This is a genomic window from Pseudomonas sp. M47T1 (assembly GCF_000263855.1).
GTDB lineage: Bacteria > Pseudomonadota > Gammaproteobacteria > Pseudomonadales > Pseudomonadaceae > Aquipseudomonas.
The window spans coordinates 1-55517 of the sequence record NZ_AJWX01000028.1 but is presented as its reverse complement, the minus strand read 5'-3'; the positions used below and the strand labels follow the sequence as shown (position 1 = coordinate 55517).

Here is a 55517-nt window from a genome sequence, read left to right as displayed (position 1 = left end):
AGTCATCACGTGGCTGATCATGCGCGGCGCGCTGTCGTCCAACGTGGTCAAGCGTCACCAGGGTTACTACCTGCCGTCCATGACCGGCATCGCTACCCTGTTGCTGGAAAACCAGGCCCGCGAGGTGCCGGTGGACGTACTGGCGCGTCACCGCGAGCACATGGACCACCAGCTCAAGGGCGTGGAAAACCTGCCTGGCACCTATCCGTTCACCCTGGAGCGCAGCCACAAGGGTTATCGCCTGAACCGCTTCCTTCACCAGATGATTGTGCCAGCCTGGCGCGAGCGCTTCCTTGCCGAGCCCGAAGCACTGTTCGACGAGGCGCAGTTGAGCGGCGAAGAACGCGACCTGGTGCGCCGTCGTGACTGGCTGGGTCTGCTGCAATACGGCGTGATTTTCTTCCTGCTGGAAAAGCTGGGCGCGGTGACTGGAGTTTCCAACCTGCACATCTACGCAGCCTTTCGCGGCCTGAGCCTGGAAGAGTTCCAGAAAACCCGCAACCAGCAGGTGATCTACTCGGTGGCCGGCAAGCGTTGAGCCACGGCGGCGCGAATCTGCTCCATCAACGCCTGGGCCGCCGGCGCATGCAGACCGGCGCTGCGGTAAGTAAGGCCGATGGGGCGCTCGGTCAGCGGCAGCGGCAGGTTCAGCGGTTGCAATTCGCCGCTGTCGATTTCATGGCCCAGCTGGTGGGCCGACACCGCGGCGATCATGTCTGAGCCCAGCAGCAGGCCACGGATAATCGCCAGGTCCGCACTTTCCACCACCGGCAATGGCGCATCCATGCCCCAGGCGGCGAATTGGCCGTTGAGCAAGCCGCGGGCCGGGCTGCCGGCGCGTGGCAGCACCCAACGCATGCTTTGCAGCTCTGCCGGGCTGAGTGGCTGGCCTTGCAAGGGGTGGTCACGCCGCGCCAGCAGCACCATGGCTTCGGTCAACAGCGCCTCGCCGTGCAGGTCGCTGGCAAAGTCGGCCGGGCGCAAGGCGCCGAACACAAAATCCACGTCACCGGCGCGCAGCTCCGACGCCAGCAACTCGAACGGGCTTTCATTGGTGGCCACGCGCACGTTTGGGTGGGCGCCGGTCAGCGCGACAATGGCCGCCGGCAGCACGCGGTTGCGACCCAGGGGCAGGGCGCCTACGTTGACCGTGCCTTGCAGTGAGCCACGCAGGGCGGCCAGGTCGGCGTCGATGTGGCGCAGCTCGTTCAGCGCCCGGCGTAACGGTGCGAGGATTTCGCTGGCCGCGCGGGTAGGTTGCAAGCCCCGCGACGAGCGCTCGAACAGCAGGCAGCCGCTGCCGCCTTCCAGCACCTTCAGCGCCGCGCTGACCGCCGGCTGGGTCAGCCCGTAGAGGCTGGCCACGGTCTGCATGTGGCGGGTCTGGCACAGGGCGATGAACAGCTCCAGGCGCCGAGCATTCAGCAAGTACAACGGTTCGGCGGCATGGCCGGCGACGTTGCCCAGCAGCGCCGGTACGCTCTCGAGTTCCGCCAGGCTGCGCCGCGCCCGGGCCAGCACGCGCTTGCCCTGGTCGGTGAGCAGCATGCCGCTGGCGTGGCGCTCGAACAGCGGCACGTCCAGGCGCACTTCCAGGTCGCGAATGGCCCGCGTCACCACCGATTGGGCGCGGTACATCAAGGTGGAGGCGCGGGAAATGCTGCCATGCTCAGCCACCCGTACAAAGGCGCGGATCTGTAGCAGGTTAGGCAGTTCAGCGAGCATGGCAGGCTCCCCCGATAAATAAAAAGTATACCTAGCCTAACTGAATGCATTATTCCCCGCCAAGGCTGCATGACAGGATGAAGCCATTGCACACCACAGGAGTCGATCATGTCTGCCAACCCTTCCAAGACCGCCCTGGTGGTCAGCGCCCACTCCGCCGACTTCGTCTGGCGCGCCGGCGGTGCCATCGCCCTGCACGCCAAGCAAGGTTATGCCGTGCACATTGTCTGCCTGTCCTTTGGCGAGCGCGGTGAATCGGCGAAAATGTGGCGCAAGGGGCCGGGCATGACCGAGGACATCGTCAAGGCCGGCCGCCGCGAAGAAGCCCAGGCCGCCGCCGACGTGCTGGGCGCCACCGTCGAATTCTTCGACATCGGTGACTACCCGATGCGCGCCGACACCGACACCCTGTTCCGCCTGGCCGACGTATTCCGCCGGGTGCAACCAGAGTTTGTGCTCAGCCACTCGCTCAAGGATCCGTACAACTACGACCACCCGCTGGCCACGCACCTGGCCCAGGAGGCGCGCATCATTGCCCAGGCCGAAGGCTACAAGCCGGGCGAGAAGATCGTTGGCGCACCCCCGGTGTACAGCTTCGAACCGCACCAGCCCGAGCAGTGCGAATGGAAGCCGGACGTGCTGCTGGACATCACCGAGGTGTGGGACAAGAAATACGCCGCCATCCAGTGCATGGCCGGCCAGGAACACCTGTGGGAGTACTACACCCGCGTGGCCTTGCAGCGCGGCGTGCAGGCCAAGCGCAACATCGGTATCACGGCAAAGAAAGACATCATCTACGCCGAGGGTTACCAAAGCATCTTCCCCCGCGTAACGGAGAATCTGGGATGAGCCTCGTCGGAAAAACCGGAGTCGTGGTGCGCAACATCCAGCGTGCCGACAGTGCGCTGATCGAGGAGCTGCGCCAATACGGCGTGGCCACCGTGCACGAAGCCCAGGGCCGCAAGGGGTTGCTGGCACCGTTCATTCGGCCCATCCAGCAAGGCGTGGCCATCAGCGGCTCCGCCGTGACCGTCCTGGTGGCCCCTGGCGACAACTGGATGTTTCACGTGGCCGTGGAGCAGTGCAAGCCTGGTGACATCCTGGTGGTGGCGCCCAGTTCGCCGTGCACCGATGGCTACTTTGGCGACCTGCTGGCCACCTCGCTGAAGGCCCGTGGCGTGCGCGGCCTGGTGCTGGAAGCCGGTGTGCGTGACACCCATACCCTGCGCGAAATGGGCTTCCACGTGTGGTCCAAGGCCGTGCATGCCCAGGGCACCATCAAGCAAACCCTGGGCTCGGTGAATATCCCGGTGGTGTGCGCCGGGCAACTGGTGAACCCCGGCGACGTGGTGGTAGCCGACGATGACGGGGTGGTAGTGGTGCGTCGCGACGAGTTGCCCGCCGTGGTCGAGGCCGCCCGCAAGCGTGCCGACCTGGAAGAGGCCAAGCGCCTGCGCATGGCCAGCGGCGAGCTGGGCCTGGACATCTACAACATGCGCCCACGCCTGGCCGAAAAGGGCCTGCGCTACGTGGACGATGCCAGCGAACTGGAGGACTGACCCATGGCCCAGCGGCGTATTCCCTGCCTGATGATGCGTGGCGGCACCTCCAAGGGAGCCTACTTCCTGGCCAGCGACCTGCCTGCCGACCCCGAAGCCCGCGACCGCCTGTTGCTGGCGGCCATGGGCTCGCCCGATGCCCGGCAGATCGACGGCATTGGCGGCGGCGATTCACTGACCAGCAAGGTGGCGATCATCAAGCCGTCGACGCGACCCGGCGTGGACGTAGACTACCTGTTTGCCCAGGTGGTGGTGGATGAGCCGCGGGTGGATTTCGGCCAGAATTGCGGCAACATCCTCGCCGGGGTCGGTCCCTTTGCCCTGGAGCGAGGGCTGATACAGGCTACCGGTGACCTCACCGCCGTGCGCATCTACATGGAAAACACCGGCCAGACCGCCACCGCCCAGGTACAGACCCCAGGCGGGGAAGTGGCCTACACTGGCGACACTTGCATCGACGGCGTGCCGGGCAGTTCGGCGGCGGTGGTCATCGAGTTCGATGACATCGCCGGGTCCAGCTGCGGGGCGTTGTTTCCCACGGGCAACGTCGTCGATGAATACGATGGCGTGGCCGTGACCTGCATCGACAACGGCATGCCGGTGGTGCTGATCCGCGCCGCCGACCTGGGCCGCACGGGTTATGAAAGCCGCGCCGACCTGGACGCCGATGGGGAACTCAAGGCGCGCCTGGAGTCGATCCGCCTGCAAGCGGGGCCGGCCATGAACCTGGGCGACGTCAGTGCCCGCACGGTGCCGAAAATGTGCCTGGTGGCCGCGCCGCAACAGGGTGGGGCCATCAGCAGTCGCAGCTTTATCCCGCACAAATGCCACGCCTCCATCGGCGTGTTCGGCGCGGTCAGCGTGGCCACGGCGTGCCTCTATCCCGGCTCGGTGGCCAGCGACCTTGGCGTGGTGCCTGAAGGCGCCCACAAGCGCCTGGCCGTGGAGCACCCCACGGGCGAATTCACCGTGGCCGTGCACAACGACAACGGCAAGGTCGTCAGCTGCGGCCTGGTGCGCACCGCGCGGCTGTTGTTCGACGGCAAGGTCTGCATCGGATGAACCGCTGACGCCGTGTAATTGCCGCTGCCGCCAGGCTGCGCTGGCCCTGTGCCTCGCCGAGTATCTACAGTGCACAGCCGGCCAGCGCAGCCTTCGGCAGCGGCTACAGAGGCTGCGGGGCGGCCGAAGGCGACATTCGCGAACTGGCGCAAGCCGTTGCAGTCAGATTTACTGGTACCCTCATAGGGTCAACGTTTTTCTGACTCCAACAGGTGCCAATGGACCAGTACACCCCCCACCAATGGCTGCCCCACGAGAAGCCGAGCCTGCCCGGTTCGCCCTCGACGCCCTTGCATTCCAATGCCAAGCGCCTGGCGTTCGCCGTGGTCGGGCTGTTGGTGGCGATCACCGGTGGCCTGGGCAATGCACTGGTCACCGCCAACCTGCAGTTTCTGCAGGGCGCGCTGGGCGCCACCCAGGCGGAAATGGCGTGGCTGCCTGCCGCCTACGTCATGACCAACATTTCCATGAACCTGGTGCTGGTGAAATTTCGCCAACAGTTTGGCCTGCGCGCCTTCACCGAAGTGTTCCTGGTGCTGTATGCGCTGGTGACCTTCGCCCACCTGTTCGTCAACGACCTCAACTCGGCCGTCGCCGTGCGGGCGGCCCACGGCATGGTAGGGGCAGCGCTGAGTTCACTGGGGTTGTACTACATGATCCAGGCGTTCCCGGCCAAGTGGCGGCTGAAAGCGTTGGTGCTGGGCCTGGGCACCTCGCAACTGGCGCTGCCACTGGCGCGGGTGTTTTCCGAAGACCTGCTGCAAATTGCCGAGTGGCGCGGGCTGTACCTGTTCGAACTGGGCCTGGCACTGACGGCGCTGGGCTGCGTGTTCATGCTCAAGTTGCCGCCCGGTGACCGTTTCAAGACGTTCGAGCCGCTGGACTTCCTCACCTTCGCCATCCTTGCCGGCGGCTTTGCGCTGCTGTGCGCGGTGCTGTCCCTGGGGCGCATCGACTGGTGGCTGTCGGCGCCGTGGATCGGCGTGGCGCTGGCCGCGGCCATCGCCTTGATCATGCTGGGCCTGGCCATCGAGCACAACCGCAGCAACCCGATGCTGATGACTCGCTGGCTGGGCAGCGGCGTGGCCATTCGCCTGGCCTTGAGCGTGATCCTCATCCGCATGGTCACCTCGGAGCAGTCCACCGGGGCGGTAGGCTTCCTGCAAGCCCTGAACATGAGCCAGGAACAGATGCGCAGCCTGTACTTCGTGATGCTGGCGGGGGCCGTTGCGGGCCTGGCGGTCAGCGCGTGGACCATTCGCCCGGAACACCTGTTCATGCCGCTGATCGTGTCCCTGGCGCTGATGGCCACGGGTTCCTACATGGACTCGTTTTCCAATAACCTTACGCGCCCCTGGAACATGTATTTCAGTCAGTTTCTGCTGGCCTTCGGCGGTGCCTTTTTCGTCGGCCCCACCATGGCCCTGGGCACCCGCAACGTGGTCACCAACCCGCGCAACCTGATCAGTTTCTCGGTGCTCTTCGGTATCTGCAATAACCTGGGCAGCCTGATCGGCGCGGCCTTGCTGGGCACCTATCAGATTGTGCGGGAAAAATTCCACTCCAGCGTCATCGTCGAGCAGTTGACCCTGCTCGACCCCCGCGTGGTAGCCCGCGTGCAGAGCAGCGCCGCCAGCTATGCTTCGACCGTGGCCGACCCCTCGCTGCGCACCAGCCTGGGCTATCGCGCGCTGTCCACCGTGGCCACGCGCGAAGCCAACATACTGGCCTACAACGATGTGTTCATGTTCATCAGCGTGGTCGCGGTATTGACCATGACCTGGATATTCATCCGCAGCCTGTGGCTGCTCACCACCACCCAGGCGGCGCCACCACCGCCTTCTGTGCCTGCCAGCGGCGTTTCCTCTTCATGACCGAACCCACCACCACGACCACCAACGCCATTGCCTCCACCCCCGAAGGCGTCGCGCCTGCCGCCACGGCGCCACGTTCATTGCGGGTGAGGGTTATTTCCTCACTGATGTTCGCCAGCATCGCCGTCGTCGGCGTGCTGATTGTGCTGTACGCCTGGGAGTTGCCGCCCTTCAGCAGCAAGGTCGAAAGCACTGAGGACGCCTTGGTGCGCGGCCAGACCACCATCATTGGCCCGCAGCTGAGCGGCTACGTGTTCGAAGTGCCGGTGCAGGACTTCCAGTTCGTAAAGGCCGGCGACCTGCTGGTGCGCCTGGACGACCGCATCTACAAACAGAAAGTCGACCAGTCCCTGGCCCAGTTGGATCAGGCCAAGGCCAGCCTGGCCAACAACCTGCAACAGCGGCGCAGCGCCGAAGCCACCATCGCCCAGCGCCAGGCCGCCATCGGCGACAGCGACGCCCAGGCACAGAAAAGCGCCGCCGACCTGCGCCGCAACCAGGAGCTGATCAGCGACGGCTCAGTGTCCAAAAGCCAACTGGACGTGGCCCGCGCCGCCAACGCCGCGGCCATCGCCAGCCTGGCCCAGGCCAAGGCCGCGCTGGAAATCTCGAAACAGGACCTGCAGACCGTCATCGTCAACCGTGCGTCCCTGGAGGCCGCCGTCAGTAATGACGAAGCCGCCGTCGAGCTGGCCCGCATCGACTATTCCAACACCCGCATCACCGCCCCCCGTGACGGCCAGCTGGGGCAGATCAGCGTGCGCCTGGGCGCCTACGTCAACTCCGGCGCGCAGCTGATGGCGCTGGTGCCCGACACCCTGTGGCTCATCGCCAATATGAAGGAAACGCAGATGGCCAACGTGCGCGTGGGCCAGCCCGCCACCTTCACCGTCGACGCCCTCAACCACCTGCGCCTGCGCGGCCACGTGCAACGCATCTCGCCGGCCACCGGCTCGGAGTTCAGCCTGCTGCAGGCCGACAACGCCACCGGCAACTTCGTCAAGATCGCCCAGCGCATCCCGGTGCGCATCACCGTGGACAAGGATCAGCCGCAAGCCCAACGCCTGCGGCCGGGGATGTCGGTGGTGGTGAGTATTGATACCGGCTACGTGGTTGAGGATGAGCGGGGGGCATCCCAGAAGGGGGACGAGGATTGAGCGCGGCGTGCGTAGCAGCGAACATAGGCCGTGTCATTGGCGATGCATAATTTCCTGACATACCGCGTCGCCCACGCTGCCTGTTGCCTGCCTGGTTCACGACGGTGACGAGTGGGTAGCCGGTGCCACCGGCCGCACCGAGTGTTGACGTTTGTTCGTCAATGACCTGTGGGTGGCGGAGCCGCCGCGCTGTCGCGGCCTGGCGACGCAGATTCTGGCGGACCTCGAGCAGGCCGCGAGATGCCCAGCGCTTGCAGCAGTATTACTTGGATAGCCGTGCTGTGGCGCTTTGCCACACAGTGATGGCTATTTGAAATTGATCTGGGTCAACAAGTCCCCGCAGGCCCCCGACAAGAATGGCGCACCTCCACCGAGTAGCCGCCATGTCCGCTCATTTCGACTTTCTGAAAAAGCCTCTGGCCAAGGATATCGCCGTGGTCCTGGTGCTCAAGCTGGTGCTATTGGTGGGGATCCGCCTGGTCTGGTTCGGGCCGGCGGCAGGCGTCACGGACGACGCCACGACTATCAGCCGACACTTGTTCGGCACCCCCTCCGCCTCCCTTCAGAAGAGTCCGAAATGATTTCCGAATCAGTCGTCGACCTATCCCGGCTGCAGTTCGCAATGACCGCGCTGTATCACTTCCTGTTCATTCCACTGACCCTGGGCATGACCTTCCTGCTGGCCATCATGGAGTCCGTCTACGTGATGACGGGCAAGCAGGTGTACAAGGACATGACCCGTTTCTGGGGCAAGCTGTTCGGCATCAACTTCGCCCTGGGGGTTACCACCGGGCTCACCATGGAGTTTCAGTTCGGCACCAACTGGTCCTATTACAGCCACTACGTGGGTGACATTTTCGGTGCGCCGCTGGCCATTGAAGGCATGATGGCGTTCTTCCTTGAATCGACCTTCATCGGCCTGTTCTTCTTTGGCTGGGAGCGCCTGTCGCGGGTTCAGCATCTGGGCGTGACCTGGTTGGTGGCCTTGGGTTCGAACCTTTCGGCGCTGTGGATTCTGATCGCCAACGGCTGGATGCAGAACCCGGTGGGTGCCGAGTTCAACTTCACCACCATGCGCATGGAGCTGACCAGCTTCAGCCAGTTGCTGCTCAACCCCGTGGCCCAGGTCAAGTTCGTGCATACCGTGGCCTCGGGCTATGTGACCGGGGCGATTTTCGTGCTGGCCATTTCCAGCTGGTACCTGCTCAAGGGCCGCGACGTCGGCTTTGCCCGGCGTTCGTTCGCTATTGCGGCAGCCTTCGGCCTGGCGTCGATTCTGTCGGTGATCGTGCTGGGCGACGAGTCTGGCTACGAGATCGGTGATGTGCAGAAGACCAAGCTGGCGGCCATCGAAGCCGAGTGGGACACCGAGCCGGCACCGGCGGCGTTCACCCTGTTCGGCCTGCCCAACCAGGCGGAGCAGCGCACCGACTATGCGGTGAAGATCCCCTACGTGATGGGCATCATCGCCACGCGCTCGGTGGACACCCAGGTCACCGGCATCAAGGATTTGGTCACCGAACACCAGGCGCGTATCCGCAATGGCATGCTGGCTTACGAGCTGCTTGGCCGTTTGCGCGGTGGAGATCACAGCGCGCAGACGGTCAGCGATTTCAACGCCGTGAAGAAAGACCTGGGCTATGGCTTGCTGCTGAAGAAATACACCGAGAAGGTGGTGGACGCCAGCGACGCACAGGTCAAGCAGGCGGCGCTGGACTCGATACCCGGCGTAGCCTCGATTTTCTGGACCTTCCGGCTGATGGTGGTCAGTGGCTTGCTGATGTTGGCGCTGTTGGTGTGCGCCTTCTGGGCCTCCGCTCGCAAGAGTGAAACCGACAAGCGCTGGCTGCTGCGCTGGGCGCTGTTGAGCCTGCCGTTGCCGTGGGTGGCCACCCAGACCGGCTGGTACGTGGCCGAGCATGGTCGCCAGCCCTGGTCCATCGGTGAGGTGCTGCCGGTGCATCTATCGGCGTCGAGCCTGTCGTCGGCGGATGTCTGGGCTTCGCTGCTGGCGCTGGTGGCGTTCTACAGCGTGCTGCTGGTGATCGAGATGTACCTGATGATCAAGTTTGCCCGCCTGGGCCCCAGCAGCCTGCACACCGGCCGCTATCACTTCGAGCGCGACCCTGCCGTTGCCTCTTCGCCTGTGCTGCAAGGAGCCCACTGATGTTCGATTATGAAAACCTCAAGCTGATCTGGTGGGTGTTAGTGGGGGTGCTGCTAATTGCCTTTGCCCTGACTGACGGCTTCGACCTGGGCGCCGCCGCACTGATGCCGTTCGTGGGCCGTACCGACAATGAGCGGCGGGTGGTGATCAATACCATCGCGCCGCATTGGGACGGCAACCAGGTGTGGCTGATCACCGCCGGTGGCGCCCTGTTCGCCGCCTGGCCGCTGGTGTACTCGGCGGCGTTCTCGGGGTTGTACTGGGCGTTGCTGCTGGTGTTGTTCGCGCTGTTCGTGCGCCCGGTTGGCTTCGACTACCGCAGCAAACTGGACAACACCCGCTGGCGGCAGAGTTGGGACTGGGCGCTGTTCGTGGGTGCGCTGGTGCCGTCGCTGGTGTTTGGCGTGGCCTTCGGCAACCTGCTGCTGGGCTTGCCGTTCCAGTTCGATGACAGCCTGCGCAGCAGTTACCACGGCTCGTTCTGGCAACTGCTCAGCCCCTTCGGCCTGCTGGCCGGGGTGGTCAGCCTGAGCATGCTGACCCTGCATGGCGGCACCTGGTTGATGATGCGCACCGAAGGCGCCATGGCCCGGCGCGCAAGTCTGGCGTCGCAGGTGCTGGCCTTCGTCTACCTGCTGGCGTTCCTGGCCGCCGGTGTGTGGCTGGCGTTGGGCAACATCCACGGGCTGGTGATCAGTTCGGCGGTGGACACTAACGCTGCGCTCAACCCGCTGGCCAAGACGGTGGTGGCAGGCAACCCGGGCTGGATGGGCAATTACGTGCAGCACCCGCTCAGCGCCATCGCGCCGTTGCTGGGCGTGTTTGGCGGCCTGCTGGCGCTGCTGGCCGCCTTGGGTCACAAAGCCAGGCTGGCCTTCCTGGGCAGCAGCCTGGCGATTGTCGGCACCCTGTGCACCGCCGGTTTTGCGTTGTTCCCCTTCGTCATGCCGTCCAGCCTGGACCCGGCGTCGAGCCTGACCGTGTGGGACGCGGTGTCCAGCCATACCACGCTGATGATCATGCTGGCGGCGGCGGCGATTTTTGTGCCGTTGATCCTCTGCTACACATTGTGGTGCTACGCCAAGATGTGGGGCAAGGTCACCACCGCGCACATCGACAGCAACCCCCATGGTCTTTATTGAGGAGTGACGCACATGTGGTATTTCGCCTGGATTCTGGGTGTGTTGCTGGCCTGTGGCTTCGGCATCATCAACGCCCTGTGGCTGGAGGCCAGCGGCGTGCTGGACGAGGACGGCGCCGATGCACGCTGAAGCCCTGGGCCTGCTGCGCCGGCCCCTCAGCCGCGGGTTGTCGTTACTGATGGTGATGCCGCTGAGCCTGATTTTGCTGGTGCACCCGGTGCTGCTGCTCGACGGTCGCGGGCAGTACAGCCATGGCGTGCTGGTGATGATCATGTGGGGCATTGCGGCCGGTTACGTGCATGGCGTGGGGTTCGACCCGCAGGCGTGGGCGTGGCGGGTGGTGTTCCACCCGCTGGTGGGGTGGGGGTTGATGGGCCTGGGTTATGCAAGCCTTATCCACTGAGCCCTTGGACACCGTCAGGCTGGGAAAGGTCTGCAGCGTCTTCGGCGGTGCCATATCGATCGCGGGCCCGCTGTGCGCGCCTTCGCAGCCTGGCGGCAGCTACGGGAGGGGCGAGGTGATGTGGGGGGCTTGGTGGTAAGCTGGGCGATAATCTCCTTCAGCGGAACCTGTTGGCATGCACGACGAACACCATGCACCCACCCGCAAGCGCGCCACCAGCCTGGCCCATGAGCTGGTGGAAACGCTGCGCCAGCAGATTCTGCTGGGGCAGTTTCGCCCCGGCGACAAGCTGCCGTCCGAACCGACCATCGTGCGTGAGCATGGGGTCAGCCGCACGGTGGTGCGCGAGGCCATTTCTAAACTGCAAGCCTCGGGGCTGGTGGAAACCCGTCATGGCATCGGCACCTTCGTGCTGGAGCGCGAATCGCAACTGGGCTTGCGCCTGACCCTGGACACCGCTGCCAGCGTGCGCGGCATTCTCGAGTTGCGCCTGGGCCTGGAAGTGCAGGCCGTGGCCCTGGCAGCGCTGCGCCGCAGTGACGATCAACTGCAACGCATGCGCCACGCGCTGGATGATTACCAGGCGTCCCTGGCCAGCAACGACAGCTGCGTGGAAGAGGACAAGCGCTTCCACCAGTTGATTGCCGAGGCCACGGGCAACACGTACTTCACCGAGATCATGCAGCACCTCGGCGACTCGATGATCCCCCGTACGCGGGTCAAGGCCGAAGAGCGCGGCGACGCCGACTTCGCCCGCCTGGGCTACCTGGCGAGCCTTGAGCACGAGGCCATTTTCAATGCTATTCGCAAGCAGGACCCGGACGCTGCGCGGGCGGCCATGGTGCTGCACCTCACCAACAGCCGTGACCGCTTTTCGGGCAATTGAGCCAGCACCTGCCGCTGCCTGGCGGCAGCGGCCACAAGGAGCTTATTGCCAGCCGAAGCGGCGGATGTAGAAGCGCTTCATGGCCTGGGTCAGCGCCACGTAGGCGATCAGAATCACCGGCAAAAACGCAAAGTACAGCGGCGGCAGCGCCTGCAGTTTGAAGTAGTGCGCCAACGGGCCCATGGGCAGGAAGATGCCGATGGCCATGATCACCCCGGTCATCACCATCAGTGGCATGGCCGCGCGGCTTTGCAGGAATGGCACTTTCGGGGTGCGGATCATGTGCACCACCAGGGTCTGGGTCAGCAGCCCGACAATGAACCAGCCGGACTGGAACAGGGTCTGGTGCTCAGGCGAATTGGCCCCGAACACGTACCACATCAACGCAAAGGTGGTGATGTCGAACACCGAGCTGATCGGCCCGAAGAACAGCATGAAGCGTCCTACCTCGGCCGGCTGCCAGCGCTGGGGTTTCATCAGCATCTCTTCGTCGACGTTGTCGAACGGCACGGCGATCTGCGAAATGTCGTACAGCAGGTTCTGCACCAGCAGGTGCATCGGCAGCATGGGCAGGAACGGGATGAACGCACTGGCCACCAACACCGAGAACACATTGCCGAAGTTGGAGCTGGCGGTCATCTTGATGTACTTGAGCATGTTGGCGAAGGTGCGACGGCCTTCCAGCACGCCTTCCTCCAGCACCATCAGGCTTTTTTCCAGCAGGATGATGTCGGCCGCTTCCTTGGCGATGTCCACGGCGCTGTCCACCGAAATGCCGATGTCGGCGGTGCGCAGGGCTGGGGCATCGTTGATGCCGTCGCCCATGAACCCGACCACGTGGCCGTTGGCCTTGAGCAGGCGCACGATGCGTTCCTTGTGCGCAGGCGTCAGCTTGGCGAACACATTGGTGGTTTCCACGGCCACGGCCAATTGGGCGTCGGTCATGTCCTCGAGGTCGTTGCCCATCAGCAGGCCTTGCTGGGCCAGGCCCACTTCACGGCAAATCTTCGCGGTGACCAGTTCGTTGTCGCCGGTCAGCACTTTCACCGCCACGCCATGGGCAGCCAGGGCCTTGAGGGCTGGCGCGGTGCTTTCCTTGGGCGGGTCGAGGAAGGCGACATAGCCGATCAGGGTCAGCTCGCGCTCATCACTGATGCCATAGTTTTCCTGGGTGGGCGGGCGCTCGCTGGCAGCTACGGCCACCACGCGCAGGCCTTCGGCGTTGAGCTCGGCCGTCACCTGGCGGATGCGCGCAAGCAGGGTGTTGTCCAGCGGTTCCACCTGGTCGCCGTGGCGCACTTGATGGCACACCGACAGAATCTCTTCCACCGCGCCCTTGCAGATCAGCACGTGATGCTGGTCATGCTCGGCCACCACCACTGACATGCGCCGGCGGTTGAAGTCGAACGGAATCTCGTCGACCTTGTGGAACGCGGTGGCTACCTGCAGGTCACGCTGCACGTCCACGTGCTCCAGCACGGCCACGTCCAGCAGGTTTTTCAGGCCCGTCTGGTAGTAGCTGTTGAGGTAGGCCATCTCCAGCACTTCATCGGACTCCTGGCCCCACACGTCCACGTGGCGGGCAAGGAAGATCTTGTCCTGGGTCAGGGTGCCGGTCTTGTCGGTGCACAGCACGTCCATGGCGCCGAAGTTCTGGATGGCGTCCAGGCGCTTGACGATGACCTTCTTGCGCGACAGGAACACCGCCCCCTTTGCCAGGGTGGAAGTGACAATCATCGGCAGCATTTCCGGGGTCAGGCCCACGGCGATGGACAGGGCGAACAACACCGCTTCCATCCAGTCACCCTTGGTGAACCCGTTGATGAACAGCACCAGTGGCGCCATCACCAGCATAAAGCGGATCAGCAGCCAGCTGATTTTGTTGACGCCGGTCTGGAACGCCGTGGGCGCCCGGTCGCTGGCGCTGACGCGTTGGGCCAGGGCGCCGAAATAAGTACCGTTACCGGTGGCGATCACCACCGCACTGGCCGCGCCAGACACCACGTTGGTGCCCATGAACAGGATGTTGTCCAGCTCCAGCGGGTTGCGCGTGGACGGGTCGCGCAGCTGCACGAACTTCTCTACCGGCATGGATTCGCCGGTCATGGCTGCCTGGCTGACGAACAGGTCCTTGGCGGTGAGCAGGCGGCAGTCGGCGGGGATCATGTCGCCGGCGCTGAAAATTACCACGTCGCCTGGCACCAGGTGCTTGATCGGCAACTCCACGCGCAGGTGCCCGTCGGCATTGCGGCGGCGCACGGTGGCGGTGTTGCTGACCATGGCCTTCAGGGCGTCGGCGGCCTTGTTCGAGCGTGCTTCCTGCCAGAATCGCAGCAGGGTGGACAGCACCACCATGGAGCCGATCACCAGGGCGGCCTTCATGTCTTCGGTGACGAAAGAGACGAACGCCAGCAGGGTCAGTAGCAGGTTGAAGGGGTTCTTGTAGCACTGCCACAGGTGCACGTACCAGGGTAGCGGTTGCTCGTGTTCAACTTCGTTAAGGCCGACGCGGGCGCAGATGTCCTGGGCCTGGGCTTCGCGCAGGCCATCGGTGTGGCTGTCCAGGCGTTGCAGCAGGGCCTGGCTGTCACCGCCCGCGGCGGCCACCAGGGTTTGCGCCAGGGTGGGCGGTATTTCCCGGCTGACATTGCTGTCATTCAGGCTTTCGAACAAGGCCAGGCGGCGGAAATGCCGGGCGATGTGACGGGTACGCAGGAAACCCGCGAAGAATTCTTTTAGCAGGGTGAAGTTCATGGCGCTGCTTTCCCCAGTTGGCAGTGGGGAGACCAATCGCGCAGGCACGGGCGCTGTCTTGAGCTGCAACAGTGCAGGCCAAGGCAGGTGAGTCATCAGAGAAGGGAAATATCGCCGTCTCTCGCGTCGGGGCGAGAGCACGGCAGGAAAGCTGCGCGTTATCTCGCCGAGAATATGCCGGTATCGATGACCGGCCGACTACTGTCGCTCGAACAAGTGCCCACGTGGGGTCTCCGCGGTGATTGAAAACGCGCGCAGCATACGCGTGGGGTTGGCGACGGACAATAGGCAGCGGGCTATCATGATGGAAGTTTCATTTTCGCCTATGGCAGCGGGCTCTGCCCGCGAAAAGCACACCGCGTAATGACAGACGCACCGCGTTGTTCGCTTCGCGGGCAGAGCCCGCTGCCACCGTTGGATATCAGGCGTTGAGTTCGAGGGCGAAGAGCTCTTGCAGGGTCTGGCGGCGGCGGATCAGCTTGACCTGGTCGCCATCCAGCAGCACTTCCGGAATCAGCGGCCGGCTGTTGTAGTTCGACGACATCGACGCACCGTAGGCACCGGTGGTGTGAATCACCAGCAGGTCGCCGACTTGGGCGCTCGGCAACAAGCGCGGGGCTACCAGGCCGCCTTCGTGCTGGGTGAACACATCACCGGATTCGCACAGCGGGCCCGCCACCACGCTAGGTTGCAGCTCACCGGTACGTGGCTGGCCGTCGTGGTCCAGCAGGGTGAAACCGTGGTAGCTGCCGTACATGGACGGGCGCATCAGGTCGTTGAAACCGGCGTCCACCAGCACGAAATGCTGGCTGCCCATGTCCTTCACCGCGCGTACTTCGGTCACCAGGCAGCCGGACTCGGCCACCAGGAAACGCCCCGGTTCGATTTCCAGGCGCACCGGGTGGCCCAAGTGATCCTGCACGCGCTGACGGGCGCTGTTCCAGATGGCCGCGTAGCGTTCGGTGTCCACCGGCTGCTGGTCATCTTTGTAGGGCACCGACAGGCCGCCGCCGGCGGAAATGGCTTCCAGGTCGTGGCCCATGCCGATCACGGCGTCGGCCATGGCCGTGCACACTTCTTCCAGGTGGGCGTAGTCCACGCCCGAGCCGATGTGCATGTGCAGGCCCACCAGTTGCAGGTCGTACTGGCGCACCACGGCCAGCGCCTCGTCCAACTGGCTGTGCCAGATGCCGTGCTTGCTGTTCTCGCCACCGGTGTTGGTCTTCTGGCTATGGCCGTGACCGAAGCCGGGGTTCAGGCGAATCCATACGCGGTGGCCGGGGTGCTGCTGGCCCAGTTGGCGCAGCATGTCGATGGAGCCGCAGTTCACTTCCACGTCCAGTTCGATAATGCGCGCCAGGGTAGGGCGGTCCAGCAGGTCACAGGTGAACACCACGCCGGCTGGCTCGCCCTGGGGGCTGAAACCGGCCAGCAGTGCGCGCTCGATTTCGCCCACCGACACCGCGTCCACCTGTACGCCCTGTTCGCGCATCAGCGTGAGGATGTGCACGTTGGAACAGGCTTTCTGGGCGAAGCGAATCACGTCAAAGCCCTGCAACTGGCTGATGCGCTGGCGAATGATCGCTGCGTCGTAGGTCCAGAAAGGCGTGGCGTGTTGCTGAACGAGGGGCAGGAAACGATCGAACATGGTCGAGTGGCCGTGGCGGGGGATAGGCGACCATGATGCGCATTTAAAGCTATTCAATAAAATATCTGTTTTTTCATGGTTGATTCAGTTCTGATATGGACTGGTGGATTGAATCGAGTGCAGCCCATGGACATTTCCCTGCGTCATATCGAAGTCTTTCGCGCGGTGATGAACGCCGGCAGCGTGACCGGTGCAGCGCAATTGCTGTTCAGCTCCCAGCCCACGGTCAGCCGTGAACTGGCCCGGCTGGAAAGCCTGCTGGGCATGGCCCTGTTCGTGCGCGAGCGTGGCCGCCTGACGCCCACGGCCCAGGGCCTGATGCTGTTCGAGGAAGTGCAGCGGGCCTATGTGGGCCTGGAACAGATTGCCAGCGTGGCCGAGTCCATCCGCCGCTTCGACCAAGGCCAATTGAACATCACCTGCCTGCCGATGTTCGCCCAAGTGCTGCTGCCAGCAGCGTGCCTGGCATTCAATCGCGAGTTCCCGGGCGTGGCAGTGAGCATCACGGCGCAGGAATCGCCCGCGCTGGAAGAGTCCCTGAGCGGCCAGCGCTACGACCTGGGTCTGATCGAAAGCCGCCACCCGCCACGGGGCACCCAAGGGTTCGAATTGTTCTGCGCCGATATGGTGGCGGTGCTGCCGGCGGGCCACCGGCTGGCGGCGAAGGCACGCCTGGCGCTGGAGGATTTCGACGGCCTGGCGTTCATCAACCTGTCGGGCCTGGACCTGTACCGCAAGATGCTCGACGAGCAATTTCGCCGCGCCAACGTCCAGCGCCTGGCCGTAATCGAGACCAGCACCGCCGCCTCGGTGTGCGCCATGGTCCGTCAGGGCCTGGGGGTGGCCATCGTCAACCCGCTTACCGCGCTGGACGAATCCACCCGCGGCCTGGTGCTGCGGCCCCTGGCGGTGGCGGCGCCGTTCAGTGTCAGCCTGATCCAGCCGCAGTACCGGCCGGCGTCGGTGCTGGTGGCGGCGTTTACCGAGTGCTTGAAAACCGAAGCCGCGCGGCTCGGCAAAGCCCTGTAGCCCAAGCCGTATTCTGTGGGAACGGGCTCTGCAGTGTATCAGGCAGCGCGCGGTGCTGTTTTCGCGGGTAGAACCCGCACCCACAAAGGCAGTTGCTTCCCACCATCAAGACCGTTGCAACAGGCGATCAGAGATCAGCCAACGCCTCGCGCAAATTCACCTCGGGCGCGCTCTGCTCGTGCAGGTCGAGCTGGCCTTCCAGGTCTACCAGGTGATGCAGCATGGCGTGGATGGCGCTTTCGCTGCTGCCCGACTGCAGGGCATCGAGGATGGCCTGGTGGTCGTCGCAGCGGCAAGAGGGGGTGTCCAGGCGCTGATACAGCGAGACGATCAGCGAGCTGCGCACGATCAGGTTACCGAGGATTTCACGCAGCAAACGATTGCCACACAGGTCGGCCAGCATCAGGTGGAATTCGCTGCGCACCCGCACCGTTTCACGCCGGTCGCCGCTGGCCGAGGCCTGGCGCTCGGCGTCCATTTGCTCGGCAATGACCTGGGCATTGGCCGCCAGGGCTTCGGGGGTGATGGCTTCGACCACCGCGCGCTCGATGGCCCGCCGGGCGCCGAACACGTCGCGTGCTTCCTGGGCCGTGGGCTGGGAGACGATGGCGCCGCGGTTGGTCTCGATGGTGACGATGTGCTGCATGGCCAGCCGTTGCAAGGCGACCTGCACATGGTTGCGGTTGGCCTGCAGGGTGTCGACGATCTGTGCTTCTACCAACCGCGTGCCAGGGCGCAGGCGCTGCTGGGCGATGGCGCGCGACAGCACGTCGACGATGCGGGTGACTTCCAGCTGTTTGGCGGTGACGGTGACAGAAACCATATTTCCTCGAACGTGTGCCCATGCAGAGCCGGAAACTGGATGCAATGGGCGCGCATTATCCGCCGCGGGCCCGGCTTTGAAAAGGGAGCCAGGGCTACGCGGGGGATGAAATGCACCCCTCAAACCATTGCAAGATGCTGCTTGCGCCGTGGTGGCGGGCAGGCCTGGTCCAGTTGCGCCAGGTCTGCCTCGTCCAGCTGCAGGGTGGCGGCAGCGGCATTCTGACGCACGTGGTCGCGGTGCACGGCCTTGGGAATGGCGATGACCCCGTCCTGGCGCAGTACCCAGGCCAGGCACGCCTGCGCCGAGGTCACGCCGTGCTTGTCGGCAATGGCCTGCAAGGCGCTATGGCGCAGCAGCTTGCCGCCCTGGGCGATCGGGCAGTAGGCCATGGTCGGCAAACCACGGGCCTGGCTCCAGGGCAGCAGGTCGAATTCAATGCCGCGGGCCTCGGGGTTGTACAGCACCTGATTGGTGGCGCAGCGTGGGTGGTTCAGTTCTTCCAGGTCGTCGACATCGAAATTGGACACGCCCCAGCGGCCTATCTTGCCTTGCTCGCGCAAACGCTCGAAGGCTTCGACGGTTTCGGCCAGGGGGTACTGCCCGCGCCAGTGCAACAGGTACAGGTCGATATGTTCGGTGCCCAGGCGCTTCAGGCTGCGCTCGCAAGCGGCCGCCACGCCGCTGCGGCTGGCGTTGTGCGGGTATACCTTGCTGACCAGGAATACCTGGTCACGCAGGCCGGCGATGGCCTGGCCCACCACCTGTTCGGCGCCGCCTTCGCCGTACATTTCGGCAGTGTCGATCAGGTTCATGCCCAGCTCGATGCCCAGTTGCAGCGCGGCTACCTCGTCACGCCGGGCGCTGGGGTCTTCGCCCATGCGCCAGGTGCCCTGGCCGATGATGGATACGGGGGTGTCTGCAAGTCGATGATGGCGCATGGCTACTCCGTCAAGGGTGGATGGCTTATAGTCTGACCTGCGCAAGGGGCACAACATTCAACACAAGGAGAAGGCATGGGTCGACAGCTCGTGGTATGCCTGGACGGCACCAACAATCGCTTCAGCCTTCAACCCACCAATATTATCCGCCTGATTCGCTGCGTGTCTGCGGACCCGGCCCAGGTGCTGTCCTATTACGATCAGGGCGTGGGCACCTTTGGTTTGCGCGAAACCCTGTTCGAATGGCAAAAGCTGCCGTCGCGCCTGTGCGGCCTGGCATTGGGCTGGGGCTTGAAAAGGACGGTGGGTGGCGCCTACCGGTTTCTGGCGAAGCACTACCGCGACGGCGACCAGATCTACTTGTTCGGGTTTTCCCGCGGCGCCTACGCCGTGCGTGCCCTGGCGGCGTTGATCGACGCCATTGGCCTGGTGCCGGGCCATGAGGCCCACCTATTCGATTACGCCTGGTCGATGCTGCAGGCGCGAAACGCCCAGGGGCAGCCGGCGTTCAAGTTGCAGGACAGTTTCAAGGCCACCTTTGGCCGCCCGGTGAAGGTGCATCTGCTGGGCTTGTTCGACACAGTCAAGTCGGTGGGCTGGATCTACGACCCGCTGGTGTTGCCGTACACCGCCAGCAACGCCCTGGTGGAGAATGTGCGCCAGGCGCTGTCCATCGATGAGCGCCGCTGTTTCTTCCGGCCCAACCTGTGGCAGAAACGTGAAGGGCAGGGCACTGATGTACGCCAGGTGTGGTTCGCCGGTGTGCACAGCGATGTGGGCGGTGGTTATTCGCTGGATGAATCGGGCCCGGCGCTACTGGCGCTGCGCTGGATGCTGGGTGAAGCCCGGGCGCTGGGCCTGGCCTTGGACGAGCAGGGCTGCGAGCGTGAGTTGCAGTTGTTGGCCGCTGGCGGTCCCGGGCAATTGCACGACTCCATGACCTGGCCGTGGAAACTGGCCGAGTGGCTGCCGCGTCGGGCCTGGAGCTTCACCCTGCACAAGCGTGTGTTCGCCATCGGCATCATGCCGCCGTTCGGCGAACCACGCCCGCGCTACATCGCCGAGGGGGCGTTGCTGCACCACTCGGTGGTGCAGCGCCTGGAGAGTGGCGATTATCACCCGGTGAACCTGCCGCGCCTGTACAGCGTGGTGGATGATGCTCCGTTCGATACGGCACCCCTTGTAGCCGCTGCCGCCAGGCGGCGCTGGCCTGATTGACTGCTGGAGATTTTCCGCGAACCTCAGGGCCAGCGTAGCTTTGGGCAGCGGTTACAGGCAGCTACCAGGTTACGCGGCAGGCTGCCGACAGGACTGAATCAACACGTCCTGCAAGGCCTGCGCCGCCGCCGACAGCTTATGGTCGGCCAGGCGCATCAGGCCGATGCGCCGTTCGATGCGCGGCTCGTCCAGGGCCACACAACGGGCGCCCAGCTCTTCCATCTGGGCAATGCACAGCGACGGCACCGCGCTGACCCCCAGGCCGCTGGCTACCATGCGCCCCACGGTGCTCAACTGATGGCTCTCGAAGGCCACCGACAGCTTGCCATGGGCGGCGGCCAGGTCCTGCTCCAGCATCAGCCGCACCGCCGAGGGGCGTTGCAGGGTCACGAAGTCTTCCTTGAGCAGCTCCTTCCAGGTGATGTGCGCACGCTGGGCCAGCGGTGAGTCGGCCGCCACCACGGCGACAAAGCGGTCCAGGTAAAACGGCGTGAACACCAGGGATTGAGTGGATTCAGGTTCGAAACCGATGCCCAGCTCCACCCGCCGGTGGCGGACCATTTCCAGCACCTGTTCGTTGATCACGTCATGCACTGCCACGTTGACCCGCGGGTGGCGGTCGCGAAAGGTCTTCAGGGCCGCGGGCAGCAGGTTGCCGGCGAAGGAGGGCATGGCAGCGATCGAGACTTTGCCGGTTTGCAGGGTGAAGTGCTGGCGCAGCAGTTCCTCGGCGTTGTCCCAGTCGGCCAGTAACTGGCGGGCCAGCGGCAGCAACGTTTCGCCTTCCGGGGTAAGGGCCACGCTGCGGGTGGTGCGGGTCAGCAGCGGGCCGCCCAGGTCCTCTTCCAGGGCCTTGATGGTCAGGCTCAACGCAGGCTGGGACAGGTGCAGGCGTTCCCCTGCCTGGGCGAAGCTCAGGGCCTGGGCCACGGCCAGGAACGCGCGGAGTTGCTTGATGTTCATTGTTTTGAAAACTCAATCAATCCATCAGAAAAACAAAATTAACAAATAACTCGGTTGGCGAGAAGATGGGGCTACCACGCGACTGGGCTAAGCTGGCACTAGCCCGATAACTACAAAAAGGCGAATCGACATGGCAGGACTCGACAAACGAGTGGCAACCTGGGAAGAGGCCCTGGCAGGCCTTACCGATAACATGACGGTGTTGTCCGGGGGCTTTGGCCTGTGCGGCATCCCGGAAAACCTCATTGCGCAGATCAGGCGCATGGGCGTGCGCGGGCTGACCGTGGTCTCCAACAACTGCGGCGTCGACGGCTTTGGCCTGGGCGTGCTGCTGGAAGACCGGCAGATCCGCAAGATGATCGCCTCCTACGTGGGTGAAAACGCCTTGTTCGAGCGCCAGTTGCTGGACGGCGAACTGGAAGTGGAACTCACCCCCCAAGGCACCTTGGCGGAAAAAATGCGCGCCGGTGGCGCCGGCATCCCGGCCTTCTACACCGCCACCGGCTACGGAACGCCGGTGGCCGAAGGCAAGGAAGTGCGCGAATTCAACGGCCGCAAGTACATCCTTGAAGAAGCCATCACCGGTGACTTCGCCATCGTCAAGGGCTGGAAGGCGGACCACTTCGGCAACGTCATCTACCGCCACACCGCGCAGAACTTCAACCCGCTGGCCGCTGCCGCCGGCAAGATCACCGTGGTGGAAGTGGAAGAAATCGTCGCCCCCGGCGAATTGCCGCCCAGCCAGGTCCACACCCCCGGCATCTACGTGGACCGGGTGATTCTCGGCACCTTTGAAAAGCGCATCGAAAAGCGCACCGTCAAGGCCTGAGGCCTGGCCCAGAACAACAAGAGGTTTTGCACATGGCACTGACCCGCGAACAAATGGCCCAGCGTGTGGCCCGCGAACTCAAGGATGGCTACTACGTGAACCTGGGGATCGGCATTCCGACCCTGGTGGCCAACTATGTCCCCGACGACATTGACGTGATGCTGCAGTCGGAAAACGGCCTGCTGGGCATGGGCGAGTTTCCCACCGAGGACACCCTCGACGCCGACATGATCAACGCCGGCAAGCAGACGGTTACCGCCCGCGCCGGCGCCTCCATCTTCAACTCTGCCGAGTCCTTCGCCATGATCCGTGGCGGCCACGTCGACCTCACCGTGCTGGGCGCCTTCGAGGTGGACGTGCAGGGCAACATTGCCTCGTGGATGATCCCCGGCAAGCTGGTAAAGGGCATGGGCGGCGCCATGGACCTGGTGGCCGGTGCCGACAACATCATTGTCACCATGACCCATGCGTCGAAGGACGGCGAGTCGAAGTTGCTGCCCCAGTGCAGCTTGCCGCTGACAGGCGCCGGGTGCATTCGCAAGGTGCTGACTGACTTGGCTTACCTGGAAATCGATAACGGCGCGTTCATCTTGCGCGAGCGGGCGCCGGGCATCAGCGTCGAGGAAATAGTGGCCAAGACCGCCGGCAAGCTGATCGTGCCGGATGATGTGATCGAAATGACGTTCTAAGGTTTTCTGCAAGCCTTCCGGGCCCGTTCGCGGGCACGGTCCGCCCCTACAGGATTGATGCGATCCCCTTAGGAGCGGGCCGTGCCCGCGAACGGGCCGTCAGCGTTTGCGTTATCCCAAAAATAAAGACAATAAAAAAGGTAATACCGCATGCCCGCACACCTTGAAGAGAGCCGCTACGCCCGGTTCGCCTTGCGCTGTTCCACCTGGGCCGAGCGCTGGTTCCCTGATTCCTGGGTATTTGCCGCCGTGGCGGTGATTGTCGTGGCAGTGGCCGCCATGGCCATGGGGGCCAAACCCACCGACACGGCCACCGCGTTCGGCGACGGCTTCTGGAGCCTGATTCCCTTCACCATGCAAATGGCCTTCGTGGTCATTGGCGGCTACGTGGTCGCCAGTTCGCCGCCGGCGGTGAAGCTGATCGACCGCCTGGCGCGCCTGCCGAAAAACGGCCGTTCGGCGGTGGCCTGGGTGGCGCTGATCTCCATGCTGGCGTCGCTGCTCAACTGGGGGCTGTCGCTGGTGTTTGGCGGCCTGCTGGTGCGCGCGCTGGCGCGTCGCATCGACCTGAAAATGGATTACCGCGCCGCTGGCGCCGCGGCCTACCTGGGGCTGGGGGCGGTATGGGCGCTGGGCCTGTCTTCATCGGCTGCGCAGTTGCAGGCCAACCCGGGCAGCCTGCCGCCGTCGATCCTGTCCATCACCGGCGTGATTGCGTTCACCCAGACCATCTTCCTCTGGCAGTCGGGGCTGATGCTGGCGGCGCTTGTGCTGGTGTCGCTGGTCATTGCCTACGCCACCGCGCCAGGCCCCGGCAGCGCCCGTGACGCCAAGGCCTGCGGCATTGACCCCAGCTTCAACCTGCCCCCCCGGGCCGCGCGCACCCGCCCGGGTGAATGGCTGGAGCACAGCCCGTTGCTGACGCTGTTGCTGGTGTTGCTGGCGGCTGGCTGGCTGTACCACGAGTTTTCGACCAAGCCGGCCATCACCGCCATTTCCGGGCTGAACACCTACAACTTCCTGTTCATCATGCTCGGTGCGCTGCTGCACTGGCGGCCGCGCAGCTTTCTCGACGCCGTGGCGCGGGCGGTGCCCACCACCACCGGGGTGCTGATCCAGTTCCCGTTGTACGGCTCCATCGCTGCCATCCTCACCACGGTAAAAGGCGGTGAGGGCCAGACCCTGGCCCAGCACATATCGACGTTCTTCGTGCAGATAGCCTCCCACGACACCTACGCGCTGCTGATGGGCGTGTATTCGGCGGTGCTGGGCTTCTTCATTCCGTCCGGCGGCGGCAAGTGGGTGATCGAGGCACCCTACGTGATGCAGGTGGCCAACGACCTCGAATACCACCTGGGCTGGGCCGTACAGATCTACAACGCCGCCGAGGCGCTGCCCAACCTGATCAACCCGTTCTACATGCTGCCATTGCTGGGTGTGCTGGGGCTCAAGGCGCGCGACCTGATCGGTTTCAGCTTCGTGCAGTTGCTGGTGCACGTGCCTTTGGTGCTGTTCCTGTTGTGGGCGCTGGGCACTACGTTGCAGTATGTGCCACCGGTAATGCCCTGACAGGCCCCTACATGATCCTGCCCATCTCCCAGTTCTGGCGTGACCCCGCGCTGCCATTCATTGAGGCGCGCAACGTGCTGGACGGTCGTTCGATCAGCCACGGGCTGCATTCGCACAGCACCTTCTCGATCGGCGCGATCACCGGGGGGCACAGCACTTACATCAACGGTGTGCATCAGCGTCCCGTGCGCCAGGGCGACCTGGTGCTGATGAACCCCGGCGAGGTGCACGCCTGCAACCCGGTCCAGGATCAGCCCTGGGCCTACCGCATGCTGTATATCGATGCGCAGTGGCTGGCGGCGCTGCAAGTGCGCACAGGCACCGGGGACGGCCACCGACTGTGGCCGCTGGCGCAACAGTACAACGCCGATTCACTGCTGTTTCAGGGCCTGAACGAGCTGTACGAGACGCTGGTGGACCATGACCTGAGCGTGGCGCAGAAAACCCAGTCAACGAACGCCTTCTGTGCGGCGATGCTCACGACCGTGGGCACGCGGCCTGCGCCCCCGGCACTGACCGAACCGGTGGTGCGGGCGGCGGACTTTATCCGTGCCGAGTGCGCCCGCACGTTGAAGCTGGACGAGATCTGCGCGGCGGCAGGGCTGTCCTCGTCCTACCTGATTCGCGCCTTCAAGCAGCGCTATGGCATGACCCCCCACGCCTTTCTGATTGACTGCCGCCTGCAAGCGGCCCGGGAAAAACTGCGTCAGGGCCATGACATCGCCGAGGCGGCGCTGGCGGCCGGTTTCGCCGACCAGGCGCATTTGCAGCGGGTGTTCAAGCGCCAACTGGCGGCCACGCCTGGGCATTACCGTGCTCAGCCAGCCACCAGGTAAGCTGCGCACCCCACCAGCAGCAACGCCAGCCCACGGTTGAACAGGCGCACCCGCGCCGGGTGTTCCAGGTGCCCGCGGATCAGGCTGCCCGCCCAGGCCCAGCAGGCGATGGACAGGTAGCACACGACGAAATAGATCACCGCGAACAGCCAGATGCGCGCGCTGTCGCCGTCGGCGGCAAACGCACCCATGCCGGCCACGCACGCCAGCCATGCCTTGGGGTTCAGCCACTGCATGGCGGCGCCGCCCAGCAGCGACGGCGGGCGACTGCCGGCCGCCGAGCCCAGCGCCCCGTTGTCCCGGGCCAATCGCCAGGCCAGGTACAACAGGAACGCCACGCCCGCCCACTGGATAGCCCGGGTCAGGCCCGGCCACAGGGCCAACAGTTCATGCAGGCCGAAACCGGTGAGCACCAGCAGCAGGGTGAAGCCTGCCGTGGCACCTGTGACGTGCCACAGGCTGGCAGGCAGCCCGTGGCGGGCACCGGCGTTGAGGGCAACGATGTTGACCGGGCCCGGGCTGATGGAGGAGGCCAGCGCGAACGCGGCCATGGACAGGGAAAGGCTCATGACGTACCTGAAAGCGAGTGGATTCGCGCTTACGGTACGGGCCGGAGCCGTGGCCGGTATTGAACAAAATTACCCTGGTGGGCTGAACGCGTAGGCGCGCTGCACATGGGCAACGCGGGTGATGCAGTGGCGGTACCACTGTGCCCGGCCCTTGTTGCGGGCGTCGGTGTGCTCGGCGTGTTGCTTCCAGGCCAGGATCGCCGCCTCGCTGTTCCAGTACGAAACCGTGATGCCCAGGCCATCCTCGCCGCGGGCCGACTCGACGCCCAGGAAGCCTGGTTGCTCGGCGGCCAGTTCAACCATGCGTTGTGCCGCCTGGCCGTAGCCGTCGTCCACGGCCGTGCGGGTCGAGGTGAAAATGACCGCGTAGTAGGGCGGGGCAGGGGTGTTGGCAAACATGTTCAGGCCCTCCGGCTGGCGCTGTGCAGCAAGGCAGCCAGCAAGGGCGGCACGCGACCTTCCAGCGCCGCGCGTTCGGGCTGGAACAGGGTGGCGACGAAGAACGGGTGGCCTTCCAATTGAACCGCACGCACCTCGCCCGCAGCATCCCGTGCGCAGCAGCGCAGCGCACCGGCCAGCAGGGCGTCGGCGAAAGCTGGGTTGAGGCCATAGTTGCACCGGTAGGCCTCCTCGATGTCCAGCGTTTCGTAAGCTTGGGCAATCAGGCTTCCGGGCACCAGTTGCAGGCCCCCACGCACTTCCACCAGCGAACAGCTCAGCGGGCTGACAATGGCCTGCGCCGCATCGGGTGTATTTTCGCCGTGCTCGGCGTCAGCCCAACCCATGACGTTGCGGGCATATTCGAGCAAGGCATGCTGGAAGCCGCCGCAGGTGCCCAGGAATGGAATTCGTTGTTCGCGCGCATGACGAATAGCCGCAAGGGCGCCTTCCATGGAACGGTAGGGGCTGCCGGGCATGCACCAGATGGCATCGAACGGTTGGGCCAGGGCGTGAGCGTCGATCTGCTCGGTGGCCAGGCAACGGGCTTCAACGCTCAGGCCCAGCGCGCGACCGGCCAATGGCAGGGCTGCCTGGATAGCGCGATGAGCCGTGATGGAGGCGTCGAAATCGCCGACCAGGGCAATGTGCAGCGGGCGTGAACGAGACATGGCGACTGTTCCTTCAATGAGCCTTGTCGGCGGGATGATGGCCACTATAAGCTGGCGCTGGCGCAATCAATATTGGCATTTCGGCAAAGTATCCGTGCATTCATGCAATATCGACTCAATCACCAAGACCTTGTCCTGATTCTCGCGCTGGTGCGGGGGCGCACGCTGGCGCGGGCGTCGCAGTTGCTGGCGGTGGATGTGTCCACGGTGTTCCGTTCGATTCGCCGCCTGGAATCGGCGCTGGGCCAGTCGCTGTTCGAGAAAAGCCGCGGCGGCTACTTGCCCACGGCCATCGCGGTGAGCCTGGCGGCTCAGGCCGAGCAGGCTGAACAGGCCCTTCAGGTGGCCCAGGTCAGTGTGCAGCAGGGTGGCGAAGTAGTGAGTGGCACGGTGCGCCTGACCTGTACCGATGCGGTGTTGCAGCATGTGCTGTTGCCTGCGCTAGCCATGTTCATGCCGCGCTTCCCGGCGCTGGCCCTGGAACTGACCACCAGCAATGACTTCGCCAACCTCAGCCGTCGTGATGCCGACATTGCCTTGCGCCTGACCCAGACGCCCCCTGAACACCTGGTTGGCAGCCGCCTGGGCATTGTGCATTACCGGGTATGCGCCAGCCCTGCCTACCTGGCCGGTGTGCCCAGCCGCGACCTGGCACAACTGGCCTGGGTAGCTGCCGACGACTTCATACCCGACCACCCGGGCGTGGCCTGGCGCCGCGAACACCTGCCCGGCGTGACGCCGCTGTACCGTGCCAGCTCCATGCTGGCGGTGGCACAAATGGTGCGTGCAGGGATGGGCGTGGCGGTGCTCCCGCAATTTCTGATCGGTGGCCTGACCGTGCTGGGCGAACCCCTGGGCGGCCACGACAGCGCCCTGTGGCTGCTGACCCGCCCGGACTGCCGCGCCTTGCGCTCGGTGGTCACCCTGTTCGGTCAGCTGCGCAGCGCCATCAACCTGGACCCGCTTTAATCCAAGAAAAACGTGTATGCCGTGATGCAGCCTTCGGCAGCCGTGATCGGGGGCAGGGGTCAGGGCATGCCGTTGGCGCCGTATAGGGTAAAGCCCTCGCGTTGCTGAAGGCGTTGGTAATAGGCCTCTACCGCCGGCAGGTCGGCATGGCTGATGGGCGTCATCTTCCAGCGGTTCACCGACAGGCCCAGCACCACGTCGGCCAGGGTGAACTCATCGCCGGTGACAAAAGCCCCGGTGTGCGTCAGGCGGGTGTCGAGGATGCCCATCATTCGGTTCCACTCCTTGCCCCCCGCCGCCAGCGTGTCGGCGTCTTGGCAGGCCGGGTCCTGGCGTATCAACGCCATGAACGGGTAGCGCCACGCCGGGTTCAACTCGGTGGCCTGCCAGTCCATCCACTGTTCCACCTGGGCACGGCCCCGAGGGTGGGCGGGCAACAGGCCGGTGGCGGCGTGTTTGCTGGCCAGGTAGCGACAGATGGTATTGGATTCCCACAGCACAAAGGTATCGTCAATCAGCACCGGCACCTGGCCGTTAGGGTTCAGGTTCAGGTAGGTGGCGGTGTGGGTCGACGCAAAACCGTTGCCATAGTCTTCGCGCACGAAACCGGTGCCCAGTTCGTGGCAGGTCCACAGCACCTTGCGTACGTTGATCGACGTGTCGCGTCCCAATATGCGGATGGGCATGTCCATGGAGCAATCCTGTGCGGGCCGAAGGGGAATGCCGAATCTAACCCGCCGGCCTGCACTGTTCCACTGTTTGCTGGGTTACGGCTTGCTGGTGGTACTCGAAGGGCTATCGGGCTTGGTATTGCTGTTGCCCATGGAACTGCCTTCCGGGTTGCCGCCTTGCACCGGCTTGATCGGTTGGCTGCCGCTGGGCATGTCGGGCCCGGCGGAGCCGTCGGTGTTGCCGTTCTGCATGCGCGTGCCGGTACCGCTGGGTACACCTATTTCCGCAGGCGTGGTGCCAATGGCGCCGTTGGGGTTGGCAGGGTTGGTGGGGCCGGTGCTGTCGTCGGCCAGGGCGCCGGTGCTGAGCAGGGTGGTCAAGGCCAGGGCGGCCCAGTGGGAAGTATTCATGAACAGTCTCCTTTTCATGATCGCTACAGGCATTGGGCCAGCGCTTTATGAACAAGGTGCCCTGCCGCCGACAGGCGGTTGACGATGCGCGCGGCGGCGGGGTATGTTCCCCGGCATGAACCTATTCGCGCAGCTGCCCGTCATGAGCATTATTACCGCCATTCCTCATTTGGCGGGCTAGCTGGCAGCTGCACCGAACCCGCCCTCGTGGCGGGTTTTTCTTGAACGTCACCAGGGCTCCGACCAGTACGGAGACCACCCCATGAGTGACGACCACACCGCCCGGCTTGCCTGGTACGCGCGCAAGACCCTGGATGCCCGGGTATACGACCTGGCTATAGAAACCCCGCTGCAACCGGCCCTGGCCTTGTCGCAGCGCCTGGGCAACCACATTCTGCTCAAGCGCGAAGACTTGCAGCCTACGTTCTCGTTCAAGATTCGCGGCGCCTGCAACAAGCTGGCCCAGTTGAGCCCTGCCGAGCGCGCGGCGGGGGTGGTCACCGCGTCTGCGGGCAACCACGCCCAGGGCGTGGCGCTGGCGGCGCGGGAGCTGGGCGTGGCGGCGACCATCGTCATGCCCGAAACCACGCCCCAGTTGAAAATCGACGGTGTGCTGTCGCGCGGTGGCAAGGCGGTGCTGCACGGTGCGGCCTTCCCCCAGGCACTGGCGCACGCGCTGGAACTGGCCAAGGGCGGCCTGACCTTCGTGCCGCCGTTCGATGACCCCGACGTGATCGCCGGCCAAGGCACCGTGGCCATGGAGATCCTGCGCCAACAGCCCGGTGCGCTGGACGCCATCTTCGTGCCGGTAGGCGGTGGCGGGCTGATTGCCGGCATTGCTGCCTACGTCAAATACCTACGCCCGGACGTGCGCGTGATGGGTGTCGAATCCGAAGGTTCCAACTGTTTGCAGGCGGCCATGGCGGCAGGTGAACGGGTGGTGCTGGGCCAGGTTGATACCTTTGCAGAGGGTGTGGCCGTGGCGCAGATCGGCGCCCATTGCTTCGACATTTGCCGGCAGTGGGTGGACGAGGTGATCACGGTCAGCAACGACGAACTGGGGGCCGCGATCAAGGATATCTATGACGATACCCGTTCCATCACCGAACCTTCGGGTGCGCTGGCGGTGGCGGGGATCAAGCGTTGGGTGGCCACGCGCGGGGTGCGCGGGCAGACGCTGGTGGCGATTGATTCAGGGGCGAATGTGAGTTTTGATCGGCTGGGGGATTTTGCCCAAAGGGCGGTGCGCTGCGCTACTTGGGAGGCCATTTAGCCTTGCGGGAGCGGGCAGAGCCCGCCCCCGCAAAGGTTATACCACCAGCGACAACAGCATGATGAAGGCCAGCGCGACCACGGAGAGGATGGTTTCCATCATGCTCCAGGTCTTGAAGGTCTCGGCCACGGTCATGTTGAAGTATTGCTTCACCAGCCAAAAGCCGGCGTCGTTGACGTGGGACAGAATCACGGAACCGGCACCGGCGGCCAGCACCAGTAATTCGCGCGGCACACCCGGGATCATGTCCACCACCGGTGCAACGATACCGGCACCGGTGATGGTGGCCACGGTAGCCGAACCGGTAGCGATGCGGATCACCGCCGCCACCAGCCAGGCCAGCAGGATCGGCGATACGTGGGCCTGCACGGCCATTTCACCGATCACGTTGCCCACACCGGTGTCCACCAGCATTTGTTTGAAGCCGCCACCGGCGCCCACGATCAGAATGATCGCAGCAGTCGGTGCCAGGCTCTGGTCCAGCAGCTTCATGATCTTGGTGCGGTCGAAGCCACGGGCATAGCCGAAGGTGTAGAAGGCCAGCAACAGGGCGGCCAGCAGGGCGGTGATCGGGTGACCGATCAGGTCCATCCACTGACGGAAGACATGGTCAGCCGGCACGAACACATCGGCAAAGGTCTTCAGCAGCATCAGGAATACCGGCAGCAGCACGGTGATCAGGGTCACGCTGAAGCTGGGCAGGTTCTCGTGCTGGGATTCCTTGGCAATCTGGTCCATCAGTTCGGTGGATGGATTGCCCGGCACGTACTTGGAAATGAAGGCGCCAAACAGTGGGCCGGCGATGATGGCGGTCGGCAGGCCGACGATCAGGCCGTAGAAGATGGTCTTGCCGATGTCAGCCTTGAACACGCCGATGGCCAGCAACGGCCCCGGGTGTGGCGGCACCAGGCCGTGTACCACGGACAGGCCGGCCAGCAGCGGAATACCGATCTTCACCAACGACACGCCGGAACGACGGGCCACGATGAACACCAGTGGAATCAGCAGCACGAAGCCTATTTCGAAGAACAGCGGGATACCCACCAGGAACGCCGAGCACATCATGGCCCAGTGCACATTGCGCTTGCCGAACGCGCGGATCAACGTTTGCGCGATCTGGTCAGCGCCGCCAGAGTCGGCCATCAGCTTGCCGAGCATGGTGCCCAGGGCCAGCACGATACCGACAAAACCCAGCACGCCACCGAAGCCATTCTGGAAGGACGCCATGACTTTGGCCACCGGCATGCCGGAGGTCAGGCCCAGGAAACCCGAGGCGATGGTCAGCGCCACAAAGGGGTGAACCTTGAACTTGGTGATCAGCAATACGAGGCCGATGATGGTGATCAGGGCGTCGAGCAGCAAGTAAGTGTTAGTCGGTAGACCCAGCATCGGGGTATGCCTCTTCTTGTTGTGGTCGGAGCAATATTAGTTGAGGTAGCGCTGTCTTGTTCGGGCTCATGAAATCAGGCCGATTGCGGCAGCGAAGCGTCTTGATCGTGGTCGTGGTTGTGCAGCCAGGCGTCGACTTTCTCGGCCAGGGTAGCGATAGGCAACGTCGCGTCCAATGGCAGGGTCAGTACTTCACCCGTAGGGTTTTCCAGGGTGGCGAACTGGCTGTCGATCAGGCTGGCGGGCATGAAATGATCGGGGCGGTGGGAAACGCGGTCAGCCGCTTCCTCGCGCGTCAGCTCCAGAAACACGAAGCCCAGGTTCGGCACGGCAGCACGCAGTTTGTCGCGGTAGGCTTGCTTGAGCGCCGAGCAGGTCAGGATGGCGCGCTCGCCACTGGCCACGCACGCACTCATTTCCTCGCCGAGGCGGGTCAGCCAGCCGGCGCGGTCGTCGTCGTTGAGGGGAATACCAGCAGACATTTTTTCGATATTGGCGGCAGGGTGGAACACGTCACCTTCAATCAGGCGACCTCCGCTGCGATGACTGATGGCATCGCCGACGCTGCTCTTGCCGCAGCCCGCAACACCCATCACCACGATTGCGGAAAGAGGGAAAACCATCGGTATCTCCTGCAGGAACAGCGCGTGCAGGAGGTCCTTGGAAAGGCTACCCCAGCGGCGACTGCGCCCTGATCTTATTGATATGTTTTGAGCAGCCTTTGCCCTGGGAGTTGCACTTGATGAAATAATTTCATCATTGCCCTGTGCTAAAGACAGCGCTACCTTAGCCGCCACCCCTATTAATGGCAAGTCGAAAACAATAAGACCCATGACCCGCACCGGCTCCCGCACTACCGGTCGCCCGACGCTTTCCGAAGTCGCCCGGCTGTCCGGCGTTTCTCCCATTACCGCATCCCGTGCCCTGCGAGGCGTTACCACCGTGGCCCCGCAACTGGCCATGAAAGTGCACGAGGCCGCCCTGCAGCTGGGTTATGTGGCCAACCCTGCGGCGCGTGCGCTGGCCTCAGCGCAAAGCCAGTCCATCGTGGTGTTGATCCCGTCGTTGTCCAACCAGCTGTTCATCGACACCCTGGAAGCCATCCATGACGTGATGCGGCCGCGGGGGCTGGAGGTGCTGATCGGCAACTCCCACTACGACATCAATGAAGAAGAAAACCTGATTCGCAACTATCTGGCCTACCAGCCGCGGGGGTTGCTGCTGACCGGCTTCGAGCGCACCGAGGCCTCGCGGCGCATGCTGGCGGCCAGCGCAGTGCCCTGCGTGCACATGATGGAGCTCAACAGCACACCGGGGATTGCCTCGGTAGGTTTTTCCCAGGAGCACGCCGGCGCAGTTGCCGCTCGCCATTTACTGAGCCGTGGGCGCAAGCGCCTGGCCTATGTGGCCGCGCAACTGGACCCGCGGGTATTGCAGCGTGGCGATGGCTTTCGCCAGGCGTTGCAGGCGGCGGGGTGCTTTGACCCGGCGCTGCAATTGATGGCGCCCATGCCGTCCTCCATCGGCCTGGGCGGCGAGCTGTTCAACGACCTGCTACGCCGCCACCCGGACGTCGACGGCATTTTCTTCTGCAACGACGACCTGGCCCAGGGCGCGATCCTGGAGGCCTCGCGCCAGGGCCTGAAGATCCCCGAGCAGGTGGCCATGGTTGGCTTCAATGACCTGCCGGCCTCGGCGCACCTGGTGCCGCGCCTGACGTCTATCCGCACCCCGCGCGCTGCCATCGGCCGCCAGGCTGCGCAATTGCTGCTGGGCCTGCTGGACGGCAAGCCCGCTGCGCAGCCCACCCAGGACCTGGGTTTTGAGTTGGTTGTGCGCGAAAGCTAAGCCTTGCGTAAAGCCTGTAGGAGTGGACACAGTCCGCCCCTGCAGGGTTGTGGTTCAGCACGTTGCTGGCGTTTGCTTGCAAGCGCCAGCGCGCTGGCTATGCTCTGCTGTTGAACCACCTGCACAGGGAATGTTGCACCCCCATTCCATCCGTCGTGCCCCGAAGTGCGTTGTTTCTGCTGTTAACAGTAACGTGACGCTTGAGGTCTTCGACACCATGTTTGACTCCCACCGCAAGGCCGATCTGGCGGAAATTGCTCGCCTGTCCACTGAATTGGAAATAGCCAATGCTCGCCTGGCCGCCATCAGCCGTTCCATGGCCATGATCGAGTTCAGCCCCGAGGGGTTGATCCTCGATGCCAACAGCAACTTCTGCAAAACCATGGGTTATGCCGTGGATGAGATTCGTGGCAAGCATCATCGCCTGTTCTGCGCGGACGGTTTCCACAAAAGCCAGGAATACCTGCAGATGTGGCAGGCGCTGCAACGCGCAGAGGCCCTGAGCGGCACCTTCGAACGCTTGGACAAGAGCGGTCGCGAAGTGTGGCTCGAAGCCAGCTACATGCCCGTGCTGGGGCCCAACCGTGAGGTGCGCAGCGTGATCAAGGTAGCCGCCGACATCTCCGATCGGGTGCATGAGGAACACGAAAGCGAAAGCAAACTCAAGGCCATCGGGCGCTCCATGGCGGTGATCGAGTTCAGCCCGGACGGACGCGTGATTGTCGCCAACGACAATTTTCTGCAGGCCATGCACTACTCGCTCAACGAGGTGGTGGGCCAGCATCATAGCCTGTTCTGCACCCGCGCCGAGGCTGAGTCGCCTGGCTACAAGGCCTTCTGGGCTTCATTGAATCGTGGCGAGTACCACTCGCACCGCTTCGAGCGGGTCGACAAGCATGGCCGCGTGGTGTTTCTGGAAGCCTCCTACAACCCGATTTTCGATCCCCACGGCCGCCTGTACAAAGTGGTGAAGTTCGCTAGCGACATCACCTCGCAAATCAATACCCAGCAGTCCGCCGCCGAGGCCGCCCACGCCACCTCGGTGCAGAACGATGCCTGTGCGCAGAAGGGCTCCAGCGTGGTGCGCCAGACGGTGGACGTGATCAAGGAAATATCCAACGACCTCAACGAGGCGGCGCGCAGCATCGATGCGGTGAACCGCCAGTCGGAAAGCATTGGCAAGATCGTGCAGACCATCCGCGGCATCGCCGACCAGACCAACCTGCTGGCCCTCAATGCGGCCATCGAAGCCGCCCGCGCTGGTGAGCACGGCCGTGGTTTTGCCGTGGTGGCCGATGAAGTGCGCACGTTGGCGGCCCGTACCAGCCAGGCCACGGTTGAGATCGTCGATGTGGTGCGCCAGAACCAGCACTTGTCCCTGAGTGCGGTGGCCAGCATGCAATCGAGCCTCAGCCGCACGGGGCTGGGGGTGGAATTGGCCAACGAGGCGGGTGAGGTGATCCTGGAAATCCAGGAAGGCTCACGGCACGTGGTGGACGCCATCAGCCAGATCAACTCGACCTTGCAACTGCATTGAAATCCTCCCTTGTAGGCGCTGCCGCCAGGCTGCGCTTGGGCGGTGTCATGCCGAACGCGGGCCCGCGGTGCGGGCCTTCGCAGCCTGCGGCAGCCCCTACGGGTATAGCGCAGGGCGGGGCCACGCCGGCATTTCGCCGCGCACGCCCTCGTACCACTTGCCCATTTGCAGCAGCCATTCATCAGCGAAGCGCGGGCCCACCATTTGCAAACCTACCGGCATGCCTTGTTCGGTGAAACCGCAATTGATCGACAGCGCCGGTTGTTCGCCCATGTTCCATGGCAGGGTGAACACAATATGCTCGAAAGGCTTTTGTGGGTCATTGCCCGGTGAGGGCCAGTCGGCGGGGAAGGTGTCCACCTGGTTGGTGGGGCACAGCAGCAGGTCCACCTCGTCGAACACCGCGGCGGCGCGGCGGCGCATTTCGAAGGTCTGGTGGAAGCCCTGCACGGCCTGCACTGCACTCATGTCTGCCGCAGGCGCTGCCCAGTCGCGAATGTAGGGCAGCACTTTCTCGAAGCGCTCGCCGCTCATGGCGCTCAATTCCGCCCATTGCCGGGCCCGCCAGAAGCGGTCCATGCCTTCCAGCAGGGCGCGGTCCATCAGCGGGGCGATGGTTTGCAGGCGCGCGCCGTGGGCCTGGAACTGTTTGGCGGCCGCCTCCACCAGCGCACAGGTGCGCGCCGACGGCGTGAAGCCCACGCCTGGGTCCAGCAATACGCCCACGCGCAGGCCACTCATCGAGGGTGGCGCCAGTTTCCAGTCCAGGGCCTGGGGCGCCAGGCTGGTGGCGTCGCGGCTGTCAGGCAAGGACAGGTAGCGCATCAGCAGGGCGCAGTCGTCCAGGGTGCGAGTCATGGGCCCGGCGCAGCGGCCGGTGTAATACGGGTCGATGGGGATGCGCCCCAGGGTTGGCTTGAACCCCACCAGGCCGCACCAGCCGGCGGGCAGGCGGATTGAACCGCCGATGTCGGTGCCCACATGCAGCGGGCCGTACCCGGCCGCCGCCGCCGCTGCCGCCCCCGAACTTGACCCGCCGGGGTTACTGGCCAGGTTCCACGGGTTGCGGGTGACGCCATGAAAACTCGACAGCCCCGAGGACAGCATGCCGAAATCCGGCACCGTGGTCTTGCCCAGTACAATGGCCCCGGCTTCACGCAGCCGTGCGGCGGGCGGGGCGTCCCGGGCGGCCGGTTGCAGCACGGTGGCGGCGCTGCCCAGGGGAATGGGCTGGCCCTGGGTGGCGATCAACTCCTTGATGGTCACCGGCACACCGTCCAGCGGCCCGCGCGGCAAGCCCCGGGCCCAGCGCTCGGTAGCCCCGCGCGCGTGCTCCATCACGGCCTGGGGGTCGAAATTCCACAGCGCATTGATATGCGGTTCCCAGCGGCCAATGTGGTCCACCAGGTGCTGGTAGTACTCCAGCGGCGACAGCGTTTTGCTGGCGAACAGGGTCAGCAGCTGCGTTGCCGGCAAATCATGCAGTTCGGTCATCACCCTCTCTCCCTGAACGTGGCCTTGAACGTTCAGGGTAGCCCACCCCTCTAGCCGCTGCCAAAGGCTGCGGCTAGAGGGGTGTGTCAATGAGCGATGTCTTCCAGGGCCAGGTTGCGGGTTTTAGGGCCGAAGCCACCGATGGTCAAGGTCACGATCAGCATGCTGCTGACAATGAACGACAGCACGCCCGGGGTGCCGAAGTGTTCCAGGAAGAAACCGATCATCAGGCTGCTGAACACCGTGGACAGGCGGCTGAACGAATAACAGAAGCCCACCGCTCGCGCGCGAATGTGCGTGGGAAACATCTCGCTCTGGTACGAGTGGTAACTGAAGGTCAGCCAGGCATTGCAGAAGGTGATCATCACCCCGCACACAATCAGGCCCACGGCGCTGCTCTGGAAGGCGAACAGCGTGCCGAACAGCATGGTGCCCAGGGCCGAACCGACGATCTGCCACTTGTTTTCGAACCGGTTGGCGATGCGCACAAACAACAGTGGCCCCAGTGGGTAGGCCAAGGTGATGACGAAGGCGTAGCCCAGGCTGTGGGTGATGCTCACGCCCTGGCCGGACAGCAGGGCCGGCAGCCAATTGCCGAAACCGAAGAAGCCAATGGCCTGGAAGATGTTGAACACAATTAGCATCAGCGCACGGCGGCGGTAGGGCGGTTGCCAGATATCGCCAAAATGCCCCAGTGCTTCAACCGGCACGGCCTCGGCCTGCGCTGCCGGCAATGGTTGACCCAGGTCGCGGGCGCAGCGCGCTTCGATGGGCGCCAGGATGCACTCGGCCTCGTCAAGGCGGCCGTGCTGCGCCAGCCAGCGGGGCGACTCCGGCAGGCGCGAGCGCAGCCACCAGATAATCAGCGCGAACAGTGCGCTGGCCAGCACCACCCAGCGCCAGCCAGACACCCCGAAGGGCGCCAGAGGCACCAGCCACCAGGACATCAGCGCCACGGCGGGCACCGACAAAAACTGCACGAAGAAGGCAAACGCAAACGCCGAGCTGCGCATACGCTTGGGCACCAGTTCGGACAGGTAGGCGTCGATGGTCACCAGTTCGATGCCCAGGCCGACCCCCACGAAGAAGCGGCACACGATCAGGCCCAATGCACTGCTTTGCAGTCCCATGATCAACGTGGCCGCGGTGTACCCGATCAGCGCGAAGGTAAAAATCGCCCGGCGACCAAACCGATCGGCAATGGGGCTAAGCAGGCTGGCGCCGAAAAACAGGCCCAGAAACGTCGCCGAGGCGAAGGCCGCCTGGTCGGACACCCCGAACACGCCCTGGTTGCCGGCGGCAAAAATGCCGTCGCGAATCAGGCCCGGGCTGATGTAGGCGGTCTGGAACAGGTCATATAGCTCGAAGAAGCCACCGATGGATAGCAATGCCACCAGCTTCCACAACGTCGCCACGGCGGGCAGGCGGTCGATGCGCGCCGAGATCAGGGCGGCGCGGTCGGGGGAGGCTGGGGTGGACATGGCAGCAATCCAGGCGGGTGGAGCGGGGATGATACTGGCTGTTAGCGCGGTAATGCTTGCTTATTTGTCGATGGCTTTGCGGCTTCTTGATGAATTATTGCCAAAAATACAAGCTTTCCAGCAGCTGCCGCTATCGTGGGAGCGGGCTCTGCCCGCGAAAAGGGCGCCGCAAAGTATCTGCAAAGCCTAAGTGGCTTCTTCGCGGGTAGCACCCGCACCCACGAACGACAGGCGCTGTTACAGGGTTATCGACCCTGCTTCAATCGTCGTTATCGGCGACCTGGTTGAGGTATTTGGCGCGATCCGGGGTGAAGGTCACCGTCATGCCCGTGCGGCTGCAGGTCAGGGTCACTTCCTGGTCGATGGTCACGTTCAGGTCCTCGCCGCGCAAGCCTTGCCACTGCGCCAGGTACTTCAATGCCCCGTACTTGTCTTTCTTCTTCAGTACGCGCGCCACGCCGCCTTTCCAGCCCAGCACCGGCAATTCGCCGGCGCGACATTGGTGGGCCAGTTCGGGCATTTTATCCGCGCGTTCGCGGCCAATTTCCCAGCAGCGAATCAATCCTTGATCCGGGCCCTGCCAGGTTTCTTCCCACGTCAGCTTGGGGCGTAGTGGATGGGTGATTTCTCGGGAGACCAGCATTGTCAGGGCTTATCCTTGAGCGCTTGATAGGTGGATCCAAAGTATCTCAAACGATAGTCACAGTTCCACCATGGATGTGTATCAAATGTGAAGTGAATCACTCCATGCAGGGTTGCCCAGCAAAATTGCGCCCTCGCGCGCCCTGGGCCGAAGCCATTACCAGGTGGTTCCAACCGTCCGCATCCAGGCCATAGTCAGCCAGTTCGCGGCTGACCCCCAGGCAGTCGAGCAGGGCCTCCAGGCGCGCCACACCGACGTCGGCCAGTTGATCCACGGTTACCGCGAAAATACGCGACAGGCTTTCGTCAATGTCGGGGGCGTGGCCCACGGCCCAGCGCAGAACCCGTGGCAGACTGAACGAGCAGGCAATGCCATGCGCCGTGCCTTGCTCCAGGGTAATGGCGTAGGAGATGTTGTGGGCCAGCGCCGTGCGCGTGTTGGAGAACGCCAGCCCGGCGCAGGTGGCGGCCTGCAGCATGCGGCTGCGCAGGTGCAGGTTATCGAGGTCGTCGACCAGGCGTGGCAGCACCTCGAGGATGGTTTTCGCCGCCATTTCCGCGTAGTGCAGCGAAAGCGGATTGCGTTGGGTGTTCCAGACGCTCTCCAGCGCATGGGACAAGGCATCGAGGCCGGTGGCGATGGTCAGCGAGCGGGGCAGGCTGCGCCCCAGGTGCGGGTCGCACAACGCCACTTCGGGGTACAGCAGGTCGTGGCTCAGTGACAGTTTGCGCTGGTTGGCGGGGTCCCACACGGTGGCCCAGCAGGTCACTTCGCTGCCGGTGCCGGCGGTGGTCGGTACGGCAATGATCGGCAATGCGCTGAACGCGGTGCTGTAGCCTTCCAGGTAATCCAGTGTGCGGGCGAAATCGCCAGCGAAGGCCGCCAGGCACTTGGCACTGTCGATTACCGAGCCGCCGCCCAGGGCGACCAGTACCGGTGCCTTTTCCACCGTGCGGTTGGCCTGGTGCAAACGTGCGGCGGCAGCGCGCAGAAAATCAATATCGGGGTTTTCCCGCACATCGTCGATCACCAGCAGCGGCGCGCCGGCCTGCTCGGCCAGGCGCTTGGCCAGGTCGGCGAACAGCGGGTGGTCGTAGGTCAACAGCACATAGGGGCGTTGACGGATGAATTCGGCGCAGCGATCAAATGCGTCGAGGCCGAATTGCAGGTGCACGGGGTTACGGTAGGACCACATCGAAGGGCTCCTTGAAAACATGGGAAGTCAGTTCAGGCCAGGCGCTGGCGTGCCCAGCCGGACAGGGCGTCGATGGCGACGATAGTCACCAGCAGGATCAGAATGAGCATGGCCGAGCGGCCGTATTGGAACAGGCGCACGGCGTCGTACAGAGCCTGGCCGATGCCGCCGGCACCCACCAGGCCCAGTACCGAACTCATGCGCACGTTACGGTCGAAGATGTACAGCACGTAGCCGACGGTTTCACGAGCAATGGACGGCCAGCCAGCGAAAAACAGCGTCTGGATGCGCCCGGCGCCTGTGGCGCGCACACCCTCGTAGGTGCCTTCGGGCACTCGTTCCAGGCTCTCGGCAATGAACTTGGCAAGGAAGCCGAGCGTGTGCACGCCCAGGGCGAGGGTGCCTGGCAGTGGGCCCAGGCCAATGGCCGCGACGAAAAACAGCGCCAGCACCAGGTCTGGCGTCGCTCGCGACACGCTCAGCACTTCACGCACCAGGGTGAAACAGGCCCGGTTGGGTGCCAGGTTGCGAGCCGCCAACGGCGCCAGGATGAACGCACCCACACAGGCGATGGCCGTGCCCCACAGCGCCGTGGCCAGGGTTTGCAGCAGCAGGAACAGCGAGTGGGGCAGGTCCGTGAAGTCGGGGCGGCTGTAGCGGCCAAAGTATTCGGCGATGTCCTGCAGTGCATAGCCCAGGGACTCCACCGACAGGTCCAGGTGCAGCACGCAAAGGCCGGCCAACACGAATACCAGGGCAACCAGGCCGGGCGCCGGGTTAAAGGGGCGTTTGGGCAAATGGGGCGTTATCGTGTTCATGTCAGATGATTCTCTTGCGCAGAGCGTCGCTCAGACGATCCAGGGCCGATACTACCAACAGCACGGCCACCATGATCAGCAACAGGCGTGGGAAGTCATACAAGCGCATGGACATCACCAGGTCGTAGCCAATGCCGCCGGCACCGACGATGCCCAGGATGGTAGCGGCGCGAAAGTTGTGGTCCAGGATGTACATCAACGAACCCAACAGGTCGGGCAGTGCCTGGGGCAGGTGGGCGAAGGTACGCACCTGCAGCCAGCCGGCATTGTGGGCGGTCAGGCCTTCCACGGCCTTGTCGTCCACCACTTCGATGGCCTCGGCGAAGAACTTGGCCATGAACCCCACCGTTACCACGGCCAGGGCCATCACCCCCGGCAACGGCCCCAGGCCCAGGGCGGCAACGAACACCAGCGCCCAGATCAGGTCGGGCAGGGCGCGGGTGAGCGACAGCAACAAGCGCGAGACGCGACCTAGCCACGGGCGGGGCGTGGTATTGCGTGCGGCGAAGAGGGCCAGGGGCAGGCTCACCACGGCAGCCAGCAAGGTGGCCAGGAAGGCGATCTCAAAGGTTTCCAGCAGCTTGATACCCAGCTGCGGCAGGTAGTCCCACTGCGGCACGGTCACCAGCCGGGTGGCGAAATCGGCCAGGTTACCCAGCGAGTGCAGCAGTTTCAGCGGGTCCATTTCCACCAGTGGCGCACTCAGGGCCAGCAGGGCCAGCACCAGCCCCGCCAGGCCGATCAGGCGCCAGGGCGCGCGGCTGTCAGGCGTAGGCCAGCAAAGCCGGGAGGGGCTGTTCATGGGTGTCTCCTTCACGATGGTAAATGTGTGTCAGGGCCTGGCGGTCCAATGCGCAGGGCGGGCCGTCAAACACAATGCACCCGGCGTTGACACCTATGACTCGGTCAGCGAAGCGCTTGGCCAGGTCCACCTGATGCAGGTTGAGGATCACGGTGATGCCGTCCTGGCGGTTGATGTCGGCGAGCATCACCATGACTTCATCGGTGGCAATCGGGTCCAGGCTGGCCACCGGTTCGTCGGCCAGGATCACCTTGGGCTGTTGGGCCAGGGCCCGGGCAATGCCGACGCGCTGCTGCTGGCCGCCCGACAGTGTGTCGGCGCGCTGCCAGGCCCGCTCGGTCAGGCCCACCCGGGCCAAAAGGCGGGCAGCCAGTTCCACGTCTTCACGGCGAAACAGGTGCAGCACGCTGCCCAGCCAAGAGCGGCGGGCCAGGCGGCCGGTCAGCACGTTGGTCATCACCGACAATCGCCCCACCAGGTTGAATTGCTGGAACACCATGGCCACGCCGCTGCGCACCTGGCGCAGGTTGCGGGGTACCACGGGCACGCCGTCGAACACAATCTCGCCCTGCTGCACAGTTTCCAGGCCGTTGAGCGCGCGCAGCAAGGTCGACTTGCCCGCGCCAGACGGGCCCAGGATCACCACGAAACTGCCGGCTTCGATGTCCAGGTTGATGTTGTTCAGCGCTTGATGGCCGTTGGCGTAGCGCTTGCTCACGTTGGTCAGTCGGAAGGCAGGCATGGCGTGCTCCTGTGCGAGCGTCACTTGAGCAGGGCATCGCGGCCCAGGCCCAGCGAGCTGATCATGTCGCGGATCGGTTGGTAGTCGGCAGGCTTGGCCTCGGTATAGCGGATGTACTTGCCGTAGCCGGTCACTTGCATCTCTTTGTGCGCGTTGTAGAACGCGTCGCGTATCTTGGCCTTGAGCGCCGGGTCCAGGTCGCTGCGGTAGGTCAGCGGCGAGTCGGGAATGTCCATCGAGGTTTCGATGATGCGATTGGTTTGCGGGGTGATCAGGCCTTTTTCCAGCAAGATCTTGTACGAAATGTCATTGGCCGCGGCGGCGTCCACCGCATGGTTCTTCACCGCCAGTTGCGCGGCGTCATGGGAACCTGCGTAGGTGAACTTGCCGAAAAACTGCGAAGGCGTCTGGCCAGTGCGCTGCTTGAGTATGAAGCTGGGTACCAGGTTGCCGCTGGTGGAGGCCGGCTCCACGAAGGCGACGTTCTTGCCTTTCAGGTCTTCAAGCTTCTGCGCGGGCGAGTCACTCGGCACCACGAAAATGCTCTTGTAGATCGAACGGCCATCGGGGCTCACGCCTACGGCGAAGGCTTCGGCCCCGGCTTCCTGCTCGGCCAGGATGTAGGACAGCGGGCCCAGCCAGGCGATGTCCAGGCGCTTCTTGCGCATGGCTTCGATGACGCCTGCGTAGTCGGTGGCGGTGTACATCTTCACGTGAACGCCCAGCTTTTTCTCCAGATAGGCGCGCATCGGTTCGAAGTGCTGGATCATTTCCTCATTGTTTTCCGCAGGGATCAGGCCCATCACCAGGTCCCGCGCCTGGGCGACGCCAGCCGCGCAGGTGAGGCAGGCAACAGCGACCATTTTCTTCAGCAACGGCTTCATCGGTTCGTCTCTTTGGGTGAGTTGATGAGCAAATGTTGCAGGGGCGATATGACAATTGATGCATGAATTTGATAGCTATGTAGGTCGTTACCCATAGCCTGAGGGAATGCTCACATGATCTACGCCCAACTCCGCGCTTTCCTGGCGGCGGCACGAACCGGCAGTTTCACCGAAGGCGCGCGGCTGCTGAAGATTACCCAGCCGTCAATATCCAAGCAGATTCGCGAACTGGAAGAGCGCTGCGGCGAGCCGCTGTTCGACCGCGCTGGCCGCCAGGTGCGCCTGACCCCGTTGGGCGTGCAGGTGATGACCAGCGCCCGGCGCATGATGGACGCCGAAGTGGATGCCCTGCAGTTGCTTAGCGACGTCAAGGCGCTGGGCTCCGGCCATCTGCGTATCGCCGCCGTCGGTCCTTATCACCTGGTGGAAATCCTTCATGAGTTCCATCGGCGATACCCTCGGGTGCGGGTCAGCGTTGAGTTCGGCCATTCGCAGTATGTGCATGACGCGGTGGAGAATTTCGACGCCGACCTGGGCGTGCTGGCCAGCCAGCAGCCTGGCAATAGCCTGGCGCGGTTCTGCTACCGACAGTGCCCATTGATGCTGGCCGTGCCGGTGGGTCACGCGTTGGCGTCGCGGGTCAGCGTGGCGCTGAGCGAGCTTGAGGGCGAGCCGGTGATTCACCGGGAAGCCGGCTCATCCAGCCGGCAGATCTTCGAAGCCGCCTGCCACGCCGCCGGTGTACAGACAGGCAGCGTGCTGGAAATCGGCAGCCGCGAGGCCATCCGCATCGCCATTGCCAAGGGCATGGGCATTGGTTATGTGTCCCAGGACGAAGTGGTGCCCCATGACGGCATCGTGGTGGTGCCATTCGCCGAGCCGCAGGGTTTGATGACCAATGCCACGCTGGTGTGGCGCAAGGAGCGGGGGGCCAACACGGTGATTGGGGCCTTCCTGCACACAGCGCAAAAACGGTAGCCGCCGTCCGCTGAGGGCGGCAGGATAATTTCCAGTGATATCGTTATGCATTAAAGGTATTTAAATTTCGGTTCTTATGCCTATAGAGTTTCGACATCAACTTCTCGTACTCAATAGCCAGAGCCGGAGCCCAGCATGTCCGCCTTATCCTTTGCCCCATTGCCGTCCCAGACCTTCGAAGTCCGCCCCCTGCAAGGCCTGGTGGGTGCCGAGGTTGTCGGCCTGGACTTGACTCGTCCGCTCAATGACGAGGACTTTGCCCGCGTTCACCGCGCGCACCTGGACTACCACGTGGTGGTGTTCCGCAACCAGCGCATCACCCCGCAACAGCAGATCGATTTCAGCCGTCGCTTCGGCGTGTTGCAGATCCACGTGCTCAAGCAGTTCCTGCTGGCGAACCACCCGGAAATCCTCATCGTTTCCAATATTGTCGAGAACGGTCAGCCGGTAGGCCTGGGCGATGCCGGCAAGTATTGGCATTCGGACCTGTCCTACAAGGAACTGCCGAGCCTGGGCTCGATGCTGCACGCTCAGGAACTGCCCAGCGAAGGGGGCGACACCCTGTTCGCCGACATGCACCGCGCCTGGGACACGCTGCCGCAGCCCCTGCAGGACGCAGTGCAAGGCAAGCAGGCCGTGCACTCCTATACCGCGCGCTACAGCGAGGGCAAGAATGCCGCCAACTGGCGCCCGACGTTGACCGCCGAACAGCTCGCCCAGGTCGTGACCGTCAGCCACCCGATAGTGCGCACACACCCGGAAAACGGCCGCAAGGCGTTGTTTGTCAGCGAGGGTTTCACCACCCACATCGTTGGCCTGCCGGAAGACGAAAGTCGCGACATTCTTAACCAGCTGTACGTGCACAGCGTGCGTCCGGAGAACGTCTACCGGCATCAGTGGCAGCCCCACGACATGGTGTTCTGGGACAACCGTTCGCTGATCCACCTGGCGGCCGGCACGCCCGAGCATCTGCGCCGCAAGCTGTTTCGCACCACCATCCAGGGCGATGCGCCGTTCTGAACCGGGAGTCACCATGAACGCTGTACTGCAAGGCCACACGGCCAGCGATGTGATACCTGCGCAGCCAGGCCATCAGGCGACCCCTGAAGTCCTGTTGAACGTGAGCAACGTCAGTCTTGAATACCGCACCCCCGAGCGGGTGGTGCGGGCCACTCACCAGGTCAGCTTTGAAGTCGACCGTAGCGACCGCTTCGTGCTGCTCGGCCCGTCGGGCTGCGGCAAGTCGACCCTGCTCAAGGCCGTGGCTGGGTTCATCAAGCCCAGCGAAGGCGAGATCCGCCTGGGCGGTGACATCGTCACCGAACCGGGCCCTGACCGCATCGTGGTGTTCCAGGAGTTCGACCAACTGCCAGCCTGGAAAACCGTGCTGGAAAACGTCATGTTCCCGCTGCTGGCCTCGCGCACCCTCAAGCGCAAGGACGCCGAGGAGCGGGCCCGTCACTACCTGGAAAAGGTTGGCCTCAGCGCGTTTGCCAACGCCTATCCGCACACCCTGTCCGGCGGCATGAAGGCCCGCGTGGCCATTGCTCGCGCACTGGCCATGCAGCCCAAGATCTTGCTGATGGACGAACCCTTCGCTGCCCTCGACGCCCTGACCCGGCGCAAGATGCAGGAAGAGCTGCTGGAGCTGTGGGACGAAGTGCGTTTCACCTTGCTGTTCGTCACCCACTCCATCGAGGAGGCGCTGGTGGTGGGCAACCGCATCCTGTTGCTGTCGCCGCACCCTGGCCGGGTGCGCGCCGAGATCAACAGCCACGAATACGATTTGCAGAGCCTGGGCGGCGTGGCCTTTCAAGCCAGTGCCCAGCGGATTCACCGGTTGCTGTTCGACGAGGCCCAAGGGCCGGCCGAACAGGAACTGGGTTTCCACGACATCCGCATCGCCTACTGACTCCGGAGCTTTGCCATGAGCCTGCAAACGCCTGTGCGCGCCGAATACGAAATCGAGCTTGAGCCCTTTACCCAGTCCGAGTTGGCCCGCGACATTTCCCTGACCCAGCGCATCTGGCAGCAGAGTTGGGTACGCAAGACCGTGATCCTGATTGCCCTGGCGATCATCTGGGAAGTGGCTGCGCGCATCCAGAACAATGACCTGCTGCTGCCCAGCTTCCTGCAGACCGCCCACGCCTTCGCCGACGGCATCGTCACCGGCGAACTGCTGGCCAAGGTGTGGATTTCCCTTACTGTGCTGATCAAGGGCTACTTGATTGGCATCGTCCTGGCGTTCGGCCTGACCACGCTGGCGGTGTCCACCCAGTTGGGTCGTGATTTGCTCAGCACCCTGACCGCCATGTTCAACCCGCTGCCGGCCATTGCGCTGTTGCCGTTGTCGTTGCTGTGGTTTGGCCTGGGCGACAACAGCCTCATTTTTGTGTTGGTGCATTCCGTATTGTGGGCCCTGGCGCTCAACACCTACTCGGGCTTCCTGGCTGTGTCGGAAACCCAGCGCATGGCCGGCCGCAATTACGGTCTGCGTGGCCTGCGCTTTGTCTGGTACATCCTGATCCCGGCCGCGCTGCCGTCGATCCTGGCCGGCCTGAAAATCGGCTGGGCCTTCGCCTGGCGCACCCTCATCGCCGCCGAACTGGTGTTCGGTGCCTCGTCGGGGAAGGGGGGCTTGGGCTGGTACATCTTCCAGAACCGCAACGAACTGTACACCGACAAAGTATTTGCCGGGCTGGCGGCGGTGATCATCATTGGCCTGCTGGTGGAAAACCTGCTGTTCAACACCTTCGAGCGCCTGACCATCAAGAAATGGGGCATGCAGCGCTGAAGCGCTCCTTTCCACTGTTTACGAGAGTATTTGCAATGGCCAAGCTTTCCCGCATTTCCATCGCCTTGGGCCTGATCGGTGCCGTACTCGGCACCAGTGCCCACGCCGAAGGCAAGATCAGCATCGCCCAGCAGTTCGGCATCGGTTACCTGATTCTTGACGTGGTCCGCGATCAGCACCTGATCGAGAAACACGGCACGCAAGAAGGCATCGACATCAAAGTGGACTGGAACAGCATCTCCGGCGCCACCGCCATGAACGAAGCACTGCTGGCCGGCGCGCTGGACGTGGTATCGGCCGGCGTGCCGCCGATGCTCACCGTCTGGGACCGCACCAAGGGCCGCCAGAACGTCAAGGCCATCGCCTCGTTGGGCTCGATGCCCAACTACTTGCTGACCAATAACCCTAACATCAAGACCCTCAAAGACTTCACCGACAAGGACCGCATCGCGGTACCAGCGGCGGGCGTGGGCTTCCAGTCGCGCACCCTGCAGATCGAAACCGCCAAGGAGTTCGGCGACGCCAACTTCAAGCGTTTCGATGACTACTCGGTGAGCATCCCGCACCCCGACGCCACTTCGGCGCTGATCGCCGGCGGCTCGGAAATCACCGCGCACTTCTCCAGCCCGCCGTTCCAGTACCAGGAACTGGAAAACCCGAAAGTGCACAAGGTGCTCAGCTCTTACGACGTACTGGGCGGCCAGGCGACGTTCAACGTGCTGTACACCACGCAGAAATTCCACGACGACAATCCCAAGACCTACAAGGCGTTCTACGACGCGCTGGCCGAGGCTTCACAGTACATCAAGGCGAACAAGACCGAGGCGGCGAAGACCTATATCCGTGTGGAGCAGTCGAAATTGCCGTTGGAACTGGTGGAGAAAATCGTCAATGATCCGGAGATCGACTTCACCATCGTGCCGCAGCGTACTGGGGTGTATGCCGATAAATTGAATGAGCTGGGGGTATTGAAGAACAAGGCCACCAGCTGGAAGGATTTCTTCTTTGAAGAGGCGCACGGTGGCGCTGGTAGCTGAGTGCTCACGCTGATTGCGGTTTGAATGGGTGGGAGCGGGCTCTGCCCGCGAAGCATACGCCGCAGTGCATCAGACAGTGCGCGGTGACTTCTTCGCGGGCAGAGCCCGCTCCCACAAAGCCCCCCCGAGCCAGGGCGACCAGTGAGTTTTCTGCGCAAAATCCGGTATCAGATCTGTTCCTCGCTCCAGCCCTCCTTGACCTTCAATGAGTTAATCATTTGGAGGAGGCAAGGATGCCCATCTACCAATCTCAAAAACTGCGCCGGTACCGTTCTTCCGAATGCGGCCGACCCTATCTGCTGACAACTGCCACGCAGGGCAGACTGCCCGTTTTCTCTGACCTCTGGCTGGGTCGAATTCTGGTCATGCACATGCGTGAGGCGCATTATCAAGGCCTTGTCCATTCGCTTGCCTGGGTGATCATGCCTGATCATCTGCACTGGCTGGTCGAGCTCAGGGTGGGTTCGTTGGATGGGCTCATGCGTCAGGTGAAATCGAAGTCCACCAAGGCGATTAATCGTCGTATCGGCAGAAGCGGCGCGCTATGGCAGTCAGGGTTTCATGACCGGGCGTTGAGGGGGGAGGAGGATATGAAGGCTGTGGCGCGGTACATCGTTGCCAATCCTTTGCGGGCTGGGCTTGCCAGGAATATTGACGATTATTCCTTATGGGATGCTTGTTGGGTTTGAGGGGGATTGGCTTGGTGCAGTGTTGTGGGTGACAGGTGCATGGCTTGGTTTTTGTGTTGCTCTTGAGATCGAGCGCCGCCCGCGCGGCGCTTCGCGGGCAGAGCCCGCTCCCACAGTTTGTTTCGGGCCAATTTTGTCTGTGCTACCAATTGGTCCGCTTTGTTTTTTCACTGCAGATCTCCAGTGAACAAACAAGGCTGAAACGGAGATGGCACAGGCATAACTGGCCCGAAACAAACGTGGGAGCGGGCTCTGCCCGCGAAGCGCCGTGCGGACGGCGCTCGATCTCAAGGGCGCTGCAAAATGATCGCCAAGCACCTGGAACCCCTACAGGATCACGACTTGGCGGGCTGCCACCCCCCACCCAACGCAACCATCAACCCCACACTGGCCTGCAACCTGCGCGTCTGCACATCCTGCAACTTGCGCTGCGCATCCAACGCCGCCGTCTGCGCCGTGACCACGTCCAGGTAATTCACCGCGCCGGCTTCATAGCTGTTCATCGCCAAAGTCTGCGACTGGGTCGCCGCATCCACCGCCGCCTGCTGGTCGGCCGCTTCCTGCTTCAAGTCACGCAGCTGCGAGAGGTTGTCTTCCACCTCGCGCAGCGCCTTCAACACACTGCCACGATAATGTGCGCTGGCTTCGGCGAATTCTGCCTTTGCCTGGTTCTCGGCGCCGGTCAGGCGCCCGCCGGTGAAGATCGGCAGGTTGACCACCGGGCCGATGGCCCAGAAGCGGTTGGTGGCGCTGAGGACGTTGCCCACGCCCATGTCCTGGCCACCGAAGTAGCCGCTCAGGCTGAAGTCGGGGTAGAACGCGGCCTTGGCTACGCCGATGTTGGCGTTGGCGGCGAACACCCGGCGTTCGGCGGCGGCGATGTCAGGGCGGCGCTGCAGCAGGGTGCTGGGCAGCTCGGCTGGCACCTCGGGCAGGGCCGGGAATTTGGGGATGGCGACCAGTTTGAAGGTGGTCGCCGGCTGGCCCACCAGCTCGCCGATGGCGTGCTCGGTGAGGTTGCGCTGGTTGATCACGTCGTCCAGCTGCGCCTGGGCTTGGGCCAGCTCGCTTTGCGCGCGGGTCATGTCCAGTTCGCTGGCGATCTGGCCTTCGTAACGGTCGCGGGTCAGGTTGAGGGCCTGGGTGTAGTCGTCCAGCGAGGTTTTCAGGATGGCCTGCTGGGCGTCGAGCCCGGCGAGGGTCAGGTACAGGTTGCTGAGCTGGCGTTGCAGGCTCTGGCGCGCTACTTCCAGGTCGTCGGCCGAGGCCTGGGCCTGGGCGTCGCCGGCGGCAACGCGGTTGCGCACCTTGCCCCAGAAGTCCAGGTCCCAGCCCAACGTGAAGGCCGCCGTGTTGGTGTTGTACACGTTGGGTTGGTCGCTGCCGCGCAGCGGTTTGTTCTCGGACTGGCGCTGGCGCACGGACGAGCCCGTGGCGCCGATTTCCGGGAACAGGCCGCCGTGCAACTGGCTGGCGTAGGCCTGGGCGGCATCGAAATGCGCCAGGGCCGCAGCCAGGTCAGGGTTGGCGCTGATCAGCTTGCCTTGCAGGTCGTTGAGCTGCGGGTCGTTGTACAGCGACCACCATTGCTGCGGCACCTTGTCGGCAGGCTTTGCGGCCTGCCACGGGCCGCTGTAATGCAGCGGGATCGGTGCGTCCGGCACCTTGTAGGTCGGCGCCAGCGAGCAACCCTGCAGCACCAGGGCCATCGCTGCCACCAGGCGGTTAAGCTTTAGGGGCATGGGTGCCTCCTGTCTCGGCCAGTTTCACCGGGTCGTTCTCGCGTAGGGAGTCCGGCGGGTTGTCGATGACCTGGTCGGTGGGGGCCAGGCCCTGGTCGATGAACAGGGTGGCGCCCAGGTCCATGCCGATATGCACGTTGCGCAGGTGCACGTGGTTCTGCGCATCGACCACGGCCACCTGGGTGCCAGCGGCGCGGAAGATCAGCGCGCTGCCCGGAATGCTCACGCCCTGGCTGCCCGCAGGCACCTTGAGCGTGACCTCGGTGTAGTCACCGGCCAGCAGTTCGCCCTTGGGGTTGTCGGCGACAAACTGGGCCAGCATGGTGCCGGACTTGGCGTCCACGGCGTTGGAGTTGCCCACCAGCTGGGCATCGAACTGCTCGCCCGGGTGCTCCGGCACGGTCAGGCTCACGTGCATGCCGGTGCGCACGGCCGCGGCGTAATTCTGCGGCACCGGCACATAGAGGCGCAGGCGATGGGTGTCAGCCACTTCGAACAGGTCCGGGCCAGTGTCGGCGTCAGCCTTGATCAGCTGGCCGACGTCGGTGTTACGGGCGGTCACGGTGCCGTCGAACGGCGCGCGCAGGGTTTTGTAGTTGGACAGGTCGGTCAGCCGGGCAAAGTCGGCGCGGGCGGCCTCGACGTTAGCCTTGGCCGCATCGGCGGCGGCGGCTTTCTCGTCCACTTCCTGTTGCGAGACCGAGTGCGTGCTCAGCAGGTGCTGCCAGCGCGCGGCGCTGGTCTGAGCCAGTTTTTCGTCAGCCTGTTGCTGCAGCAGGTGCGCACGGGCTTGGGCCAGTTGTTGGTCCAAGTCCGGGCTGTCGATTTCGGCCAGTACCTGGCCGGCTTTTACCGGGGTGCCGATGTCGGCTTTCCAATCTTTGAGGTAGCCGCTGACCCGCGCATGGATCATCGCCTGGCTCCAGGCTTCCAGGTGCGCTGGCAGCACCAGGGTGTCGCCAGTGGTGTTGTGGATCGGTTGGAACACGCTGACGATCGGCAACGACTGGGATTCGGTCCAGGTCGAAACGTTGTCATCGTGACGGGTCCGGGCGGCCAGGCCGCCGGCCACCAGCACGGCAGCCAAGGTCAGGCCGCCAATGCCGAGCACCGTCAGGCGCTTGCGCGAAGGCTTCTTTGCGATGGTCGGTAGGGAATCAGACGACATGGGACGTTTCTCCAACGGAAAGCTTAGCGGTGCGGCGTCCGTGCACAAGGCTGAACACCACCGGAACGAAGAGCAGGGTGGCCGTAGTGGCCAGGATCAGGCCGCCGATTACGGCGCGACCCAGTGGGGCGTTCTGTTCCTGGGAGATGGCCAGCGGCAGCATGCCGATGATCATCGCCAGGGCGGTCATGCACACCGGACGGAAGCGGGTGAAACCGGCCTCCATGGCGGCCAGCAGGGCGTCGCCATGCACCTCAAGGCGTTCTCGACAGAAGCTCACCACGAGAATGGAGTTGGCGGTGGCCACACCCATGCACAAGATGGCCCCCGTGAGCGCCGGTACCGATAGCGAGGTGCCGGACAGGAACAACATCCACACGATGCCCGCCAACGCAGCCGGCAGGGCGGTGATGATCACGAACGGGTCAAGCCAGGACTGGAAGTTGACCACGATCAGCAGGTAGATCAGCACCACGGCGCCGAGCAGGCCCAGGGACAGACCGCTGAAGGCTTCGTGCAGGGCGTCGATCTGGCCGTGCAGGGTGATGGTGGCGCCCTTCGGACGGTGTGGTGCGGCCAGGTCAATGGCTTTCTGGATGTCTTTGGCCACGCCGCCCAGGTCACGACCTTGAACGTTGGCGTAGATGTCCAGGGTTGGCTGGATGTTGTAGTGAGTCACTACAGCCGCGGTATTGACGCGGTGGATGGTGGCCAGGCCGCCGAGGATCTGCGATTGACCATTGGCACCGGTCACTGGCAGCGCTTCCAGTTCAGGCATGCTGTCCAGGCGGTACTGCGGGGTGGCCGCCACGATGGAGTAGCTGATGCCGTTTTTGGGGTTCAGCCAGTACAGCGGCGAAACCTGCGAACTACCGGCCAGCGAGGCAACCATGGAGTTGGTTACGTCACGTTCGGTGATGCCCAGGCCGTTGGCGCGTTCGCGGTTCACGTCCACTTGCAGGGTTGGGTAGCCGTTGGACTGCTGGATACGCAGGTCGGCGATGCCACGAACGTGTTTGAGGGCGCGTTGCAGTTCCAGCGCGTAAGCGTGGTTGGCGTCGTTATCAGGACCGGAAATTTTCACGTCCAGGGGCGCAGGGGCACCGAAGTTGAGAATTTCGCTGCTGATGTCAGCCGGCAGGAACGAGAAGGTGCTGCCCGGGAAGCTTTGTGGCAGGACCTCACGCAGTTTCTTCACGTAGTCGGCGGTCGGCTTGTGGCCTTCCTTGAGCGTGACGGAAATATCACCGTCCTGCGGGCCGGTGGTACCGCTGGCGCTGTAGGCCATGTCGATACCGCTGAGGGGGATACCGATGTTGTCAATCACGGTGTCCAGCTCGTTGGCCGGAACCACTTCACGAATACGCGCTTCGATGCGGTCGAAGGCAGCGGCGCTTTCTTCGATACGGGTACCCACCGGCAGGCTGACGTGCAGCGACATGGCGCCAGCGTCGGTGGCCGGGAAGAAGTCTTCACCCAGGGTCGGCAGCAGCGCGAACGAAGCCAGGATGCACACCATGAAGCCGATCAGGAAGCGCTTGCGGTTTTCCAAGGCCAGGGTGAGGACACCGTGGTAGCTGTCACGCACGTTGCTGAAGCGCTTCTCGAAGCCTTGCTGGAAGTTGAGCAGGCTTTGCACGAACGCGCCGTGCTTGGGTTTGTGCTGGTCGCCTTCGTGGTGGTTGAGCAGGGCATTGTCCGGGTGGCGGCCTTCGCCTTCTTCTACCACGTGAGGTTTGAGCAGGAACATCGCCAAGGTCGGTACCAGGGTACGCGACAGGAAGAACGAGGAGGCCATGGCGAAGATTACCGCCAGCGCCATGGGGCGGAACAGGTAACCGGCGATGCCTTGCAGCATGAACATCGGTACGAACACGATGCAGATACACAGCAGGGAGACGAAGGCGGGGCCAACGATCTGCTTGGCGCCGTCAAGGATGGCGTCTTTTACCTGCTTGCCTTGCTCAAGGTGCCAGTTGATGTTCTCGATCGTTACAGTGGCATCGTCCACCAGTATACCGACGGCCAGCGCCAGCCCCCCGAGCGTCATCACGTTGAGCGTCTGACCGCTGACCGCCAGCAGGGCGATGGCCGACAGCACAGCCAGGGGGATCGAGGCGGCGATGATGATCGTCGAGCGCCAGCTGCCCAGGAACAGCAGGATCATGGCGCTGGTCAGCAGGGCGGCGATGATCCCTTCGCGGGCCACGCTGCCTACCGATTCCTTCACGAACACCGAGGCGTCACCCAGCATCGACGTTTTCAGCGATTTGGGCAGGGTCTCGTTGATCAGCGGGAACATGTCGCGAATGCTTTGCACAATCGACAGGGTAGAGATGTTGCCGTTTTTCAGGGCAGGCATCAGTACCGCACGACGACCGTCTACGCGCACGATGTTGGTCTGTGGCGGCGAGCCGTCACGCACGTGGGCCACTTGGCCAACAGTGATCACGGCGCCATCGACGGTCTTGATCGGCAGGTCGTTGAGCTGCGAGATGGCATCCGGGCTGTTATTGAGCAGCACGGTGTACTCATCGCTGCCCAGCTTGGCGGTACCCACCGGTACGATCTGGTTCTGCGCGGCCAGGGCGTTGCTTACGTCCTGAGCCGACAGGCCCTTGGCGGCCAGCGCTTGCGGGTCCAGGTCGAGGGTGATCTGGCGCTGCTTGCCGCCCATGGGGGTTGGCATGGCCAGGCCCGGTACGGAGGAAAGCGGCAGACGGATGGAGTTCTGCACCAGGTCACGAATACGCGCTTCGGACAGGGTGGGGCTGGAGAACGCCATCTGCAGGATCGGCACCGTGGAGGCGCTGTAGTTGAGGATCAGCGGCGGCGTGATGCCCGGTGGCATCTGCTTGAGCACGGTTTGCGATACCGCGGTCACCTGGGCGTTGGCGGTACGGATGTCCACGCCCGGCTGGAAGAAGATCTTCACGATGCCCATGCCCGGCAGCGATTGCGACTCGATGTGCTCGATGTCGTTCACCGTGGTACTGAGCGAGCGCTCATAGGTGTAGATCACCCGGCCCGCCATGGCGTCCGGCGACAGGCCGGTGTACGACCACACCACGGCAATCACGGGGATGCCGATGTCGGGGAATACGTCGGTAGGGGTCCGCATCGCGGACAGGGGCCCGATGATGCAGATGAATATCGCCAACACGATAAACGTGTACGGCTTGAGCAATGCGGTCTTTACCAGCCCTAGCATGCCAGGAACCTCCAAAGGGTTTGCGTATGCTGGCAAGTCTTGCTGGCGGCACCTAACACAAGCCTTTCATGAAGGTGAAAGATGTTTTAAGGCGCAACTGAAATTCGTTTCACGGGGATTCATTGGAGTTGAAAGGGGGCGAGCCCCAAGCTTGGCATCGATCGAAAACGACCTGCCAGGCAGGCCTGCTCCCCACTCTTTTGAGGAATACCCCATGAATGCGAAAACGCTAATGCTGGTGCCCATGCTTGGGCTGGTCGGCCTGCTGTCGGCCTGTGCCGGCCCCATGCCGCAACCCAACCCGAACGATGCCTGGGTGGGCCTGAAGGAAGAGACCCAGAACTCGATGCTGGCTGAACAGCTGGACGGCACGAATCTTAAAGATGGCCGTTATTTCCAGGTAAAACCAGGCGAGCACAAGCTTGAAGTACTGCTGTACGAAGAAAGCACCGCCCAGCAGGACGACCAGACCTGCCGCGCAACCATCGACTATGCAGCCTTCAAGCAGGGCAAGCATTACACCCTGGTCGAGAGCAGCCTTGGGGATACCAACTTGCGCGCTGATTTGAAGAATGATCAGGGCAAGACAGTGGCGTCGACCGACAATTTTGATTGCATGTCGGGTTGAGGTTTTTGCGCTGAATCAAGGCCCTGGCGCGTTGCGTGGAGGGCCTTTTTTGTGGGTGGGGGTTAATGCAAGGGGGGGATTGCGTCAGGGCTGCCAGGTGCATGCCGATGTTGTGAGGGTGTGCATGCAACCGTGCGCCGCCCTCGCGGCGCTTCGCGGGC

General features: G+C 63.7%; 52 protein-coding genes and 3 pseudogenes (1 of these 55 running past the window's edge). 31 read left to right on the top strand and 24 right to left on the bottom strand.

Translation table 11 applies throughout. The features are described 5' to 3' along the window. Nucleotides 1-538, top strand: partial view of a gallate dioxygenase gene (locus PMM47T1_RS23485; RefSeq protein ID WP_008373766.1) — the end only. Its footprint begins 719 nt before the window's first position; 538 of the gene's 1257 nt are visible here — the last part of the coding sequence; its start codon lies off the left edge, out of view; the stop codon is at nt 536-538. Here PMM47T1_RS23485 and PMM47T1_RS23480 read toward each other — a convergent pair. Continuing rightward, the gene (locus PMM47T1_RS23480) at nt 514-1725 is read right to left on the bottom strand and encodes a LysR family transcriptional regulator (RefSeq protein WP_008373764.1); all 1212 of its coding nucleotides are present in this window, start codon (nt 1723-1725) and stop codon (nt 514-516) included. The genes PMM47T1_RS23485 and PMM47T1_RS23480 overlap by 25 nt on opposite strands. A 108-nt stretch (nt 1726-1833) precedes the next feature. Between PMM47T1_RS23480 and galB the strand changes: the two genes are divergently transcribed. The 11 genes from galB (at nt 1834) to PMM47T1_RS23425 (ending at nt 11975) form a co-directional block, all read left to right on the top strand. Beyond that, entirely contained in the window at nt 1834-2574 is a 741-nt protein-coding gene (gene galB / locus PMM47T1_RS23475) for a 4-oxalmesaconate hydratase (RefSeq protein WP_008373761.1), read from the top strand. After that, on the top strand, nt 2571-3284 hold the full coding sequence (locus tag PMM47T1_RS23470) for a 4-carboxy-4-hydroxy-2-oxoadipate aldolase/oxaloacetate decarboxylase (RefSeq protein ID WP_008373759.1): 714 nt from the start codon (nt 2571-2573) through the stop codon (nt 3282-3284). Before galB ends, PMM47T1_RS23470 begins: the two co-directional genes overlap by 4 nt. Nucleotides 3285-3287: 3 nt before the next feature. Then, nucleotides 3288-4346 (top strand): 4-oxalomesaconate tautomerase, encoded by a 1059-nt coding sequence (locus PMM47T1_RS23465; protein ID WP_008373757.1) that lies wholly within the window; start codon nt 3288-3290, stop codon nt 4344-4346. A gap of 218 nt (nt 4347-4564) precedes the next feature. Further along, nucleotides 4565-6220, top strand: coding sequence for an MFS transporter (locus tag PMM47T1_RS23460; protein ID WP_008373755.1), 1656 nt, complete (start codon nt 4565-4567; stop codon nt 6218-6220). After that, entirely contained in the window at nt 6217-7377 is a 1161-nt protein-coding gene (locus PMM47T1_RS23455; protein WP_008373753.1) for an HlyD family secretion protein, read from the top strand. The genes PMM47T1_RS23460 and PMM47T1_RS23455 overlap by 4 nt, the downstream gene beginning before the upstream one ends. Before the next feature lie 383 nt (nt 7378-7760). After that, the gene (gene cydP, locus PMM47T1_RS23450) at nt 7761-7958 is read left to right on the top strand and encodes a cytochrome oxidase putative small subunit CydP (protein WP_043301459.1); all 198 of its coding nucleotides are present in this window, start codon (nt 7761-7763) and stop codon (nt 7956-7958) included. Next, nucleotides 7955-9544: a cytochrome ubiquinol oxidase subunit I gene (locus tag PMM47T1_RS23445; RefSeq protein WP_008373749.1), complete on the top strand. Its 1590-nt coding sequence runs from the start codon at nt 7955-7957 to the stop codon at nt 9542-9544. Before cydP ends, PMM47T1_RS23445 begins: the two co-directional genes overlap by 4 nt. Then, complete coding sequence (gene cydB / locus PMM47T1_RS23440) at nt 9544-10686, top strand: cytochrome d ubiquinol oxidase subunit II (protein WP_008373747.1); 1143 nt, start codon at nt 9544-9546, stop codon at nt 10684-10686. Before PMM47T1_RS23445 ends, cydB begins: the two co-directional genes overlap by 1 nt. A 12-nt stretch (nt 10687-10698) precedes the next feature. Then, nucleotides 10699-10815 (top strand): cytochrome bd-I oxidase subunit CydX, encoded by a 117-nt coding sequence (gene cydX / locus PMM47T1_RS29275; protein WP_008373744.1) that lies wholly within the window; start codon nt 10699-10701, stop codon nt 10813-10815. Beyond that, nucleotides 10805-11089, top strand: coding sequence for a cyd operon YbgE family protein (locus PMM47T1_RS23430; protein ID WP_008373743.1), 285 nt, complete (start codon nt 10805-10807; stop codon nt 11087-11089). Before cydX ends, PMM47T1_RS23430 begins: the two co-directional genes overlap by 11 nt. 175 nt (nt 11090-11264) lie before the next feature. Beyond that, nucleotides 11265-11975, top strand: a complete 711-nt coding sequence (locus PMM47T1_RS23425; protein WP_008373742.1) for a FadR/GntR family transcriptional regulator — start codon at nt 11265-11267, stop codon at nt 11973-11975. Between the two features lie 42 nt (nt 11976-12017). Here PMM47T1_RS23425 and mgtA read toward each other — a convergent pair whose 3' ends face one another. Next, entirely contained in the window at nt 12018-14729 is a 2712-nt protein-coding gene (gene mgtA / locus PMM47T1_RS23420) for a magnesium-translocating P-type ATPase (protein WP_008373739.1), read from the bottom strand. Between the two features lie 421 nt (nt 14730-15150). Next, complete coding sequence (gene lysA, locus PMM47T1_RS23415; protein WP_008373737.1) at nt 15151-16377, bottom strand: diaminopimelate decarboxylase; 1227 nt, start codon at nt 16375-16377, stop codon at nt 15151-15153. Nucleotides 16378-16503: 126 nt separating this feature from the next. On the opposite strand from lysA, the gene PMM47T1_RS23410 reads away from it, so the two are divergent. Further along, nucleotides 16504-17406, top strand: a complete 903-nt coding sequence (locus PMM47T1_RS23410; protein ID WP_008373736.1) for a LysR family transcriptional regulator — start codon at nt 16504-16506, stop codon at nt 17404-17406. A 127-nt stretch (nt 17407-17533) separates the two neighbouring features. Here PMM47T1_RS23410 and PMM47T1_RS23405 read toward each other — a convergent pair whose 3' ends face one another. Beyond that, the gene (locus PMM47T1_RS23405; protein WP_008373735.1) at nt 17534-18229 is read right to left on the bottom strand and encodes a GntR family transcriptional regulator; all 696 of its coding nucleotides are present in this window, start codon (nt 18227-18229) and stop codon (nt 17534-17536) included. A 119-nt stretch (nt 18230-18348) separates the two neighbouring features. Next, nucleotides 18349-19170, bottom strand: a complete 822-nt coding sequence (locus tag PMM47T1_RS23400; protein ID WP_008373734.1) for an aldo/keto reductase — start codon at nt 19168-19170, stop codon at nt 18349-18351. A gap of 75 nt (nt 19171-19245) precedes the next feature. Here PMM47T1_RS23400 and PMM47T1_RS23395 point away from each other — a divergent pair, with 75 nt between their 5' ends. After that, nucleotides 19246-20388 carry a DUF2235 domain-containing protein gene (locus PMM47T1_RS23395; protein WP_008373733.1) on the top strand — a complete coding sequence of 381 codons (1143 nt, stop codon included), beginning with the start codon at nt 19246-19248 and terminating at the stop codon, nt 20386-20388. Nucleotides 20389-20457: 69 nt separating this feature from the next. Here PMM47T1_RS23395 and PMM47T1_RS23390 read toward each other — a convergent pair whose 3' ends face one another. After that, nucleotides 20458-21351, bottom strand: a complete 894-nt coding sequence (locus PMM47T1_RS23390) for a LysR family transcriptional regulator (protein WP_008373732.1) — start codon at nt 21349-21351, stop codon at nt 20458-20460. 130 nt (nt 21352-21481) lie between these two features. Here PMM47T1_RS23390 and PMM47T1_RS23385 point away from each other — a divergent pair, with 130 nt between their 5' ends. The 4 genes from PMM47T1_RS23385 (at nt 21482) to PMM47T1_RS23370 (ending at nt 25274) form a co-directional block, all read left to right on the top strand. Next, entirely contained in the window at nt 21482-22180 is a 699-nt protein-coding gene (locus PMM47T1_RS23385) for a CoA transferase subunit A (RefSeq protein WP_008373731.1), read from the top strand. 32 nt (nt 22181-22212) lie between these two features. Then, the gene (locus PMM47T1_RS23380) at nt 22213-22869 is read left to right on the top strand and encodes a CoA transferase subunit B (RefSeq protein ID WP_008373730.1); all 657 of its coding nucleotides are present in this window, start codon (nt 22213-22215) and stop codon (nt 22867-22869) included. 150 nt (nt 22870-23019) lie between these two features. After that, a complete protein-coding gene (locus PMM47T1_RS23375) occupies nt 23020-24438 on the top strand; it encodes a short-chain fatty acid transporter (RefSeq protein WP_008373729.1) in 1419 nt (472 codons plus the stop codon). 11 nt (nt 24439-24449) lie between these two features. Further along, a complete protein-coding gene (locus PMM47T1_RS23370; protein ID WP_008373728.1) occupies nt 24450-25274 on the top strand; it encodes an AraC family transcriptional regulator in 825 nt (274 codons plus the stop codon). Here PMM47T1_RS23370 and PMM47T1_RS23365 read toward each other — a convergent pair. The 3 genes from PMM47T1_RS23365 to PMM47T1_RS23355 all read right to left on the bottom strand — a co-directional run bounded on the left by PMM47T1_RS23365 (nt 25256) and on the right by PMM47T1_RS23355 (nt 26952). Next, the gene (locus tag PMM47T1_RS23365) at nt 25256-25843 is read right to left on the bottom strand and encodes a LysE family translocator (RefSeq protein ID WP_008373727.1); all 588 of its coding nucleotides are present in this window, start codon (nt 25841-25843) and stop codon (nt 25256-25258) included. The two genes, PMM47T1_RS23370 and PMM47T1_RS23365, sit on opposite strands and share 19 nt — an antisense overlap. 69 nt (nt 25844-25912) lie before the next feature. Continuing rightward, on the bottom strand, nt 25913-26242 hold the full coding sequence (locus tag PMM47T1_RS23360; RefSeq protein WP_008373726.1) for an antibiotic biosynthesis monooxygenase family protein: 330 nt from the start codon (nt 26240-26242) through the stop codon (nt 25913-25915). Between the two features lie 2 nt (nt 26243-26244). Next, nucleotides 26245-26952 carry a CTP synthase C-terminal region-related (seleno)protein gene (locus PMM47T1_RS23355; RefSeq protein ID WP_008373725.1) on the bottom strand — a complete coding sequence of 236 codons (708 nt, stop codon included), beginning with the start codon at nt 26950-26952 and terminating at the stop codon, nt 26245-26247. 102 nt (nt 26953-27054) lie between these two features. On the opposite strand from PMM47T1_RS23355, the gene PMM47T1_RS23350 reads away from it, so the two are divergent. Next, on the top strand, nt 27055-27921 hold the full coding sequence (locus PMM47T1_RS23350) for a LysR family transcriptional regulator (RefSeq protein WP_008373724.1): 867 nt from the start codon (nt 27055-27057) through the stop codon (nt 27919-27921). Nucleotides 27922-27980: 59 nt separating this feature from the next. Here PMM47T1_RS23350 and PMM47T1_RS23345 read toward each other — a convergent pair whose 3' ends face one another. Further along, nucleotides 27981-28613 (bottom strand): glutathione S-transferase family protein, encoded by a 633-nt coding sequence (locus tag PMM47T1_RS23345; protein WP_008373723.1) that lies wholly within the window; start codon nt 28611-28613, stop codon nt 27981-27983. 75 nt (nt 28614-28688) lie between these two features. Then, nucleotides 28689-29003 (bottom strand): hypothetical protein, encoded by a 315-nt coding sequence (locus tag PMM47T1_RS23340; RefSeq protein ID WP_008373722.1) that lies wholly within the window; start codon nt 29001-29003, stop codon nt 28689-28691. Between the two features lie 262 nt (nt 29004-29265). On the opposite strand from PMM47T1_RS23340, the pseudogene ilvA reads away from it, so the two are divergent. Next, nucleotides 29266-30273: pseudogene (gene ilvA / locus PMM47T1_RS23335) on the top strand (threonine ammonia-lyase, biosynthetic); the annotation flags it as partial. Between the two features lie 39 nt (nt 30274-30312). On the opposite strand, the gene PMM47T1_RS23330 reads toward ilvA, so the two are convergent. After that, nucleotides 30313-31665: a GntP family permease gene (locus PMM47T1_RS23330; protein WP_008373720.1), complete on the bottom strand. Its 1353-nt coding sequence runs from the start codon at nt 31663-31665 to the stop codon at nt 30313-30315. A 74-nt stretch (nt 31666-31739) separates the two neighbouring features. After that, the gene (locus PMM47T1_RS23325) at nt 31740-32288 is read right to left on the bottom strand and encodes a gluconokinase (protein ID WP_008373717.1); all 549 of its coding nucleotides are present in this window, start codon (nt 32286-32288) and stop codon (nt 31740-31742) included. Nucleotides 32289-32496: 208 nt separating this feature from the next. On the opposite strand from PMM47T1_RS23325, the gene PMM47T1_RS23320 reads away from it, so the two are divergent. The 3 genes and pseudogenes from PMM47T1_RS23320 to PMM47T1_RS30995 all read left to right on the top strand — a co-directional run. Beyond that, on the top strand, nt 32497-33513 hold the full coding sequence (locus PMM47T1_RS23320; protein WP_008373715.1) for a LacI family DNA-binding transcriptional regulator: 1017 nt from the start codon (nt 32497-32499) through the stop codon (nt 33511-33513). Between the two features lie 130 nt (nt 33514-33643). Further along, a pseudogene (locus tag PMM47T1_RS31000) lies at nt 33644-34513 on the top strand (PAS domain-containing protein); the annotation flags it as partial. A gap of 183 nt (nt 34514-34696) precedes the next feature. Next, nucleotides 34697-35050 (top strand): annotated as a pseudogene (locus tag PMM47T1_RS30995) (methyl-accepting chemotaxis protein); the annotation flags it as partial. 96 nt (nt 35051-35146) lie between these two features. On the opposite strand, the gene PMM47T1_RS23310 reads toward PMM47T1_RS30995, so the two are convergent. Continuing rightward, entirely contained in the window at nt 35147-36544 is a 1398-nt protein-coding gene (locus PMM47T1_RS23310) for an amidase (RefSeq protein ID WP_008373711.1), read from the bottom strand. A gap of 86 nt (nt 36545-36630) precedes the next feature. Further along, nucleotides 36631-38025, bottom strand: coding sequence for an MFS transporter (locus PMM47T1_RS23305; RefSeq protein ID WP_008373709.1), 1395 nt, complete (start codon nt 38023-38025; stop codon nt 36631-36633). Between PMM47T1_RS23305 and PMM47T1_RS30460 the strand changes: the two genes are divergently transcribed. Continuing rightward, nucleotides 38024-38215, top strand: a complete 192-nt coding sequence (locus PMM47T1_RS30460; RefSeq protein ID WP_008373707.1) for a hypothetical protein — start codon at nt 38024-38026, stop codon at nt 38213-38215. The two genes, PMM47T1_RS23305 and PMM47T1_RS30460, sit on opposite strands and share 2 nt — an antisense overlap. A 69-nt stretch (nt 38216-38284) precedes the next feature. On the opposite strand, the gene PMM47T1_RS23295 is transcribed toward PMM47T1_RS30460, so the two are convergent. From PMM47T1_RS23295 to phnD, 6 genes are all read right to left on the bottom strand, one after another. Then, a complete protein-coding gene (locus PMM47T1_RS23295) occupies nt 38285-38674 on the bottom strand; it encodes a hypothetical protein (RefSeq protein ID WP_043301458.1) in 390 nt (129 codons plus the stop codon). A gap of 91 nt (nt 38675-38765) precedes the next feature. Then, the gene (locus PMM47T1_RS23290; RefSeq protein ID WP_008373703.1) at nt 38766-39863 is read right to left on the bottom strand and encodes a phosphonoacetaldehyde reductase; all 1098 of its coding nucleotides are present in this window, start codon (nt 39861-39863) and stop codon (nt 38766-38768) included. Nucleotides 39864-39895: 32 nt separating this feature from the next. Then, the gene (phnE, locus tag PMM47T1_RS23285; protein WP_008373702.1) at nt 39896-40681 is read right to left on the bottom strand and encodes a phosphonate ABC transporter, permease protein PhnE; all 786 of its coding nucleotides are present in this window, start codon (nt 40679-40681) and stop codon (nt 39896-39898) included. Between the two features lies 1 nt (nt 40682). Then, on the bottom strand, nt 40683-41483 hold the full coding sequence (phnE, locus tag PMM47T1_RS23280; protein WP_008373701.1) for a phosphonate ABC transporter, permease protein PhnE: 801 nt from the start codon (nt 41481-41483) through the stop codon (nt 40683-40685). Next, on the bottom strand, nt 41446-42225 hold the full coding sequence (phnC, locus tag PMM47T1_RS23275; RefSeq protein WP_008373700.1) for a phosphonate ABC transporter ATP-binding protein: 780 nt from the start codon (nt 42223-42225) through the stop codon (nt 41446-41448). The genes phnE (PMM47T1_RS23280) and phnC overlap by 38 nt, the downstream gene beginning before the upstream one ends. A gap of 20 nt (nt 42226-42245) precedes the next feature. Next, nucleotides 42246-43109, bottom strand: a complete 864-nt coding sequence (phnD, locus tag PMM47T1_RS23270) for a phosphonate ABC transporter substrate-binding protein (RefSeq protein ID WP_008373698.1) — start codon at nt 43107-43109, stop codon at nt 42246-42248. A 114-nt stretch (nt 43110-43223) separates the two neighbouring features. Here phnD and PMM47T1_RS23265 point away from each other — a divergent pair, with 114 nt between their 5' ends. The 6 genes from PMM47T1_RS23265 to PMM47T1_RS23240 all read left to right on the top strand — a co-directional run bounded on the left by PMM47T1_RS23265 (nt 43224) and on the right by PMM47T1_RS23240 (nt 48607). Then, a complete protein-coding gene (locus PMM47T1_RS23265; protein ID WP_008373696.1) occupies nt 43224-44087 on the top strand; it encodes a LysR substrate-binding domain-containing protein in 864 nt (287 codons plus the stop codon). A 135-nt stretch (nt 44088-44222) separates the two neighbouring features. Continuing rightward, a complete protein-coding gene (locus tag PMM47T1_RS23260) occupies nt 44223-45107 on the top strand; it encodes a TauD/TfdA dioxygenase family protein (protein ID WP_008373693.1) in 885 nt (294 codons plus the stop codon). A gap of 13 nt (nt 45108-45120) precedes the next feature. Continuing rightward, nucleotides 45121-45999, top strand: a complete 879-nt coding sequence (locus PMM47T1_RS23255; RefSeq protein ID WP_008373689.1) for an ABC transporter ATP-binding protein — start codon at nt 45121-45123, stop codon at nt 45997-45999. A gap of 15 nt (nt 46000-46014) precedes the next feature. Next, entirely contained in the window at nt 46015-46881 is an 867-nt protein-coding gene (locus PMM47T1_RS23250; protein ID WP_008373688.1) for an ABC transporter permease, read from the top strand. A gap of 35 nt (nt 46882-46916) precedes the next feature. After that, nucleotides 46917-47918, top strand: a complete 1002-nt coding sequence (locus PMM47T1_RS23245) for an ABC transporter substrate-binding protein (RefSeq protein ID WP_008373687.1) — start codon at nt 46917-46919, stop codon at nt 47916-47918. Nucleotides 47919-48151: 233 nt separating this feature from the next. Beyond that, a complete protein-coding gene (locus tag PMM47T1_RS23240) occupies nt 48152-48607 on the top strand; it encodes an REP-associated tyrosine transposase (RefSeq protein WP_008373686.1) in 456 nt (151 codons plus the stop codon). Nucleotides 48608-48942: 335 nt separating this feature from the next. Here the strand turns inward: PMM47T1_RS23240 and PMM47T1_RS23235 are convergent, their stop codons facing one another. The 3 genes from PMM47T1_RS23235 to PMM47T1_RS23225 are packed head-to-tail and all read right to left on the bottom strand — an operon-like array spanning nt 48943 to nt 54728. After that, a complete protein-coding gene (locus PMM47T1_RS23235; protein ID WP_008373683.1) occupies nt 48943-50349 on the bottom strand; it encodes an efflux transporter outer membrane subunit in 1407 nt (468 codons plus the stop codon). Next, complete coding sequence (locus PMM47T1_RS23230) at nt 50333-51517, bottom strand: efflux RND transporter periplasmic adaptor subunit (RefSeq protein WP_008373682.1); 1185 nt, start codon at nt 51515-51517, stop codon at nt 50333-50335. Before PMM47T1_RS23230 ends, PMM47T1_RS23235 begins: the two co-directional genes overlap by 17 nt. After that, nucleotides 51507-54728 (bottom strand): efflux RND transporter permease subunit, encoded by a 3222-nt coding sequence (locus tag PMM47T1_RS23225; protein ID WP_008373681.1) that lies wholly within the window; start codon nt 54726-54728, stop codon nt 51507-51509. Before PMM47T1_RS23225 ends, PMM47T1_RS23230 begins: the two co-directional genes overlap by 11 nt. A gap of 214 nt (nt 54729-54942) precedes the next feature. On the opposite strand from PMM47T1_RS23225, the gene PMM47T1_RS23220 reads away from it, so the two are divergent. After that, nucleotides 54943-55356 (top strand): PA0061/PA0062 family lipoprotein, encoded by a 414-nt coding sequence (locus PMM47T1_RS23220; protein WP_043301457.1) that lies wholly within the window; start codon nt 54943-54945, stop codon nt 55354-55356. Nucleotides 55357-55517 lie beyond the last annotated feature (161 nt).

Excerpts from the sequence above, each read along its gene's own strand:
- PMM47T1_RS23480 (WP_008373764.1), bottom strand. The coding sequence starts at position 1,725 with ATGCTCGCTGAACTGCCTAACCTGCTACAGATCCGCGCCTTTGTACGG.
- galB (WP_008373761.1), top strand. The coding sequence starts at position 1,834 with ATGTCTGCCAACCCTTCCAAGACCGCCCTGGTGGTCAGCGCCCACTCC.
- PMM47T1_RS23470 (WP_008373759.1), top strand. The coding sequence starts at position 2,571 with ATGAGCCTCGTCGGAAAAACCGGAGTCGTGGTGCGCAACATCCAGCGT.
- PMM47T1_RS23465 (WP_008373757.1), top strand. The coding sequence starts at position 3,288 with ATGGCCCAGCGGCGTATTCCCTGCCTGATGATGCGTGGCGGCACCTCC.
- PMM47T1_RS23460 (WP_008373755.1), top strand. The coding sequence starts at position 4,565 with ATGGACCAGTACACCCCCCACCAATGGCTGCCCCACGAGAAGCCGAGC.
- PMM47T1_RS23455 (WP_008373753.1), top strand. The coding sequence starts at position 6,217 with ATGACCGAACCCACCACCACGACCACCAACGCCATTGCCTCCACCCCC.
- cydP (WP_043301459.1), top strand. The coding sequence starts at position 7,761 with ATGTCCGCTCATTTCGACTTTCTGAAAAAGCCTCTGGCCAAGGATATC.
- PMM47T1_RS23445 (WP_008373749.1), top strand. The coding sequence starts at position 7,955 with ATGATTTCCGAATCAGTCGTCGACCTATCCCGGCTGCAGTTCGCAATG.
- cydB (WP_008373747.1), top strand. The coding sequence starts at position 9,544 with ATGTTCGATTATGAAAACCTCAAGCTGATCTGGTGGGTGTTAGTGGGG.
- cydX (WP_008373744.1), top strand. The coding sequence starts at position 10,699 with ATGTGGTATTTCGCCTGGATTCTGGGTGTGTTGCTGGCCTGTGGCTTC.
- PMM47T1_RS23430 (WP_008373743.1), top strand. The coding sequence starts at position 10,805 with ATGCACGCTGAAGCCCTGGGCCTGCTGCGCCGGCCCCTCAGCCGCGGG.
- PMM47T1_RS23425 (WP_008373742.1), top strand. The coding sequence starts at position 11,265 with ATGCACGACGAACACCATGCACCCACCCGCAAGCGCGCCACCAGCCTG.
- mgtA (WP_008373739.1), bottom strand. The coding sequence starts at position 14,729 with ATGAACTTCACCCTGCTAAAAGAATTCTTCGCGGGTTTCCTGCGTACC.
- lysA (WP_008373737.1), bottom strand. The coding sequence starts at position 16,377 with ATGTTCGATCGTTTCCTGCCCCTCGTTCAGCAACACGCCACGCCTTTC.
- PMM47T1_RS23410 (WP_008373736.1), top strand. The coding sequence starts at position 16,504 with ATGGACATTTCCCTGCGTCATATCGAAGTCTTTCGCGCGGTGATGAAC.
- PMM47T1_RS23405 (WP_008373735.1), bottom strand. The coding sequence starts at position 18,229 with ATGGTTTCTGTCACCGTCACCGCCAAACAGCTGGAAGTCACCCGCATC.
- PMM47T1_RS23400 (WP_008373734.1), bottom strand. The coding sequence starts at position 19,170 with ATGCGCCATCATCGACTTGCAGACACCCCCGTATCCATCATCGGCCAG.
- PMM47T1_RS23395 (WP_008373733.1), top strand. The coding sequence starts at position 19,246 with ATGGGTCGACAGCTCGTGGTATGCCTGGACGGCACCAACAATCGCTTC.
- PMM47T1_RS23390 (WP_008373732.1), bottom strand. The coding sequence starts at position 21,351 with ATGAACATCAAGCAACTCCGCGCGTTCCTGGCCGTGGCCCAGGCCCTG.
- PMM47T1_RS23385 (WP_008373731.1), top strand. The coding sequence starts at position 21,482 with ATGGCAGGACTCGACAAACGAGTGGCAACCTGGGAAGAGGCCCTGGCA.
- PMM47T1_RS23380 (WP_008373730.1), top strand. The coding sequence starts at position 22,213 with ATGGCACTGACCCGCGAACAAATGGCCCAGCGTGTGGCCCGCGAACTC.
- PMM47T1_RS23375 (WP_008373729.1), top strand. The coding sequence starts at position 23,020 with ATGCCCGCACACCTTGAAGAGAGCCGCTACGCCCGGTTCGCCTTGCGC.
- PMM47T1_RS23370 (WP_008373728.1), top strand. The coding sequence starts at position 24,450 with ATGATCCTGCCCATCTCCCAGTTCTGGCGTGACCCCGCGCTGCCATTC.
- PMM47T1_RS23365 (WP_008373727.1), bottom strand. The coding sequence starts at position 25,843 with ATGAGCCTTTCCCTGTCCATGGCCGCGTTCGCGCTGGCCTCCTCCATC.
- PMM47T1_RS23360 (WP_008373726.1), bottom strand. The coding sequence starts at position 26,242 with ATGTTTGCCAACACCCCTGCCCCGCCCTACTACGCGGTCATTTTCACC.
- PMM47T1_RS23355 (WP_008373725.1), bottom strand. The coding sequence starts at position 26,952 with ATGTCTCGTTCACGCCCGCTGCACATTGCCCTGGTCGGCGATTTCGAC.
- PMM47T1_RS23350 (WP_008373724.1), top strand. The coding sequence starts at position 27,055 with ATGCAATATCGACTCAATCACCAAGACCTTGTCCTGATTCTCGCGCTG.
- PMM47T1_RS23345 (WP_008373723.1), bottom strand. The coding sequence starts at position 28,613 with ATGGACATGCCCATCCGCATATTGGGACGCGACACGTCGATCAACGTA.
- PMM47T1_RS23340 (WP_008373722.1), bottom strand. The coding sequence starts at position 29,003 with ATGAATACTTCCCACTGGGCCGCCCTGGCCTTGACCACCCTGCTCAGC.
- PMM47T1_RS23330 (WP_008373720.1), bottom strand. The coding sequence starts at position 31,665 with ATGCTGGGTCTACCGACTAACACTTACTTGCTGCTCGACGCCCTGATC.
- PMM47T1_RS23325 (WP_008373717.1), bottom strand. The coding sequence starts at position 32,288 with ATGGTTTTCCCTCTTTCCGCAATCGTGGTGATGGGTGTTGCGGGCTGC.
- PMM47T1_RS23320 (WP_008373715.1), top strand. The coding sequence starts at position 32,497 with ATGACCCGCACCGGCTCCCGCACTACCGGTCGCCCGACGCTTTCCGAA.
- PMM47T1_RS23310 (WP_008373711.1), bottom strand. The coding sequence starts at position 36,544 with ATGACCGAACTGCATGATTTGCCGGCAACGCAGCTGCTGACCCTGTTC.
- PMM47T1_RS30460 (WP_008373707.1), top strand. The coding sequence starts at position 38,024 with ATGGCAGCAATCCAGGCGGGTGGAGCGGGGATGATACTGGCTGTTAGC.
- PMM47T1_RS23305 (WP_008373709.1), bottom strand. The coding sequence starts at position 38,025 with ATGTCCACCCCAGCCTCCCCCGACCGCGCCGCCCTGATCTCGGCGCGC.
- PMM47T1_RS23290 (WP_008373703.1), bottom strand. The coding sequence starts at position 39,863 with ATGTGGTCCTACCGTAACCCCGTGCACCTGCAATTCGGCCTCGACGCA.
- phnE (WP_008373702.1), bottom strand. The coding sequence starts at position 40,681 with ATGAACACGATAACGCCCCATTTGCCCAAACGCCCCTTTAACCCGGCG.
- phnE (WP_008373701.1), bottom strand. The coding sequence starts at position 41,483 with ATGAACAGCCCCTCCCGGCTTTGCTGGCCTACGCCTGACAGCCGCGCG.
- phnC (WP_008373700.1), bottom strand. The coding sequence starts at position 42,225 with ATGCCTGCCTTCCGACTGACCAACGTGAGCAAGCGCTACGCCAACGGC.
- phnD (WP_008373698.1), bottom strand. The coding sequence starts at position 43,109 with ATGAAGCCGTTGCTGAAGAAAATGGTCGCTGTTGCCTGCCTCACCTGC.
- PMM47T1_RS23265 (WP_008373696.1), top strand. The coding sequence starts at position 43,224 with ATGATCTACGCCCAACTCCGCGCTTTCCTGGCGGCGGCACGAACCGGC.
- PMM47T1_RS23260 (WP_008373693.1), top strand. The coding sequence starts at position 44,223 with ATGTCCGCCTTATCCTTTGCCCCATTGCCGTCCCAGACCTTCGAAGTC.
- PMM47T1_RS23255 (WP_008373689.1), top strand. The coding sequence starts at position 45,121 with ATGAACGCTGTACTGCAAGGCCACACGGCCAGCGATGTGATACCTGCG.
- PMM47T1_RS23250 (WP_008373688.1), top strand. The coding sequence starts at position 46,015 with ATGAGCCTGCAAACGCCTGTGCGCGCCGAATACGAAATCGAGCTTGAG.
- PMM47T1_RS23245 (WP_008373687.1), top strand. The coding sequence starts at position 46,917 with ATGGCCAAGCTTTCCCGCATTTCCATCGCCTTGGGCCTGATCGGTGCC.
- PMM47T1_RS23240 (WP_008373686.1), top strand. The coding sequence starts at position 48,152 with ATGCCCATCTACCAATCTCAAAAACTGCGCCGGTACCGTTCTTCCGAA.
- PMM47T1_RS23235 (WP_008373683.1), bottom strand. The coding sequence starts at position 50,349 with ATGCCCCTAAAGCTTAACCGCCTGGTGGCAGCGATGGCCCTGGTGCTG.
- PMM47T1_RS23230 (WP_008373682.1), bottom strand. The coding sequence starts at position 51,517 with ATGTCGTCTGATTCCCTACCGACCATCGCAAAGAAGCCTTCGCGCAAG.
- PMM47T1_RS23225 (WP_008373681.1), bottom strand. The coding sequence starts at position 54,728 with ATGCTAGGGCTGGTAAAGACCGCATTGCTCAAGCCGTACACGTTTATC.
- PMM47T1_RS23220 (WP_043301457.1), top strand. The coding sequence starts at position 54,943 with ATGAATGCGAAAACGCTAATGCTGGTGCCCATGCTTGGGCTGGTCGGC.